The 57,671-nt window shown below is 37.1% G+C and carries 60 protein-coding genes and 1 pseudogene (1 of these 61 only partly in view); 25 read left to right on the forward strand and 36 right to left on the reverse strand.

Features of this window, described 5'->3' with window-relative positions; genetic code table 11:
* The 12 genes from AQ616_RS01810 to AQ616_RS01865 all read right to left on the reverse strand — a co-directional run.
* A protein-coding gene (locus AQ616_RS01810; RefSeq protein WP_069684879.1) for an ABC transporter substrate-binding protein crosses the window boundary here: on the reverse strand, window positions 1–873 show its 5' portion. It extends 450 nt beyond the left edge of the window; only the first 873 of its 1,323 coding nucleotides appear in the window; the start codon lies at window positions 871–873; its stop codon lies off the left edge, out of view.
* A gap of 1 nt (window position 874) precedes the next feature.
* On the reverse strand, window positions 875–2,677 hold the full coding sequence (locus AQ616_RS01815; RefSeq protein WP_069684880.1) for a DUF2264 domain-containing protein: 1,803 nt from the start codon (window positions 2,675–2,677) through the stop codon (window positions 875–877).
* The gene (locus AQ616_RS01820) at window positions 2,661–3,305 is read right to left on the reverse strand and encodes a DUF624 domain-containing protein (protein ID WP_084822416.1); all 645 of its coding nucleotides are present in this window, start codon (window positions 3,303–3,305) and stop codon (window positions 2,661–2,663) included. Before AQ616_RS01820 ends, AQ616_RS01815 begins: the two co-directional genes overlap by 17 nt.
* Before the next feature lie 265 nt (window positions 3,306–3,570).
* Window positions 3,571–3,846: an acylphosphatase gene (locus tag AQ616_RS01825; RefSeq protein WP_017798506.1), complete on the reverse strand. Its 276-nt coding sequence runs from the start codon at window positions 3,844–3,846 to the stop codon at window positions 3,571–3,573.
* A gap of 73 nt (window positions 3,847–3,919) precedes the next feature.
* Window positions 3,920–4,564, reverse strand: a complete 645-nt coding sequence (locus AQ616_RS01830; RefSeq protein WP_069684882.1) for a class II aldolase/adducin family protein — start codon at window positions 4,562–4,564, stop codon at window positions 3,920–3,922.
* Between the two features lie 20 nt (window positions 4,565–4,584).
* Window positions 4,585–5,859: a TRAP transporter large permease gene (locus AQ616_RS01835; RefSeq protein WP_069684883.1), complete on the reverse strand. Its 1,275-nt coding sequence runs from the start codon at window positions 5,857–5,859 to the stop codon at window positions 4,585–4,587.
* Window positions 5,856–6,359, reverse strand: a complete 504-nt coding sequence (locus tag AQ616_RS01840) for a TRAP transporter small permease (protein ID WP_069684884.1) — start codon at window positions 6,357–6,359, stop codon at window positions 5,856–5,858. Before AQ616_RS01840 ends, AQ616_RS01835 begins: the two co-directional genes overlap by 4 nt.
* Before the next feature lie 5 nt (window positions 6,360–6,364).
* Complete coding sequence (locus AQ616_RS01845; RefSeq protein ID WP_069684885.1) at window positions 6,365–7,354, reverse strand: TRAP transporter substrate-binding protein; 990 nt, start codon at window positions 7,352–7,354, stop codon at window positions 6,365–6,367.
* Between the two features lie 10 nt (window positions 7,355–7,364).
* The gene (locus tag AQ616_RS01850; protein ID WP_069684886.1) at window positions 7,365–8,393 is read right to left on the reverse strand and encodes a zinc-dependent alcohol dehydrogenase; all 1,029 of its coding nucleotides are present in this window, start codon (window positions 8,391–8,393) and stop codon (window positions 7,365–7,367) included.
* A gap of 29 nt (window positions 8,394–8,422) precedes the next feature.
* Window positions 8,423–9,043, reverse strand: coding sequence for a GntR family transcriptional regulator (locus AQ616_RS01855; protein WP_069684887.1), 621 nt, complete (start codon window positions 9,041–9,043; stop codon window positions 8,423–8,425).
* A 23-nt stretch (window positions 9,044–9,066) separates the two neighbouring features.
* Window positions 9,067–10,407, reverse strand: a complete 1,341-nt coding sequence (locus AQ616_RS01860) for a four-carbon acid sugar kinase family protein (RefSeq protein WP_069684888.1) — start codon at window positions 10,405–10,407, stop codon at window positions 9,067–9,069.
* A gap of 333 nt (window positions 10,408–10,740) precedes the next feature.
* On the reverse strand, window positions 10,741–11,718 hold the full coding sequence (locus tag AQ616_RS01865; RefSeq protein ID WP_069684889.1) for a Gfo/Idh/MocA family protein: 978 nt from the start codon (window positions 11,716–11,718) through the stop codon (window positions 10,741–10,743).
* A gap of 209 nt (window positions 11,719–11,927) precedes the next feature.
* On the opposite strand from AQ616_RS01865, the gene AQ616_RS01870 reads away from it, so the two are divergent.
* A complete protein-coding gene (locus tag AQ616_RS01870; protein WP_017798508.1) occupies window positions 11,928–13,949 on the forward strand; it encodes a catalase in 2,022 nt (673 codons plus the stop codon).
* A 49-nt stretch (window positions 13,950–13,998) separates the two neighbouring features.
* Here the strand turns inward: AQ616_RS01870 and AQ616_RS01875 are convergent, their stop codons facing one another.
* The 6 genes from AQ616_RS01875 to AQ616_RS01900 form a co-directional block, all read right to left on the reverse strand.
* On the reverse strand, window positions 13,999–14,526 hold the full coding sequence (locus AQ616_RS01875; RefSeq protein ID WP_017798509.1) for a chromate transporter: 528 nt from the start codon (window positions 14,524–14,526) through the stop codon (window positions 13,999–14,001).
* Window positions 14,526–15,107, reverse strand: coding sequence for a chromate transporter (locus AQ616_RS01880; RefSeq protein WP_017798510.1), 582 nt, complete (start codon window positions 15,105–15,107; stop codon window positions 14,526–14,528). Before AQ616_RS01880 ends, AQ616_RS01875 begins: the two co-directional genes overlap by 1 nt.
* 34 nt (window positions 15,108–15,141) lie before the next feature.
* A complete protein-coding gene (locus AQ616_RS01885; RefSeq protein ID WP_017798511.1) occupies window positions 15,142–16,755 on the reverse strand; it encodes a gamma-glutamyltransferase family protein in 1,614 nt (537 codons plus the stop codon).
* 239 nt (window positions 16,756–16,994) lie between these two features.
* Entirely contained in the window at window positions 16,995–18,485 is a 1,491-nt protein-coding gene (locus tag AQ616_RS01890) for a tripartite tricarboxylate transporter permease (protein WP_017798512.1), read from the reverse strand.
* A 16-nt stretch (window positions 18,486–18,501) separates the two neighbouring features.
* On the reverse strand, window positions 18,502–18,978 hold the full coding sequence (locus tag AQ616_RS01895; protein WP_017798513.1) for a tripartite tricarboxylate transporter TctB family protein: 477 nt from the start codon (window positions 18,976–18,978) through the stop codon (window positions 18,502–18,504).
* A 14-nt stretch (window positions 18,979–18,992) separates the two neighbouring features.
* Window positions 18,993–19,973, reverse strand: coding sequence for a tripartite tricarboxylate transporter substrate binding protein (locus tag AQ616_RS01900; RefSeq protein ID WP_069684890.1), 981 nt, complete (start codon window positions 19,971–19,973; stop codon window positions 18,993–18,995).
* 262 nt (window positions 19,974–20,235) lie between these two features.
* Here AQ616_RS01900 and AQ616_RS01905 point away from each other — a divergent pair, with 262 nt between their 5' ends.
* Together AQ616_RS01905 and AQ616_RS01910 are read left to right on the forward strand one after the other, a co-directional pair.
* Entirely contained in the window at window positions 20,236–20,685 is a 450-nt protein-coding gene (locus AQ616_RS01905; RefSeq protein ID WP_069684891.1) for an Lrp/AsnC family transcriptional regulator, read from the forward strand.
* A gap of 129 nt (window positions 20,686–20,814) precedes the next feature.
* Window positions 20,815–21,330: a tubby C-terminal domain-like protein gene (locus AQ616_RS01910; protein ID WP_069684892.1), complete on the forward strand. Its 516-nt coding sequence runs from the start codon at window positions 20,815–20,817 to the stop codon at window positions 21,328–21,330.
* A gap of 787 nt (window positions 21,331–22,117) precedes the next feature.
* On the opposite strand, the gene AQ616_RS01915 is transcribed toward AQ616_RS01910, so the two are convergent.
* A complete protein-coding gene (locus AQ616_RS01915) occupies window positions 22,118–22,975 on the reverse strand; it encodes an oxidoreductase (RefSeq protein WP_017798516.1) in 858 nt (285 codons plus the stop codon).
* Window positions 22,976–23,067: 92 nt separating this feature from the next.
* Here AQ616_RS01915 and panB point away from each other — a divergent pair, with 92 nt between their 5' ends.
* Window positions 23,068–23,880, forward strand: coding sequence for a 3-methyl-2-oxobutanoate hydroxymethyltransferase (panB, locus tag AQ616_RS01920; protein WP_017798517.1), 813 nt, complete (start codon window positions 23,068–23,070; stop codon window positions 23,878–23,880).
* The gene (gene panC, locus AQ616_RS01925) at window positions 23,877–24,728 is read left to right on the forward strand and encodes a pantoate--beta-alanine ligase (RefSeq protein WP_017798518.1); all 852 of its coding nucleotides are present in this window, start codon (window positions 23,877–23,879) and stop codon (window positions 24,726–24,728) included. The genes panB and panC overlap by 4 nt, the downstream gene beginning before the upstream one ends.
* Before the next feature lie 324 nt (window positions 24,729–25,052).
* Here the strand turns inward: panC and AQ616_RS01930 are convergent, their stop codons facing one another.
* Together AQ616_RS01930 and AQ616_RS01935 are read right to left on the reverse strand one after the other, a co-directional pair.
* The gene (locus AQ616_RS01930; protein WP_069684893.1) at window positions 25,053–26,255 is read right to left on the reverse strand and encodes a chromate transporter; all 1,203 of its coding nucleotides are present in this window, start codon (window positions 26,253–26,255) and stop codon (window positions 25,053–25,055) included.
* A 23-nt stretch (window positions 26,256–26,278) separates the two neighbouring features.
* Complete coding sequence (locus tag AQ616_RS01935; protein WP_017798520.1) at window positions 26,279–26,587, reverse strand: PadR family transcriptional regulator; 309 nt, start codon at window positions 26,585–26,587, stop codon at window positions 26,279–26,281.
* Window positions 26,588–26,976: 389 nt separating this feature from the next.
* Here AQ616_RS01935 and AQ616_RS01940 point away from each other — a divergent pair, with 389 nt between their 5' ends.
* From AQ616_RS01940 to AQ616_RS01950, 3 genes are all read left to right on the forward strand, one after another.
* A complete protein-coding gene (locus tag AQ616_RS01940; protein WP_069684894.1) occupies window positions 26,977–27,999 on the forward strand; it encodes an ion channel in 1,023 nt (340 codons plus the stop codon).
* Window positions 28,000–28,386: 387 nt separating this feature from the next.
* On the forward strand, window positions 28,387–29,355 hold the full coding sequence (locus tag AQ616_RS01945; protein ID WP_069684895.1) for an L-lactate dehydrogenase: 969 nt from the start codon (window positions 28,387–28,389) through the stop codon (window positions 29,353–29,355).
* Window positions 29,356–29,470: 115 nt separating this feature from the next.
* Window positions 29,471–30,358: an SDR family oxidoreductase gene (locus tag AQ616_RS01950; protein ID WP_069684896.1), complete on the forward strand. Its 888-nt coding sequence runs from the start codon at window positions 29,471–29,473 to the stop codon at window positions 30,356–30,358.
* Window positions 30,359–30,545: 187 nt separating this feature from the next.
* On the opposite strand, the gene AQ616_RS01955 is transcribed toward AQ616_RS01950, so the two are convergent.
* A complete protein-coding gene (locus tag AQ616_RS01955) occupies window positions 30,546–30,944 on the reverse strand; it encodes a VOC family protein (RefSeq protein ID WP_069684897.1) in 399 nt (132 codons plus the stop codon).
* A 213-nt stretch (window positions 30,945–31,157) separates the two neighbouring features.
* Between AQ616_RS01955 and AQ616_RS01960 the strand changes: the two genes are divergently transcribed.
* Entirely contained in the window at window positions 31,158–31,586 is a 429-nt protein-coding gene (locus AQ616_RS01960; protein WP_069684898.1) for a MerR family transcriptional regulator, read from the forward strand.
* Entirely contained in the window at window positions 31,583–31,933 is a 351-nt protein-coding gene (locus tag AQ616_RS01965) for a DUF4260 domain-containing protein (protein WP_069684899.1), read from the forward strand. The genes AQ616_RS01960 and AQ616_RS01965 overlap by 4 nt, the downstream gene beginning before the upstream one ends.
* 57 nt (window positions 31,934–31,990) lie before the next feature.
* Here AQ616_RS01965 and AQ616_RS01970 read toward each other — a convergent pair whose 3' ends face one another.
* Window positions 31,991–33,229: a M20 family metallo-hydrolase gene (locus AQ616_RS01970; RefSeq protein ID WP_069684900.1), complete on the reverse strand. Its 1,239-nt coding sequence runs from the start codon at window positions 33,227–33,229 to the stop codon at window positions 31,991–31,993.
* Between the two features lie 352 nt (window positions 33,230–33,581).
* Here AQ616_RS01970 and AQ616_RS01975 point away from each other — a divergent pair, with 352 nt between their 5' ends.
* The 5 genes and pseudogenes from AQ616_RS01975 (at window position 33,582) to AQ616_RS20135 (ending at window position 36,985) form a co-directional block, all read left to right on the forward strand.
* Entirely contained in the window at window positions 33,582–33,860 is a 279-nt protein-coding gene (locus AQ616_RS01975) for a YwqI/YxiC family protein (RefSeq protein ID WP_077596875.1), read from the forward strand.
* An 18-nt stretch (window positions 33,861–33,878) separates the two neighbouring features.
* Window positions 33,879–35,468, forward strand: coding sequence for a ribonuclease YeeF family protein (locus AQ616_RS01980; RefSeq protein ID WP_069684902.1), 1,590 nt, complete (start codon window positions 33,879–33,881; stop codon window positions 35,466–35,468).
* A 4-nt stretch (window positions 35,469–35,472) separates the two neighbouring features.
* A complete protein-coding gene (locus AQ616_RS01985; RefSeq protein WP_069684903.1) occupies window positions 35,473–36,111 on the forward strand; it encodes a DUF443 domain-containing protein in 639 nt (212 codons plus the stop codon).
* 25 nt (window positions 36,112–36,136) lie between these two features.
* Window positions 36,137–36,337: a hypothetical protein gene (locus AQ616_RS19370; RefSeq protein WP_139136304.1), complete on the forward strand. Its 201-nt coding sequence runs from the start codon at window positions 36,137–36,139 to the stop codon at window positions 36,335–36,337.
* A gap of 4 nt (window positions 36,338–36,341) precedes the next feature.
* Window positions 36,342–36,985: pseudogene (locus AQ616_RS20135) on the forward strand (DUF443 family protein).
* Between the two features lie 301 nt (window positions 36,986–37,286).
* On the opposite strand, the gene AQ616_RS02000 reads toward AQ616_RS20135, so the two are convergent.
* Both AQ616_RS02000 and AQ616_RS02005 read right to left on the reverse strand, forming a co-directional pair.
* Window positions 37,287–37,640, reverse strand: a complete 354-nt coding sequence (locus AQ616_RS02000; protein ID WP_240490452.1) for an SRPBCC family protein — start codon at window positions 37,638–37,640, stop codon at window positions 37,287–37,289.
* Window positions 37,641–37,813: 173 nt separating this feature from the next.
* Window positions 37,814–38,464: a YdeI/OmpD-associated family protein gene (locus tag AQ616_RS02005; RefSeq protein ID WP_069684906.1), complete on the reverse strand. Its 651-nt coding sequence runs from the start codon at window positions 38,462–38,464 to the stop codon at window positions 37,814–37,816.
* 289 nt (window positions 38,465–38,753) lie between these two features.
* Here AQ616_RS02005 and AQ616_RS02010 point away from each other — a divergent pair, with 289 nt between their 5' ends.
* Window positions 38,754–39,023 carry a hypothetical protein gene (locus AQ616_RS02010; RefSeq protein WP_069684907.1) on the forward strand — a complete coding sequence of 90 codons (270 nt, stop codon included), beginning with the start codon at window positions 38,754–38,756 and terminating at the stop codon, window positions 39,021–39,023.
* Between the two features lie 410 nt (window positions 39,024–39,433).
* A complete protein-coding gene (locus AQ616_RS19375) occupies window positions 39,434–39,715 on the forward strand; it encodes a hypothetical protein (RefSeq protein WP_139136305.1) in 282 nt (93 codons plus the stop codon).
* 94 nt (window positions 39,716–39,809) lie between these two features.
* On the opposite strand, the gene AQ616_RS02015 is transcribed toward AQ616_RS19375, so the two are convergent.
* On the reverse strand, window positions 39,810–40,373 hold the full coding sequence (locus AQ616_RS02015) for a bifunctional transcriptional activator/DNA repair enzyme AdaA (protein WP_069685083.1): 564 nt from the start codon (window positions 40,371–40,373) through the stop codon (window positions 39,810–39,812).
* A 159-nt stretch (window positions 40,374–40,532) separates the two neighbouring features.
* On the opposite strand from AQ616_RS02015, the gene AQ616_RS02020 reads away from it, so the two are divergent.
* Complete coding sequence (locus AQ616_RS02020; protein ID WP_069684908.1) at window positions 40,533–40,937, forward strand: VOC family protein; 405 nt, start codon at window positions 40,533–40,535, stop codon at window positions 40,935–40,937.
* 56 nt (window positions 40,938–40,993) lie between these two features.
* Here AQ616_RS02020 and AQ616_RS02025 read toward each other — a convergent pair whose 3' ends face one another.
* Window positions 40,994–41,905 carry a DMT family transporter gene (locus AQ616_RS02025; protein ID WP_069684909.1) on the reverse strand — a complete coding sequence of 304 codons (912 nt, stop codon included), beginning with the start codon at window positions 41,903–41,905 and terminating at the stop codon, window positions 40,994–40,996.
* Between the two features lie 318 nt (window positions 41,906–42,223).
* Between AQ616_RS02025 and AQ616_RS02030 the strand changes: the two genes are divergently transcribed.
* A complete protein-coding gene (locus tag AQ616_RS02030; RefSeq protein WP_069684910.1) occupies window positions 42,224–42,796 on the forward strand; it encodes a PepSY domain-containing protein in 573 nt (190 codons plus the stop codon).
* A gap of 215 nt (window positions 42,797–43,011) precedes the next feature.
* On the opposite strand, the gene AQ616_RS02035 is transcribed toward AQ616_RS02030, so the two are convergent.
* From AQ616_RS02035 to AQ616_RS19510, 3 genes are all read right to left on the reverse strand, one after another.
* Complete coding sequence (locus tag AQ616_RS02035) at window positions 43,012–43,305, reverse strand: hypothetical protein (protein WP_069684911.1); 294 nt, start codon at window positions 43,303–43,305, stop codon at window positions 43,012–43,014.
* 70 nt (window positions 43,306–43,375) lie between these two features.
* Entirely contained in the window at window positions 43,376–43,888 is a 513-nt protein-coding gene (locus AQ616_RS02040; protein WP_069684912.1) for a CueP family metal-binding protein, read from the reverse strand.
* A gap of 262 nt (window positions 43,889–44,150) precedes the next feature.
* Window positions 44,151–44,300, reverse strand: coding sequence for a hypothetical protein (locus tag AQ616_RS19510; RefSeq protein WP_168156623.1), 150 nt, complete (start codon window positions 44,298–44,300; stop codon window positions 44,151–44,153).
* A 154-nt stretch (window positions 44,301–44,454) separates the two neighbouring features.
* Between AQ616_RS19510 and AQ616_RS19820 the strand changes: the two genes are divergently transcribed.
* Together AQ616_RS19820 and AQ616_RS19825 are read left to right on the forward strand one after the other, a co-directional pair.
* Window positions 44,455–44,787 carry a nuclease-related domain-containing protein gene (locus AQ616_RS19820; protein WP_240490453.1) on the forward strand — a complete coding sequence of 111 codons (333 nt, stop codon included), beginning with the start codon at window positions 44,455–44,457 and terminating at the stop codon, window positions 44,785–44,787.
* 43 nt (window positions 44,788–44,830) lie between these two features.
* Window positions 44,831–45,361, forward strand: a complete 531-nt coding sequence (locus AQ616_RS19825; protein ID WP_240490454.1) for a hypothetical protein — start codon at window positions 44,831–44,833, stop codon at window positions 45,359–45,361.
* A gap of 591 nt (window positions 45,362–45,952) precedes the next feature.
* On the opposite strand, the gene AQ616_RS02050 is transcribed toward AQ616_RS19825, so the two are convergent.
* From AQ616_RS02050 to AQ616_RS02060, 3 genes are all read right to left on the reverse strand, one after another.
* Entirely contained in the window at window positions 45,953–48,670 is a 2,718-nt protein-coding gene (locus tag AQ616_RS02050; protein ID WP_069684913.1) for a penicillin acylase family protein, read from the reverse strand.
* A gap of 440 nt (window positions 48,671–49,110) precedes the next feature.
* Window positions 49,111–50,205, reverse strand: coding sequence for an MFS transporter (locus tag AQ616_RS02055; protein ID WP_240490455.1), 1,095 nt, complete (start codon window positions 50,203–50,205; stop codon window positions 49,111–49,113).
* Between the two features lie 123 nt (window positions 50,206–50,328).
* On the reverse strand, window positions 50,329–50,904 hold the full coding sequence (locus tag AQ616_RS02060) for an NAD(P)H-dependent oxidoreductase (protein ID WP_069684914.1): 576 nt from the start codon (window positions 50,902–50,904) through the stop codon (window positions 50,329–50,331).
* 124 nt (window positions 50,905–51,028) lie between these two features.
* On the opposite strand from AQ616_RS02060, the gene AQ616_RS02065 reads away from it, so the two are divergent.
* Complete coding sequence (locus tag AQ616_RS02065) at window positions 51,029–51,916, forward strand: LysR family transcriptional regulator (protein ID WP_069684915.1); 888 nt, start codon at window positions 51,029–51,031, stop codon at window positions 51,914–51,916.
* A gap of 383 nt (window positions 51,917–52,299) precedes the next feature.
* Here the strand turns inward: AQ616_RS02065 and AQ616_RS19765 are convergent, their stop codons facing one another.
* A complete protein-coding gene (locus tag AQ616_RS19765; protein WP_205634376.1) occupies window positions 52,300–52,500 on the reverse strand; it encodes a hypothetical protein in 201 nt (66 codons plus the stop codon).
* 432 nt (window positions 52,501–52,932) lie between these two features.
* Between AQ616_RS19765 and AQ616_RS02080 the strand changes: the two genes are divergently transcribed.
* Window positions 52,933–53,163, forward strand: a complete 231-nt coding sequence (locus AQ616_RS02080; RefSeq protein WP_069684918.1) for a hypothetical protein — start codon at window positions 52,933–52,935, stop codon at window positions 53,161–53,163.
* A 174-nt stretch (window positions 53,164–53,337) separates the two neighbouring features.
* Here AQ616_RS02080 and AQ616_RS02085 read toward each other — a convergent pair whose 3' ends face one another.
* Both AQ616_RS02085 and AQ616_RS02090 read right to left on the reverse strand, forming a co-directional pair.
* Entirely contained in the window at window positions 53,338–55,737 is a 2,400-nt protein-coding gene (locus AQ616_RS02085) for a penicillin acylase family protein (RefSeq protein ID WP_069684919.1), read from the reverse strand.
* A gap of 178 nt (window positions 55,738–55,915) precedes the next feature.
* The gene (locus AQ616_RS02090; protein WP_069684920.1) at window positions 55,916–56,461 is read right to left on the reverse strand and encodes a DUF6141 family protein; all 546 of its coding nucleotides are present in this window, start codon (window positions 56,459–56,461) and stop codon (window positions 55,916–55,918) included.
* 140 nt (window positions 56,462–56,601) lie between these two features.
* On the opposite strand from AQ616_RS02090, the gene AQ616_RS02095 reads away from it, so the two are divergent.
* Window positions 56,602–56,817, forward strand: a complete 216-nt coding sequence (locus AQ616_RS02095; RefSeq protein WP_069684921.1) for a hypothetical protein — start codon at window positions 56,602–56,604, stop codon at window positions 56,815–56,817.
* Window positions 56,818–56,899: 82 nt separating this feature from the next.
* The gene (locus AQ616_RS02100; protein ID WP_069684922.1) at window positions 56,900–57,643 is read left to right on the forward strand and encodes an SDR family NAD(P)-dependent oxidoreductase; all 744 of its coding nucleotides are present in this window, start codon (window positions 56,900–56,902) and stop codon (window positions 57,641–57,643) included.
* Window positions 57,644–57,671: the final 28 nt, after the last annotated feature.

Genomic DNA, 57,671 nt, shown 5'->3' on the forward strand with positions numbered 1-57,671 from the left:
CCCTTTTGAATTTGTTACCTGTTGCATCAAACTTCGTGACCACCAGACTGCGCCGGGTACTGTTGCAACCTGATTATTTTGCAGTGATGCAATTCTTCCATCCCAATTTGTAACATTTGCTGCTATCCCACTATGAAACAATTCGTTCATCAACAGAAATGCTTTCTTCGATTCCTTTGATTCTGTAGTAATTTCTCCGTCTTCATTAAAATAAAAACTTCCTTGTTGTTGCAATAAAATCTTATACAAAGATATATCATCATTTGCCATAAAACCGAGCATATCGATACCCGTTACTTCTTTAATAGTTTTTCCAGCATCAATATAGTCATCCCAAGTCTTTATGCTTTGCGGATCAACATTAGCATCTTCGAAAACATCAATTCGATAGAATAAACCAACAGGTCCAATATCACCTGGCAATCCAATTAAGTTTCCCTCTTCATTTGATAATGCTCCAACTTTTGCTTCAGGCAAGAAATCAGCATATTGATCAAATCCAAACTCTGTTAAATCCACAAAGCTATTAGGGAAGTTGTTATTGTAAATAGGTAATCGTTGTTCTTCCATCTGCACAATATCTGGCAACTGGCTTGATTGGCCTGATGCTAGACCAGTAGTTAATCTTTGATAGACTTGCTCAACTCCTTGATTATTTACATTGATGTTTATGCCTGGATTACGTTCTTCAAAAATAGGAGCTATATCTTCTAGATGTTGAGCCCATCCACCCCATGCCCATACGGTAATTGTTTCTTGTCCTTTTCCGTCTGCAACGTTAGTGGTATTTTCCGCTTTGCTTAGAAAACTTATAATTATTACGGTGAAGATTAATAAAACAATACTAAAAATAGCACCTTTGTATTTCATCATCTCACCCTTCCCTCTGAACAAATGTTTCAGACTCACCCTGTCCCACTCTGAATCCATGACGCTCTTTAAAGAAACGAGGCACATTCTCCAATACAGGAGGTTGAGTACCACCATAAATTGCTGAAACTAATAAGTTATTTCCTTGTACGATATTAGCCTCCAAAGAAGGTAAAAGAATAGGATTAGAAGTAAGAATATTCGTATTTGGCTCTGTAGTTATTACTTTCCCTCCATTATCATAACCATGCAAATTAGTAATAGTGGAATACAAGTTTCCATCCGATACATAAGAACTATTTTCCTCTTCATGTATTTCTGCGTTAGCCCCTTTTAGTACATCCGGTTTTGGGATACTAAATGCACCTTCAATTGCTTGTAATTCTCTAGTTGAATTAATTTCATGAATACGAATATGCCAATTATTAAATGGTATGAGATATGTTCGGATTTGAACGTCATGCCATGGATACCATTCTGAGAAGAGGTAGCTTTCATGTAAGGATATCTGAGCGCATTCTCTCCGAAATCGAAATAGGTCATCATATTCACTTAAAGAAAGCATGGAATCTCCAGCCACTTGTGATCGTAGATAATTGGAATGTGCAATATTAAACCCAAAAAGGTTGGAATACACAAATTTCGCATATTTTTCGGCATTATGCAGATGTTCACTTTTAGAATATTGTCCAGAAGTGTATAAATAGACTTGATCGCTTTCCGGACGGACACTTAACATTCTTGCTTCTTTTAGTAATTTTCTTTCATTTAATAATGGGAGTGGTTCTTCATTCACTTTCCAAAATGTGTGATCCTTTGATAAAGCTGTAATAATCAATGTTTTAAATGCCCAAAAGGAAGAACCCGGGCTATTATATCCTTCTGCCATAATCAGGTTTGGGTACGTATAACCAATCGGTAGAAAATTGTTATATTCAATAATTGGCTGTTTCCTCCACCAGCGCAAATTCCGAAAGATGATCCCTTTAATAACTTCGGTACGAAAAGGTTTTATGTCACAGAATGCAAGTGCACTCCAAAAAGCGGACTGAGCGAATTTATAAGTCATGCTCCTTCCGAAAGGTACTGCATCTCCTTTGGAAGAGAACCAATAAATAAAATCTTTAGCAAATATTAAGGCTCTTTCTTTATAGGCTTCCGATCTTTTTGCATCTTTTTCTTTCATAAAATAGGCATAAAGTAAACTAAAAAAATGAAATCCAAAAGAAACATAATAATCCATTTGATTTGGTGAACCATCTGAATACCATCCATTACCAAGATAAAGGCTTTCTATTACCTGTAATGATTCATTTTGTTTTTCGATATTCAAAGATACGCCGACTTTTTCTAGTCCAATATTGACGATGATTCGAAAAAAATGCCAATTATTATTTGGTAGTTCTATATGGTTAATCTGCAGTAACCAATCGACTAATTGTTCTTGTTGTTTTATAGTTAAATTATCCCAGAGTACAATTTCATTTAAAAGCAGGGCATAGCCTATTACAGCCATTTCTACGGCTCTTTGATCTCTATCGCTCAATACTCCCCAATATTTTGTAGATAACGGGTCAATACCGTCTATAATCTTATTCAAGATGGTTTTATTTATCGGTCTGTTTTCAGAATGAGCAAGTGATGCCTCTCCCCATAACGGCCTAAGTATGGATTCAATTTCAGTGATGCCTTTGCCATAGGCTGTGTCCGTATAGTCGAAAATCAATTGATTTTCATTATGAAGCTTATCTTCCACATGTTTTACATAACTTTGAATGAATTTATTTACATCATTTTTTGTTTGCAAAGCTAATCTCCCCAATACCAGTAGTTATTTGACTTGCATATAGCTTAGTTTTGCTATAACAGACGGTACAAATGAATATTGGAACACTAATTCCAAAAAACAAGGATAATCCTGGAGCTACTAGTAGAAATTGCAACCATAAAATCATAAAAAAAACGATTAATACATTTAGTGGAAAGTAGTAGAATGCTGCTATATAAGATAGTTTGATCATTTGCTTCACTGAAAATGTTTTATTGATAGATTGAAGTAGAGCAAGATGGATAAGCACAAATATAGTTGTGATAAGAACAGTGATACTTCCATAAAAAGTTGCCATTCCGAATAGGTTGGTTATACCAAGCGTTATGTTTATATTCATTATGGCAATAATTCCAAAGAGTAGAGGGATGACGGATGCTAGATTGATTGGTATGAATGCGGATGTAAAAAAATCATAGAACTGTTTAGCGACATCTCGATAAGTAGGCGACGACTGGTTTAGTTCTCTTTGAATAGTCTTTATTGAAGCGGACATAGCAGGAACGAATCCAAATAAAACGCCACCTAAGAAAGTAAAGATGAGGAAGATAATGTTAATAAAGCTAAAAAAAATTAACCACTTTAATAATCCATGAATAGACGTTATAGATACCCCCTTTAACTAAAGCGTTTACATTTGATGTTAATTTTCTAACTTTATTCTGTCTTATCAATTTCAGAAACACATTATTAAAATAAGAAATAAAAGAGTCTATACGTTATATGTTTTTGATGAATAAGCATGTCAGCAGTCTTTTCCATCCATAAGAAATTTTAAACTATTCCGCTTTAGATGCTTTTTCATATAACGCCAAAATAAAAAGCTAACCTAGCATAAACTAAATTAGCTTGTTAAATACTCTATTTTCATTTTAATATTTCACTTCAAACTTGGTAAGCCCAGCATCTTCTTCCAACTCCGTCAGTTCCATATCTTGAACTCTGGCAAACTTAGTCGGACCTTGTTCTACTTCTTTTAAGAAAGCATCCATGTTTTGCTCTTCACCCTGCGCTTCGATAAGAACACTTCCATCATCTTCATTTCTAACCCATCCAGCGATAGCATTGTCTGACGCTGCATGTTGTGTAAAATAACGAAATCCAACGCCTTGTACTTGCCCTTTTACCTTTACTTTTACGTGTCTCATCTTATCACCTCTAGTATGTAACATACCCCAAAATATATAGAGCCACACTATAAAAAGTATGACTCTACTATTTTTATTTGTTCCAATCGCGAAGAGGTTTATATCCAGAATGGTGAAGAAAATCATGAACCGTTTCATCACTTAAACTATTTATATTAATATTCTTTTCCAAAGCAGTAATATGCATACGAGCTGTATACTCTAACGTTTGTAAAGCTGTACGAGCTTCTTTTAAATTGACATCACAGACAATGATTCCATGATTCTCTAATAAAAAGACATTTGCATCTTTCGCTCTTTCTTTTACAGCTTGTGCCAATTCCTTACTTCCCGGATGATAAAAAGGAACTCGCGATATTCGCTCCAAATAATACATTGATTCTACAAAATAATTTGACGGAAGTTCAATATCGGAATTAGCTATTAAAGTACTGTAGAAAGGAGATGCATGTAACACAGCATTAATTTCTGGCCTTTCTTCATAAATCCATTCATGCATTAAAAATTCTTTCGATGGTTTTTTACCTAATACATGCTCCCCTTCTTTACAGAAAGAGAAGTCTTCCACCTCTAGTTCTCCTAAATAAGTACCTGTAGCAGAAATGATATATCCGTCGCCAGACCTTACACTTATATTGCCAGCAGTGCCCCAGGCAAGGTCTTTATCCATCATAAATTTCCCAGTTAAACTCAATTGATTTAATAGTTGATTATCCATTTATTCACTTCCTTTTCTATTTATTTCATCCATTCCACTAAGCTCATTGTTATGGAAGGGACATATGTTATGACGATTAAACTAATAAGAATAGCAATATAGAAAGGGATTAACCCTTTTGTTAAATGATCAATACGTACTTTTCCTATTTTGGATACAACAAATAGATTCAACCCTAATGGTGGAGTCACCATACCAATTGCTAATGTAACGATCATAACAATACCAAAATGAACTGGGTCTAGTCCGAGTTCTACAGCAACCGGTACAAGGATTGGAGCCAAAATGATAATAGAAGCATTTGTCTCCATAAACATACCTACAAGTAAAAGTAGCAGAACAACTATAGTTAAGAACACCATCTGACTATCTGAAATAGAAGTTATTAGACTAGCAACTTGTTGCGGTATATTTTCAATAGTTAGTATCCAGCTAAATAATCCAGCCGTAGCAAGAATAAACATAATTGTAGATGTCGTTACAGATGCTTGAGTTAATATTTCTTTTATATTTTCTTTATTGATTGCTTTGTAGACTAAGACACTAACAATAAATGCATAAGCAACCGCTACACCAGCAGCTTCGGTAGCAGTAAATATTCCACTATAAATTCCACCTAGTATGATAATTGGCATAATTAATGCTGGTATTGCTTCTAAAAATGCCTTCCAAATATCTTTGCCGGATTTCTTGGGTTCTTTTAAATAGTTTCGCTTTTTGGCCAAGATATACACAGTTATAACTAGCCCAATACCAATGATGATTCCTGGTACCATTCCAGCGATAAATAAGTCTCCAATAGAAGCCCCAACAGCTGTACCATACAATATTAATGGTATACTCGGTGGTATTATAATTCCTAACGTTCCAGAAACAGCTTGTACTCCCACTGCGAATTCTTTATCATAGCCGCGATTAATCATAGCTGGAATCAAAATTGCACCAAGTGCTGCAGTTGCCGCTACACTTGATCCTGATATAGCTGCAAAAAACATAGTGGTAACTACAGTTACAATCGCTAATCCTCCTGGCACATGACCAGTAATTGCATTAGCCAAATTTATTAATCGTTGCGATATTCCACCGTATTCCATTAAAGCCCCCGCAAGTATAAATAACGGAATAGCTAGTAGAGGAAAAGAATCTAGTGAAACAAAAGCACGTTGTGCCAATGTTAACAACGGTATGTCTCCTGCAACTAAAATAGCTAAACTAGAAGATAGCCCTAATGAAATTGCCACAGGTACACCAATTATAAATAGCACAATTAACGATAGAACTAATACAAGAATCATAGAATGTCACCTACCGTTTCCTTCGCATCATCATCTTCAAGTGGACTCATTAATAATGCAATAACATTACACAACATAAGAAGCGAACCAAGTGGTATTGCCGCATATGCCCATGCCATAGAATACTGTAGTGTTGGCGTCGATTGACCAATTACAATATAGGTTAACTGTGTTCCATAAACAACTAACACTAGACTAAAAATTCCACAAATACATAATACAATTTTTTGTAAGCGGGCTTTGTTCTCAGCTTTTACAATTTCTAATAGAAAGTCAATTGCTATATGTTGATTATGTCTCATTGCTAAACCTGAACCTAAAAACACAATATAAATCATCAGGTATTTTGCTAACTCTTCTGTCCAACTTAATGGTACGTTAATGACAAAACGTGTTGTTACTTGCAGAACAACTAAAACAGCAAGTGCAACTAGGAAGAAAGATACCAAATACTTCACCCAATTATTAATGCTATCCATTATATTAATATACGTTTTCATTGGCTCTACTCCCTCATTTCCTGTATCGTATCGTATAGTTCTCTACCATATTTATCAGCTAATTCTTCATTAACTTCTTGGATAGCTTCTCTAAACGGTTCTTGATCTACTTCTATTACTTCCACACCTTGGTCAAGCATGTCTTGAAGTGCTTCTTCCTCTTCTTGGAAAACGATTTCATTTTGGTAATTACGAGCTTCTTCAGCAGCCTCTAAAACAGCTTCTTTTTCTTTTTCCGTTAGCTCTTCAAAAGCTTTTTCGCTCATTAATAATTGCACGTACCCAAAGACGTGGTCAGTTTTCACAAGATAATCTTGCACTTCATGTATACGTGCGCTTGTTGTAAAAGCAATTGGGTTTTCTTGTGCATCTATAACACCTGTTTGTAATGAGGAATATACTTCTCCAAAGTTCATTGGAGTTGGACTAGCTCCCATCGCCGTCCACCCTTCTACAGAGGCTTCAATGTTTGGTACTCTAATTTTTACACCTCTTAAATCAGAAGGCGATTCAACTAATTTATTTGTTGTTAATTCCCGCGGACCTCTAAGCCAGAACTCTAATCCTCGCACACCTGTTTCTTCCAACATTTCTTCCTGCAATCGCTTACCATTTTCACCGTAAACAAACGCCTCCAAGTGTTCCAAATCTTCAAATAAATAAGGTAGTTCTAAGATGGAGTAAGGCTCATAAAAGTTAGACATCACACCGGCAACTAACGCAAAATCTACTGACCCTATTTGCATGCCCTCTACTAAATCACGGTCCGATCCCAAAGTAGAGCTTGGATAAACCTCTACTTTGACGGCACCATTTGTTTTTTCAGACACTAGTTCTGCGAATCTGACAGACCCCTTATGCCAGGCATTGGACTCACTTTGAATATGCCCTAACCTCAACACCTTTGGTTCCTCAGCACTCGATGTTCCTTGACTACACGCAGCTAATATTAAAGCCACAGCCGATAAAAGTAATACGATTATTTTTGTTTTCATTTTTATCCCCCTATTCAAATGAAACAAGTACTTTGACGGATTTATCCTTCTTTTTATCTACAATTGTAAAACCTCTTGCCGCTTCTTCATAATGCAATTTATGGGAAATAACCTTCTCTACAGCAAGATTTCCACTTGCAATTATTTCTACGGCTTCTTCCGTATCTGGACGATTATATGTCATACACCCAATAATTTCTTTCTCATTTTGCTGTAATTGTTCGATATCGATAGATTGTTGTCCATGGAACATAGCTACTGTTACTACTCGTCCACCTTTTCTTAGTAGATTAAGAGAATCATTTACAATACCTGGAACACCCGCAGTAATAAATACTTTGTCAAAAGATCCCTTATCTAAGCTCTGCTTCGCATCGTGAATCCAATTTGAATTATCCTTAATGTTAATTACTTCTGAAGCGCCCATTTCTTTTGCCACTTGTAAAGAGTAGTCGAGTACATCCGTAACAACAATATCTTTTACCCCTTTAGCTTTTACAGCGATAAGTGTAAGAAGGCCAATTGGTCCAGCTCCCAAAATTGCTACCCGATCGGTTGGTTGAACATCTCCTTTAAATGCTGCATGTACACCTACAGCAAGAGGTTCTACTAATACGCCTTGATCATAACTAACGGAATCTGGTAACTTAATTACTTGTTCTTCAGGCGATGCGAAATATTCAGCCATCGTTCCTAACCAGTCGCCCATTCCTGGAGCTAGTCTTGTATCAGAGTAATTTACATTTCCCGTAATTACTCCTTCGCTCTCTCCTGTACCAATTTGCGGCTCCACCGTAACTCGATCACCGACCTTGAACTTTGTAACGGATGATCCAACTTCTACTACTTCTCCGGCTACTTCATGTCCGATAACCACCGGTGGTTTACGAAATGGATGTAAGCCTTTGTACGTATGAATATCGGAGCCGCAAATCCCGGCGACCTTCACTTTAATTTGCACCTCATTAGGTTTTAATTCTGGGACCTCTATATCTTTCACACTAATTTTCTCAGCGTCTTCTACAAATACCGCTTTCATAAACTATCTCTCCCTTATATCAGCAGGAGTTATTGAAAGTACATCATCTTGGAGTCCAATAGATGCTTTTTCATTAACTCTACGCACTTTATATCTCCTCTTTTTAAAGCATCTAAAACTTCTTCATGCTCGGAGTAAAATTTCTCTACTCTACCAGGATCTTTCTTTAGATGACGAAGTGTAATTCTTCGTAAGTGATCTTGGTAGTTTAATAAAACTCTAGTAATCTCCTTATTTCCTACAAACTCACTTATGGCTAAGTGAAACTCGTGATCTAATGTAGCAAATAATGTAACATCTTTATTTTTAGCAGCTTCTTTTGTAGCCTGTACGTTATCTTCAAGTTCTTTTAATTGCTCCTGTGTAATACGGTGATACAGTTCTTGGCAATTAAATGTTTCTAATGCTATCCGTAAATTATAAATATCGTTAATTCGTTCAATAGAGATGTCATTGACAATGATTCCTTGCTTTGAAGAAACTGTAACAAATCCTTCAGACTCTAATCTTACGAGCGCATTTTTTATTGGTGTTTTACTCATGCCTAACTCATCTATTAATGTACGCTCCGATAAAAATTGTCCCGCTTCATAATGCTCTTCTAAAATTTTGGCTTTAATTTCCTGATAGGCAACTTCTTTTAATAACATATTCAAATACATCCTTTAACAAATTATTTAGAGCCTGACTGATAGACTTTCTCAAAAAACGCTGGTCCTCCAAGTTGACCGCTCTTTAATGCGATTTCTAGTCCATCATATTTTGCTCTCTCTGAATATGCTATACATAAAGGTGCCCCTGGCGCAATAGAATCGAGCACTTCTAATCCATAAATATCAAGATTCGAAGTAACAAAGCCAGAAGTATCACCACCAGATATGATTACTCTTCGCAAAGATGCTTGATCAATAACTGACTTTGTCCACTCGCCTAATTTCTCGCCAATGTAAATGCCTATATCTTGTTTCTTTACACCGTTATTTAATAGATGCTCTTTTGTACGAGCAATAATTGGATCCTCGGTACCTTTTGCCGTATACATAATTACTTTTTTCTTTTCTTCTATTTGCTGAATTATGTTATCTAAGAAAACTTCAACGATAGAAGAATCGGTATACATTTCAAACGGTATTTGAACTAATTCAAATCCAGCTTTTTCTGCATTCTCTAACTGTTGCTTCGTTACATCAGAGACACTTCCAGAAACAACGAATAGTTGATTTACATTGCTTGGACTGATGGTTTTATTTTCTTTAACTATTACGCCTTCCCGTTCTATTGCATCACCAATTGCATATTCTACACCGGATGATCCAACTATAAACTGAGGCTTTTCGCTTCGCTTCTCCCACAAAACTTCTGAAACTTTATTCATGTGAGAAGCATTCAATGCATCATACAATATAATATCAGCATCTATATTTTCTTGATCTATCAGTTGTTGAGCAGTCTTAGCTTCTAATTCTAATACATTTACTTTTGCAATTTCTTGTTTTGTCTGCGCTTGCAAATGTTTTGCTAAATCTGCTTCATCCATCGGAGTAACTGGATGTTTGGACATAACTGGATGTATATCCAATCGATATATTTCTTCTTGAAATTTTGCAAAATGTTCACCAAATACTGTATACCTTCCCAAATTCGGGGCTGCTACAAGAAGCGGATAACTTCCTTCATTAAAGTAATTTCTCGCTAAGTCAATAGCAAAACCGATGCTCCCAACCTCTGGAGAAGAGTCAAATGTAGAACAGACCTTATAATGAACAAAGGTTGAATTTAGTTGACGTAAGAATTCATAGACTGGAGACAATTCTTCCTCCATACCTTTGATACCTTTTGCTCGAGCAGTTCCTGCAACGCCTACACAATCTACATGTTGAAAACGATCGATCATTTCCTGGTCAGGAATCTTAAGAAAAAGTATTGTTTTTAAACCATATTGATCGAGCGCTTCCATTGCATCCGTTGATCCAGTGAAATCATCACCATAAAATCCTAATAAAAGCCTTTTCAAAACTATCACCACCAAAATATCTAACTTAGATCTATGTTGTATCTAAAAAAGATATTAGCAGGTAAATTAAAAACTGTCAATAAAGTGAAAATTATTTTTAACATTTTTTCAGCAAACTAAAAACCTTGTCATAAAAGCACTCAACGAGTTAAATAAATTTTTTACGAATAAATTAAAAATCATCAATATCTTACTAGCTTCCGTTTAATCAAGATATTATAATGAATCTCTTCTAACTGTAATGATCATTAAAAAATATAAGTAATCTTCACAAAAAAACAAGGAACCATTCTTCTTAAATAGGTTCCTTTTTTTTGCATGTTATATTCACTTTCATTTCGTTAACTCATCCATGACCCAATTTGCTTTAGCGCCACTTTCACCAGTGCTAGGGCTTTGTTTAGTTTCTGTGGTTAAATCTTTCATGATCGTTTCAATCAACGGTTGATGGACATGCTTCGGACGCTCAAATGACCATTCTTCTTGCCCATCAGCAGTTGTCAAAACGACTGGATCATCCCCATAGGTGGAAAACGTAATCTTCCCCTCGCTCCCGACAATTTCGTTTTTATCTACATTCTCAAAAGCAGTAAAACACCAATTTCCTATACCATGTACCCCAGACTCAAATCGATAGGTGCCTGTTACAATATCTTCTGCTTCGTAATATCCCGCTTGATTGGACTTTATTCCATGCACTTCTTCGATAGGCCCAAGTAAGAAATCAAGAATATCTAATGTATGACTGGCAAGGTCAAAAAACAGGCCGCCCCCCGATATTTCTGGTTGTAACCGCCATGGAAGTGAAGGTTGCTCTTTTATATCATCAGCGATCTTTTGATATTGCGTGGTAGACACAAAACGTACGTCACCGATGGCTCGTACGTCCAATAGTTCCTTTACCTTTTTAAATCTAGGTTGTGCTCTTCGATAATAGGCAACATACAATGGAACGTCTGCATCTTTACACGCTTGAATCATCTCCTGGCATTCTGCCTCGTTCAATGCCATTGGTTTTTCGACATATACCGGCTTTCCTGCTTGAGCCACCTTCAATGTATACTCTTTGTGAGAACCTGGTGGAGTTGCGATATATACCGCATCCACTTCTGAATCGTTGATTAAAGCATCCGCATCATCATACCATTTTGGCACACCATGACGTTCTGCATAGTCTTTTGCTAATTCACCGGTTCTTCGCATGACTGCCACTAGTTGGGAATTGCTCACTTTTTGAAAAGCAGGTCCACTTTTTACTTCTGTTACATCCCCACAACCAATAATCCCCCAACGTACCTTTTTATATTTCATTGGATTTCTCCCTTCACATTTAAACAAATTTTCAATTTATTGATTGTAGTGTACCACTAATTCTTTATTTTCGATATGGCATTTCATTACCTTCCTGAGTAACTAGGAATAATTTCCTGAAATACTGATTTTTCTATTCTCATTTGTTTAATCTTATTCTTAAAGGGAATGGAAAATTAACACTTCTCACATTTAAAGGAGGAACCAATATGAGTAATCAAGAGCAAAACAAAAAGAACCAACAACTAGATAAATTCCGAGTTAATGATAAAGGAAAAGCACTAACAACAAATCAAGGATTAAAAATGAATGAAGATGAATTTTCACTAAAAGCAGGTGATCGTGGTCCGTCATTATTAGAAGACTTTCATTTGCGAGAGAAAATCACCCACTTTGACCATGAACGCATTCCGGAACGTGTCGTTCATGCAAGAGGATTTGCTGCCCATGGGGAATTTGAAGCTTATGAATCACTTGCCCCATATACAAAAGCAGATTTCCTTAGTGAAGCTGGCAAGAAGACACCTGTCTTTGTTCGCTTTTCTACTGTAGCAGGTTCTCGTGGATCAGGTGATTTGGCGCGTGATGTCAGAGGATTTGCAACAAAATTTTATACAGATGAAGGAAATTATGACCTAGTTGGAAATAATATTCCAGTCTTCTTTATCCAGGATGGCATTAAATTCCCAGATCTAATTCATGCGGTAAAACCTGAACCACACAATGAAATCCCACAAGCAGCATCTGCACATGATACATTTTGGGACTTTGTTGCCAATAATCAAGAAACCGCACATATGATTATGTGGCATCTATCCGACCGAGCAATTCCACGAAGTTTTCGAATGATGGAAGGCTTTGGAGTGCATACGTTCCGTTTTGTTAATGAAGAAGGACAAGCATTCTTTGTAAAATTCCACTGGAAGCCGGTTTTAGGCGTTCATTCCGTGATCTGGGATGAAGCACAAAAATTAAACGGTAATGATCCTGACTTTCAACGTCGTGACCTTTATGACGCGATCGAAAATGGCCAATATCCAGAGTACGAGCTAGGATTGCAAATCATTAAAGAAGAAGATGAATTTAACTTCGATTTTGATATTCTAGATCCAACCAAGATTTGGCCAGAAGAAGATGTTCCTGTAAAAATTGTTGGTAAAATGACATTGAATCAAAATGTAGATAATTACTTTGCGGAAACCGAGCAAGTTGCATTTCACCCAGGTCATGTCGTACCAGGAATTGATTTTACGAATGATCCGTTGTTACAAGCACGTCTATTTTCTTATACAGATACGCAACTCATTCGTTTAGGTGGACCAAATTTTCATGAACTCCCAATTAATCGACCTGTCTGCCCATTCCATAATAATCAACGTGATGGATACGGCCGACAAACGATTAATTCTGGACAAGTTAGCTACCATAAAAACTCCTTAGCGGATAACACACCAACACCTGTTAGTGAAGAAGAAGGCGGTTATAAACACTACCAAGAGAAGGTGGAAGGCAAGAAAGTGCGGGCTCGAAGTGTTAGTTTTGAAGATCACTTTACACAAGCTGCTTTATTCTGGAACAGTATGAGCGATGTAGAGAAACAACATATCATTGATGCATTTAGCTTTGAACTTGGGAAATGTCAGGAAGTAGCGATTCGTGAACAAGTTCTCGATATGTTCTCAAATGTAAATCACGACTTAGTAACAGGAATTGCAGAAAACCTTGGACTAGCTGTACCGAAGAAAAAAGATATAAACTATACAAAATCTTCCCCTGCTTTAAGTCAAGCCAACACGAAGAAAAAAGCGGATACTCGTAAAGTAGGAATTATTGTCTCTGATGGATTCGATGAAGAATTATTCTCCTATATAAAAGCGCTGAACAAAGCAAACATCAATCCAGAGATCATCAGCGATCATCAAGGATCGATTTCAAGTAAAGGTGGATCCAAAATTCCAGTGCACCACACCTTTATGACGGCAGATTCTGTCCTCTTTGATGCAATTCTAATTGTCAACAAAGAAGGAACAAAACCATTATTTACAAAAGAAGCTCCCAACTTCGTTAAAGAAGCTTATATGCACTATAAACCAATTGGTGCTATTCAAGATGGTGCTTCTGTACTTCATGATTTAGGACTAACAGATGAAAAAGGCGTTGTTACCAATAATGCGAAACAATTTGTAGAAGCCGTTGCCGAAGCGAGATTTTGGAATCGTGACGGGAAATAAGTGAAATATGAGCAGCTATCAACCCATTTGATAGCTGCTTTATTATCCATTACAACAAAAACCCACCATAAATTAATGCACCTGCAATTACAAATGCAGGATGTAATTTTATACGCTCCATAAGAAAATAACTAGCGACTGCTAGAATAGCTGTTTGCCAGAATCCAATACCGATGTATGATTCACTAAAGAAATTCCATGCCATCACACCCAGTAAGATTCCAATCACCGGTCGTATGTACAACGTCATTCTTTTTACTTTTGGAGAATTCTTATACCGATAAAGTATGCCTAATAGCGCAAGGATTAATACTAGCGATGGGGCGACTGTTGCAAATACAGATACCGAAGCACCGATAACACCTGCAACATCATAGCCAATATAACCTGCCATCTTCGTAGCAATTGGTCCAGGTAAAGAATTACCTAGCGCAAGCACTTCACTGAATTCTTGAACAGTCATCCAGCCGAATCGACTTACCACTTCGTTTTCGACTAATGGAATCGAAGCTGGACCTCCTCCATAACCGAGAATTCCTGGTATAAAAAAGGCGATAAATAGTTCCCAATAAACCATTACGAACCACCTTCCCTTGCTGTTCTCTCTTCCTCTTGTTCAGGTATCTTATTCTTTTTTAATAATGCTATGGCTAACAACGTTGCAATAAGAATTCCAGGATGGATGTGTAACATTTCGAGTAGAACAAAAACAATGATTAACATGATACCTGTTTGTAGCCAACCCATTCCGCTTCCGGCTTTTTCAATGAATTGCCAGGTCAATGTCGCTAGCATCACTGCTACAACAGGGATAACTGCAGCCGTCATTCCTTGCACCCAATCATATTCTCTAAAAGATGACAGTGACACCAACAAACCTACCATTAGAAAAATCGTTGGTACAATACCAGCTAGTACTGCATTAAGCATTCCCCAAAATCCTGTAACTTGATAACCGATATAACCCGCAAGCTTGGTCGCGATTGGTCCTGGAAGTGTATTCGCAAGTGCTAATACATCACCAAAATCTTCATCATTCATCCATTTATATTTTTCCACTACTTCTTTATAAATGAGCGGTATGGAACTTGGCCCTCCACCAAATCCCAACATACCTACGCGAAAAAAAGCGATAAAAATATTCCAATGTGTTCTCATATAGCAAATTCCTTTACTAAGCTGTTGTTGTTACTTACCAAGCGGCAACCGTACCATCCGTACGGGATTCCGTTCCGCCAACCAGTACTCCTGTTTCGGGATTTCTCCAAATGATCTGTCCACGCCCAAAACTATTCGGTTCTAATTGAATACGTATGTTATGACCTTTCCTCGCTAAGTCCATTGCGATGTGGTGTGGAAAGGTGTTTTCCACTTCTACTTGTTTGTCTTTCATCCATTGCCATCTTGGTGCATCTAAAGCTGCTTGTGGATTTAACTGAAAATCAATGGTATTCATGATTACTTGTACGTGACCTTGAGGTTGCATAAACCCTCCCATCACACCAAAAGGACCAATTGGCTCGGCATCTTTTGTTAAAAATCCAGGAATAATCGTATGATACGTCCGCTTGTTTCCAGCTAGTGCATTCACATGATTCGGATCCATCGAAAAATTATGCCCGCGATTTTGCAGGGCAATTCCTGTACCAGGAACTACAAGGCCAGAACCAAATCCCATATAATTACTTTGTATAAAAGAAACCATGTTTCCTTCATTGTCTGCCGTTGCTAGATATACAGTACCACTTAGTGCTGGTTCGCCTGCTTCCGGTTGCATCGCTTCATCTTCAATTAACCCTCTTCGATACTCTCCATAAGAGTCACTTAATAAATCTTCTACCGAATGTCTCATATGATTTTCTTCTGTCAAATGTTCTTGCCCATCAGCAAAAGCCAGCTTAATCGCCTCAATCTGTCTATGGTATGTGTCGGTTGCCTCTTTCGTTCCAAATGTAAATCCTTTTAAAATATTCAATGCCTGTAGAGCGATAATCCCTTGCCCATTTGGTGGTATTTCCCAAACATCATAACCACGGTAGTTTACTTTTATTGGGTTCACCCACTCTGCTTGATGGGCTGCCAGGTCCTCTGATGTTAAAAATCCGTCATTCGCTTCCGAGAATGCACTTATTTTCGCTGCTATTTCTCCTCGGTAAAAAGATTCACTGTCAGTATCGGCAATCTCTTGTAATGTTTTGGCATGGTTAGGCGAACTCCAAATCTCTCCTGTTTCTGGAGCACGACCGTTTGGAGCAAATGTTTCAAACCATTCATGGAACATGTCATCGGATAATTCCTTTTTAAAGACGGTATACGCTTTTTTCCAAAACTTACTTAACGTCGGCGACAAAGGATATCCTTCTTGTGCATAGTCAATCGCTGGTTGTAATACTTCTTGTAACGAAAGCTTGCCAAACCTCTTAGATAAAGCTGCCCAAGCGCTCGGTGCTCCAGGTACGGTAACGGGAATCCATCCATATTTAGGAATCTGTTCATTTCCTGTTTCTTTCACCTTATCAATGGAGATCGATTGAGGTGAACGGCCACTTGCATTAAGTCCATGCAGTTTACCTTTTGTCCACACTAACGCAAAAGCATCGCCGCCGATCCCATTCGAAGTCGGTTCAACGACCGTTAAACATGCCGCTGTAGCGATAGCAGCATCTATGGCATTACCACCCTTTTTTAATATCGAAAGTCCTGCTTCTGAGGCGAGTGGTTGAGATGTTGCCACCATTCCATTTTTTGCATAGGTTGCATGCCTCGGATTTGTATAAGGATATGTTTCTGTATGAAAAAAATTCATCAAATCTCCCTTTCTAGTGCGTGTTCAAAAGGAGGATGGAAAGGACCGAGAAGATCGATGCGGCGTAGCTTTAAGTACCGGAACGTATGCAGTTAATACGTGAGGAACTAAAAAAGCAAGCCAACGAGCTTCCACAGGACGTGGTGATTTCTGCGTTGCCCACAGGACGTGGACTATTTTAGCAGAAGGTCCCCCTGTTAAGTGTCATTTTCACCGGACTTTTTGAACAACCTCTTCTATTATTCTTCCACTTTTTTATTCATCTTCATATTACTATAGATTCCATAACCCATCGATATTATGGATAAGACAATTAAACCTGCTGAGATCGGACGAGTGAAAAACATAGACAGGTCAGAACTTACCGACACCGCTTGACGCAAGTTTTCTTCAATCATTGGTCCTAAGATAATCCCTAAAATAAATGGTGCTAATGGAAACTTATTCGCCTTCATCCAAAAACCGATTAGCCCGAAAATTAATAGTACCCACACATCAAAGATTCGATTATTTACAGCAAAACTTCCTAATACACATAATAATAGAACGATAGGAACTAATAAATGATGAGGGATTTGGTTAATCTTCATAAAAACTTTGATACCAAAGCTTTGGATAATCAACATTAAAATGGCTGCGATGAATAATGAAATAAATATTCCATTCACAAGTACAGGCTGGTTTTGCATTAACAATGGTCCTGGTTGAATACCGTGAATTAATAAAGCTCCAAGCATCATTGCCGTAACGGCATCACCTGGGATCCCGAATGAGAGCATCGGTACAAGCGAACCACCTATGGAAGAGTTATTCGCAGATTCCGCAGCAATTAATCCATCCTTACTCCCTTTGCCAAATTCTTGAGGCTTCTTGGAAAACTTTTTCGCAACATCATAGCTTAAGATATTGGCAATACTACCACCGGCTGCTGGTAAGATACCTACTAATGTACCTACTAGGCTCGACCGGATCACATTCACTCCGGATTTCCATAAGTCTCGGATGGTTTTAAGTATAGGATAAGAAACCGAAGCACTGCTATCGAGAGATAATTGGCCTGGTGGTTTACGTATATCATCCATTAATTGAGAAAAAGCAAATATCCCAATTAGAACAGGGAGAAAGTTAAACCCAGCCATCAGTTCAGTGAACCCGAAGGTAAATCGCGACACAGCGGTAAGCGGATCGGATCCTACCATCGAAAACATTAATCCTAAACTACCAGCGATTAAGCCTTTTAACAATGAACCATCACTGAGACTTGCAATGGCACTAATACCGAATAACATGAGAGCAAACATTTCCCATGGCCCAAAGGCTAGTGCCCATTCTGCTAAAATCGGTGCAGTGAAAATTAAAATAATGCCGGATATAATCGTACCAACAAAGGAAGACCACAATCCAATCGCTAACGCCTTACCGGGTTGTCCACTTTTTGCCATGGGATAACCATCAAACGTAGTCGCCATCGCTGAAGGAGTTCCTGGAATCCCTAATAAACAAGCCGTGATTAAGCCTCCTGAACTACCACCAACTTGAACGCCCATCATCAGTGCGATTCCATTGATTGGCTCCATTCCAAAACTAAATGGCAACGTTAAAGCTACTCCCATGGTAATCGTGAAGCCGGGTATACTTCCTATAATGATACCTGCAACTACTCCCGTAAGCAGGATAAGAATGGTTTGTACATTTAAAATCGCTTCAATACTTAATAAAATAGATTCCATTTAGTTAATTCTCCTTTTAAAAGAGTATGCCAGGAGGTAGAAATACGGATAGTACCTGTTGAAATACCACATATAATATGAAAACCAATCCAATCATGAATAAACTAACGAGAATAATTTTATTCTTATTGGGTGCTAAGACGGTATATAAACTAATCAAAAATAAGATTGAAGCAATAAAATATCCAGCGTATGGCAGGATAAACACATATGCTGCGAATAACCCAAACGTGATGATGACTTTTTTATTGCTACGGAAGGCATTACGTATTGATACGTTCTTCGCTTTTGGTTCTTTCGTGAAGCGATATATACTATGCGCAAGCAAACAAACACTTAAAAACACTAATACGGCAATAATAATATTTGGAAAGAAATTGGCTTCTGTTTTTCCGAATCCTTGAATCGGTATTTGAGTTGAACCGATATAAGCTAACCCACTGAACCCTAACAAGAGAATCGCATTTAACAAATCACGTTTTGCACTAGTCAATGCCTATAAACCTCCTACTTATCTAGTAAGCCACTTTTTTCTAGTGATTCTTCCATGTCTTTTTCATTGTTTTGCAGGAAATCAACGTATTCCTCTGTTCCTTTAAAGTTCACATCTGTTCCAATTGCATCTATTCTCTCTTTAAACGAGTCGCTATTAGCCACATTCTCTAATACTTCATTTAGTTTAGAGACAATTTCTTCCGGTGTGTCTTTTGGAACAACAATTCCACGGTTCGCTGCATTGACGACATCAATTCCTTGTTCTTGTAATGTAGGTACATCTGGTAAATCAGGATGTCTCTCTTCTCCTGTATAACCTAATAATTTCATTCGGTCATCTTTCATATAATCCTTACCTGCAGCAATAGACACACTTCCTAATTGTACGTCATTTGCTACAACTGCTTTCATTCTGTTCGCTGTGCCGTCGTAACCTACTATATTAAATTCGATATCTGACGCTGTTTGGATTAAAGCAGGTTCTAACTGGGAGGTAGATCCAATCGATGCTCCATACGTTATTTGTCCAGGATTTTCTTTTGCATCAGCTACCACTTCTTCCATTGAGTCCCACGGATTTGAAGGATTCGTAGCAACGAGTTGATATGTAGAAGTCATTAAAGATACAGGTTCAAAGTCAAAGTAACCAAAGTCTGCTTGTCCGGTTAGCTGGGACATCGCTACGGAATCATGAACAGCAAGTAGTGTATACCCATCGTTATTTGCTTGAAGCGCTTGTTGTGCTCCTACGACTCCACTTCCACCAGCTATATTCTTCACGACAACCGTTGTATTTAATTCCTTTTCCAACTCTTCTGCGACAATTCGATTAATCGCATCAGTATCTCCACCAGCGTCCCAGGGTACAATTAACTGAATATCTTTAGAAGGATAATTCTCCGCCTGTTCCCCGCTGCTCGTACTTGGGGGACTGCATGCTGCTAATAAAAATAGACAAAATAGAACTAAAACACTACATAAACGACGTTTCATGACATTTCCTCCTCTTATTTGTCAGTAATTTCATACTTTTTGTAAATTAGTTAATATAATAATAAACAACTATACGGCTGTCAATATATTTTTTGTACAATTGTAAAGTTTTGATAAAATTTTACTTACTAATTTAATGCATTTAGTAAATTTTACTTACTTTATGTTGTTAGTTATAATATTGATAACATGTTGTTTTTCTTCTTGTCATATTCTGATAAACTAAATTTAGCCTGAAATATAATTATAGGAGCCGAAAACTATGAAACTTGATAACATTGATAAAAAGCTATTAGAAGAACTTTCAGAAGATGGCCGCTTATCGTATGTAGAGCTAGCAGAAAAGGTTGGCTTGTCTCGTGTTGCGGTAAAAGATCGCATTAAAAACTTAAAAGAAAAAGGTGTCATTGAAAAATTTACGGTAGTAATCAACTCAGAGAAATATGGAAAACAAGTGTCCGCATTTTTTGATATAGATGTTGAACCAATGCAATTGCAGGAGGTAGCACAAAATTTAGCCAATCATCCGCAAGTGGCTAGTATCTATCAAATGACGGGACCAAGCACCTTACACACACATGTATTAGTTGAGGATTTTCAGAAATTAGAAGTCTTTATTAATGAAGAATTGTATTCAGTTGAAGGCATTACACGTGTCGAGAGCTCAATAATATTAAAGCGTTTTAAGAGTCGTACTGGGTTTAAGTTGTAAAGGGTTTGAAAATAGGCTGACGGCTAGAATTAAGCTGTTAGAATTGTTTCTTTTTTGATAATGGTACTAGAGGAATTTTAGCAGCTATCGATAGTTAGAAAAACCAAAATTAATGTAAGGATTTTTACCATGACTATATACAAATATGATCGACATATTAACAGGAGAAAAAAGACTGAAATATACACAGGGAATATAAAACATGGTGAAATAACAGGTAAATATAGAAATATATTGAAAATGTTTCAAGATATAATCTTTAAAAATGTCAGTTCAATTACTTATGAATTAACAGATAACAATCATAATCTAGTGGTTGTGAGTGATGAAGTTACTTCTCTTTTTAGCAAAAAGAAAGTAAAGCTACACTACTACGATAGGAGTGAATGGAATACCATCCTAGTAAAGGAAACAAAGTTCATTGATATAGGTGATGTGGTTACTTTTACATATAAAAATGTAGACTATGTAATTAAGAAAAAGCCGTTTAAACCGGCTATACTCTATACCAATAACATCCCGATTGGTGAATGGAAGATTAACGTCAAAAATCGGGAAGTAGTATTTGATTTAAATACTACCTACCTTGAGAAAAAATACCTTTTTTCAGGAATTCTTCACTCTTATTTCTATGATAAAAATTAGATATCTATATAGTAAAAACTTGCCATTGATTGTAATGAAAGACTGCGACACCTGCTCAGAATAACAGAATTTAAAAAAGAGCGAAAACCGAAGAATTATTTGTACACCGAGCACGCCTATATACTATAAACATAAGCGATACACAAAAATTTTCTTAACCATAATTTGAGCTGAACGCTACTTTTTTAGTTAATAGAACGCTTCTCTTAACCATATTTCATGCTGAATTCTACTTTTTTTAGTTAATAGAGTTTGTCTCTTAAGCATATTTCATGCAGAATTCTACTTTTTTAGTTAATAGAGCGCTTCTCTTAACCATATTTCATGCTGAACGCTATTTTTTAGTTAATAGACTAGTTAATACCAAAAATTGTTCTTCATTTCAGGTTAGCTAAAACCGTACCTGCTTAAAAGTGTCCGTCTATAATGAAAATCAAAACAGCAATAGTTTAGAGGGTTTCACAAAAAACAGCTTATTATGAACTTGATTCAATTGAAATAAAAACGAACAATATTCTGGAATAGCACCGAATTATTGTTCGTTATTTTTTTAGATTAAATATTCCTCTTCACTAAAACGGGAGAAAGCCGTCTAAAAACCGCTCGGTAGCTGGCACGAAATAAGAACCGAAGTGATAATCGGGATCAAGTGTAGTGATGATTCATATCCCCTTGGTACTTTATACAACACCCCTTTTCCTCTAATAGGGAGCGAGCCATTACCCACGAAATCCTTATGCACTAATTAAAGTATCACGGGTATTCCAACTAGGTGTTAGATTCTTTCTCATCCTAGCTCGCTCGCCACCAACAAGCTATACACCGTATCTATATGCGGAGTATTTAAGCCATGCTCCTGACTTTTCCGATATAAAAATCCTTGAATATAATCAATTTCCATCGGGTTACCATTTAACACATCGTAATACATGCTCGTACCCATATTCGGCGGATAGCCATCATAAATATCCATAATGTCTTTTATGGTAGAATTCTCAAAATGGATCCCTTCCGCATTAGCAATCTTAATCCCTTCTTCAATCAATGATTCACACAGGTTTCTGACCTTTTCATTGGTTAAAATACGTGCGGTATTTCGACTCAATGCAGTGACGGAATTAATCCCGAGATTGACGATTAGCTTAAACCACATATCGTTAAGATAATTAGGGCTAATTTGAATAACAAGATCACTTTCCCCAATAAATTGATGTAACGCGATTGTGTCTTTATTTTCCGGTAAAATTAATTTCCGGTCACGAAAATGCGTTATCGTTTGATCTTTTTTTTGCCCGCTAATATACACTACTGCTTGATAGGTATGCGGCATATTTATTCGTTCGAGTTGCCCATAGCCATTTTGACAAATAATCGTTACTGTATTTTCATGTGAAAGCTTTTCTACAATTGGAAGCACGTTCGATAGCTGTGTTCCTTTTACTGCGATAAAAATATAATCAAGAGTTGTTTGAAAGCTGGACAGTTCTTCTACGGACAATGTTCCTTCAGACAACTGCCCTTCTCGTTCGATACGTACTTCACCAGCATTTCTTCCTAATAAATGTACACGTTGGCCATTTTCCAACAAAATTTCTGCGATTACGGAACCAACTGCCCCTGGTCCAATAACTCCAAAATTTTTCATAGCTATGCTCCTTTTTATCTACGAAACGCATTGTTAATCTATACAGATAATTCTATAATAAGTACAAGAATAAAAATAGTAGGTGACGAAAAATGAAAGCCTTGAAAGATTTCATGCGAATGAAGCATGATGGAGAAAAAATTTCCATGTTGACCGCCTATGATTATCCGAGCGCAAAGCAAGCGGAAGCTGCTGAAATAGATATGATTCTCGTCGGTGATTCGTTAGGGATGACAGTACTTGGTTATGAAAGCACTGTCGATGTAACTCTCGAGGATATGAAGCACCATGCGCGTGCAGTACGTCGTGGCGCGAAGGACACTTATGTTGTCGTCGATATGCCTTTTGGAACAATCGGTATTGATGAAAGCGCCGATACGGCATTTGCGATCGAATTATACCGAGATACCAATGCAAACGCTATAAAGATCGAAGGTGCGCATGCCGCTCCTGTTATTAAAAAATGCCATGCTATCGGTATTCCTGTCGTTGCTCATCTTGGACTGACACCGCAGAGTTTCGGTATCACAGGCTACCAACTACAAGCAACCTCCAAGGAAGCCGCTAAACAGCTAATTGAAGATGCTAAACTTGTTGAAAAAAGTGGTGCGATGATGCTTGTCTTGGAAGCAATACCGAGCGACCTCGCCCAAGTAATAACCGAGACACTAACGATTCCAGTAATTGGGATTGGTGCTGGTGTAGGAACGGATGGACAAGTACTTGTGTATCATGACGTGCTTAATTATGGTGTGGAGCATAAACCAAAGTTTGTAAAGCGCTATGGTGACTTTTCTACCGGAGTAGAAGCATTAAAAAATTATCATGACGAAGTGAAGCGACAAGCGTTTCCTGCTGAAGAATACACATATAAGAAACAAATTATGAACGAGGTAGACGAATGACAATAAGAATTACGACCATAAAAGAAATGCAAAACCTTAGTCAAACATGGAAGACAAATAATAAACAGATTGGGTTTGTACCAACCATGGGGGCATTGCATGACGGACATTTACAAATGATTAAGCAATCGATCGCGGACAATGATTATACTGTAGTCAGCATCTTTGTAAACCCACTGCAATTTGGGCCTAATGAAGATTTCGATGCTTATCCAAGAACCATGGAAGATGACCAAGCACAGTTAGATGCTTTAGGTGCCGATTATGCCTTCTACCCAAGCGTGGAAGAGATGTATCCAAAGCCTCTCGAACTTTCGATAAACGTCCATCGAATGGCGAAAGTACTAGAAGGAGCCAAGCGTCCGGGTCATTTTGACGGTGTGGTAACCGTCGTCAATAAGTTATTTAATATTATTCGTCCTGATATCGCCTATTTCGGAAAAAAGGACGCACAGCAACTGGCAATTGTCGAAAAGATGGTCGAAGAATTTAATCAACCGATTACTATTAAAGGCATGGATACCATACGTGAATCAGATGGCTTAGCAAAAAGCTCTCGCAACATCTACTTAACAGAGAATGAGCGACAAGAAGCTGTTCATTTATATCAAAGTCTATTAAAAGCTAAAGAATTATATGATGCGGGTGAACGAAATAGCGATATCATTATCGATGAAATTCACACCCATTTAACCAAACATACATCAGGGACTATTGAAGAGATCGCGGTCTATAGCTATCCCGAGCTCGTGAAACAAACTCAGATTACTGGTAGGATTTTTATATCGTTAGCGATGAAATTTTCCAAAGCAAGATTGATTGATAATATTATTGTGGAGGAAAAGTAGAGAGAGCATTGCAGTTTCTATCCGGCTGGTAAATTGTATAGTGGCATAACTAGATATTGGGCATAAGACAGATGATAGTTATATACGGAGACTCCTTGAAAATCAAAAATCGATTTTCTGCGTGCGATGTAATGCTGTCGAGGTCTTCCTTATCCTGTGGGATTGAGGCATAGGTGAGACCTCGGAATGCGAAGCATCCGAAGGCTCACCAGCCGCCGTTGGATAAGCAGAGTATAATTCTGAAGCGGGTTCTCATCATCAATTCATTCGGATTTATCATTTGAGTAAATACTTTTGTCCAACCTTTTTTTTTTCATTCATACCTTAAATATATGAAATCAATGTTCCACCAATAGCCCCTGTTAGAACTATCACCCACGGTGGAAGTTTCCAATATACAAGCATACTGAATAATATCGCAGCAAAAGCAAAGTCAATAGGAGATAGAACTGCACTTGTCCATATTGGCTGATAGAAAGCTGCAATCAATATACCTACTACGGCAGCATTTACTCCCATTAACGCTCCTTTTATCTTGTGGTTGTTTCTCAAACTATTCCAAAACGGTAAGGTACCTAATATTAATAAAAATGCCGGTAAGAATATAGCTATGGTAGCAACCAAACCACCGATCCATCCATTCATAACTGCTCCTAGATAAGCAGCAAATGTAAATAATGGTCCAGGTACAGCCTGTGCAGCACCGTATCCCGCTAAGAAAGCTTCTTCACTTACCCAACCTGTAGGTACAAACTCTCTTTCCAACAGTGGAAGAACAACATGTCCACCACCAAAAACAAGCGAACCTGAGCGATAAAAGCTATCAAACATAGCAACCCAATGGGAGGTCGTTATTTCCCTTAGGATTGGGAAAAGTAATAACAAACCAAAAAACAATGACAAGCAAATAAAACCAAACTTTTTCGTTAATATTTTTACGTGTGTATGTGATGCTTGTACATCATTGCTATAATTTTTGTATATAACATAACCAATCATTGCTGCAATCAAAATTACAACGACTTGTGAGTAGACTGTTTGCCATAAAAGCGTAACGACCAGGGCAACTAAGGCAATCGTTTTTCGTTGTAAATCAGGTGTTAATTTAGTTGCCATTCCAATTATTGCATGCGCTACAATAGCAACCGCAACTAATTTTAACCCATGTATCCAGCCCATTTCTCCCACATTAAAGCTTTGCATCAATAAAGCAAAGATAACGAGTGCAACAACAGATGGTATCGTGAATCCGATAAAAGAGACTATTCCACCCAGGGTACCTGCGCGCATCACACCTATTCCGATTCCCACCTGACTACTAGCTGGACCTGGTAAAAACTGTGCTAACGCAACAAGGTCCGCGTAACTTTTTTCATCCATCCATTTTCTTCTTCTTACATACTCATCGTGAAAATAACCGAGGTGCGCAATTGGCCCTCCAAAAGAAGTTAGTCCTAATCGAGTTGAAATAAATAGTATTTCCAATAACGCTTTTAATGAAGATTTTTCATTTTGTTTATAACTCATATACCATATACTCCTTTGTGAAGTTAGTCTTTGATTTCTTTAAAGAGTTCATATGCTTTTTCTCTTGCCTCTTGTAAAATTACTACTCCCTTGTCTGTTGCTGTGTAATATTTTCTAATCTTTCCTTCGACGTTCCGATCCTCTTTTAAAAGTAGTCCGTCTTTTTCCATCGAATGTAGAATTGGATAAAGCGTTCCCGCACTTATACTATATCCATGCTCTCTTAATTCTTCTAACATCCATAACCCAAAAACCGGGTGTTCATTCGCATGGTGCAGAATATGAATGTGTATAAACCCTAGAAACAGCTTTCGTAATACTCTATCCTCCAAAATTATACCTCCAATAGTGTCAGTTTCGATATCGGAATTCGTTATCGAAACTCAATAATGATCGTAACATATATACTTTTCACAAAAAAGCTAGTTTACAAAAACTTAACAAAAGAGGTTGTATACATAAGTTATAAGCGTAAAAATGAATAGGAATTAGTTTAAATTATAATATATATAAATCCAAATTGTAATGAGAGCTTATCTGCTTTTTCTATCCTATCTTATGGCCGTGATGCTAAGCTACTTTTCAAGGGCATTGTAGATAATGCACTTGAGTACTACCATTCCGTGTGTGGAGGGGGAATAAAATTCACTACAGAATGAAGTTTGACTTTGTGTTACTATTTTAATAGGTAAAATGTTATGTGTAGATAAGGGGGAATACGATGATCTTTTTCAGGCATTTGTTTGTAAAAGTCATCCGATTAAATAATTGGTTTCTTTTACTTTCGACATTCACGTTGGTTCTGGCAAGTAGTTACTTTATCTATTTTTTAGAACCTGATACATTTGCAGATCCTTTTGAGGGGCTTTGGTGGACAATGACAACAGTGACAACCGTAGGATATGGTGATGTGTCGCCAACCACTGGTCCCGGTAAAATATTCGCAATGTTTTTATATATTATTGGAATTGGAATCATGACTATTTTTATTGGTAAAGCAATTGATTTTCTAAGTGTTCGGAAACGATTAAAGGAGGCAGGCAAATTGAATATCACAACAGAAGATCATATTATCTTAATAAATTGGACAAAAAAGGCTAGTATTACGCTAGACGAATTACTAAAAACCTTTGAAGATATATCTATCGTCATCATTGATGAAGCAGTTAGCAAAATACCGATTTTACATGAACAAGTAGAGTTCGTTCATGGGAACCCAGCAAATACCGATGTATTGTTCCAAGCAAACTTACTAAAAAGTAAATCGGTAATGGTTTTTGCTTCAGAAGATAGTGTCGCAACATCCCAAGCAGATGGTCAAACGCTGTTAATTGCCACGACATTAGAAAGTATCGGAAAAGAATACGAAAAAAATATTTATACAATATGCGAAGTTTTAGAATCAAGACATATTAAAGCATTTCAACATGTCTCTGTTGAGGAATTTATCACTGCAAATGATACAGCAGCCCATTTAGCAGCACGTTCCATTTTATACAATGGCTCAAGTGAAATTATTAGACAACTAACCAGCAATACAGCGTATGACTTGTTCTCCATCAGTAAAAAAGACACCTGGCAGACCTATGATGATGCTCGTTCCGATTTAGCAGCTCAAGGTGCCATGCTGATATCAAATGGAAATGATTTATCGATTATTAAACAATTATCCGCGCCTATCCCAAATGATGCCAAGTTGTTTATTATCTGTGATGAAAGTGCTTATGAAAAAATTATTTCTTAATATAATGAGAAGTGGTTTCTACATATTTGAAGCGATTATTTGTTAACGGGGACCGGAGTTGGATTTGCGAGGCTTGTGTAGGCTGGGGTGCTCTATTTACCACTTTTTTCCGGTTTCCTAAGCTTCGTTTTGGTTTTTGAGCCGCTCTATTAACTATTTTGCCTTTTTAGTAAGAGCTCTGTGTTAATAGATCACGTCAATAAACACTTTTTCTAATAGGTTCTTTCGAATAACTGTACTAGTATAAAAAATAAGCAGCCCCCTTCCTATGTATTGAACTTCAAAATGTTTTCTAAATTTCAGAATTTATATTGACAATAATTGTGAAATGTTTCACAATATAGATGGAAGATATTTCATATTCTAAACGATAAGGGTGTGATGTAGATGAAAACAAGTCAACAAGCAGTGAATCGTGTGGTACTCATTGGCGGTGGATCGGTTGGTATTAGTTATGCATTTGCATTGATGAATCAAGGTGTGACAGAAGAGTTAGCAATTATTGATTTAGATGCGGATAAAGCATTAGGTGATGTAATGGATTTAAATCATGGTAAAGCCTTTGCTCCTTCATTGACTAATGTATGGTTAGGAGAATACGAAGATTGTAAAGATGCAGATATCGTGTGTATTTGTGCTGGGGCTAATCAAAAGCCCGGGGAAACTCGCTTAGACCTTGTAGAAAAAAACATGATAATCTTTAAAGAAATTGTGGCTGACGTGATGAATAGTGGATTCAATGGCATCTTTTTAATCGCTACAAATCCTGTCGATGTCTTGACGCAAGCAGTCATAACATTCAGTGGTCTACCGCCTCATCGTGTAATTGGAAGCGGGACTACACTCGACACAGCGAGGCTACGCTATGAATTAGGAGAATACTTCCATCTATCACCGAAAAATATTCATGCCTACATCATTGGTGAGCACGGAGACACGGAACTCCCGTTATGGAGCACGGCGACTATTGGAACGGTACCACTACTTACGTATCTAAATCGAAGTGAAACCTATAAAAAGGAAGACTTAGATGATATCTTCATTAATGTTCGAGATGCTGCATATCGCATCATTCAGAAAAAAGGAGCAACCTTCTATGGCATTGCGATGAGTCTCGTCCGTGTAACAGAAGCAATATTAAAAGATGAACATAGCATTTTAACTACCAGCACCTTCCTTCAAGGTGAATATAGTGTAGACAATGTATGTATCGGTGTTCCAACGATTATTAATCGGAATGGCGTTTGTGAAGTAATTGAAGTTCCAATGAATGAAGAAGAACAGAGAAAATTTACGCATAGCGTTCAGACACTTAAAGGCATTTACGAGCCAGCAATTCAAGCGATACATGTATGAAATATAAATAGTAATGTGTTAGTTGGATGGACCTTTTTTGAAATAGATGTTTAATTTTCCGTTATACACGGGAAAATAACTTATACGTACAAATTCAAGAAAGGATGTAATTAATATGCCACAAAATCCAATAACGAAATATACAAATGAAGATTTCCCAAAACAATTTCAAGAACAGCCAGGTATTCAAAGAGAAATGACACCTATTCCTGATTGCGGGGAAAAAACTTATAAAGGATCGGGACAACTAAAGGGGAGAAAAGCATTAATTACAGGCGGTGACTCTGGTATTGGAAGAGCTGCCGCTATCGCCTATGCTCGCGAGGGTGCAGATGTCGCGATTAACTATTTACCTGTAGAGGAACCAGATGCGCAAGAATTGAAAAAATTGATTGAAGACGCAGGACAAAAAGCGGTATTATTACCAGGAGACTTACGTGATGAAGATTTCACTCGTTCTTTAATACACAGCGCCATTAAAGAATTAGACGGCTTGGACACGTTAGTGATGGTTGCTGGAGAACAGCAAGCTGTGGAAGACATCACGAATCTTTCAACAGAACAATTAGTATCCACATTCCAAACGAATGTATTTTCCATGTATTGGATGGTTCAAGAAGCGATTCCGCATCTGCCGGCAGGAAGCTCGATTATCACCACTTCCTCTGTGGAAGGCTATGATCCATCACCAATGCTAATGGATTACGCGCCAACGAAAAGTGCCATTATTGGATTCACCAAAGGCTTAGCCAAACAATTAAGTTCCAAAGGAATCCGTGTTAATTCCGTCGCACCTGGTCCTTATTGGTCTGCTCTGCAAATATCCGGTGGTCAACCGCAAGAGAATATTCCGAAGTTCGGTAAAGAAACACCGGCAGCTCCATTAGGACGTGCAGGACAACCAGCAGAACTTGGCGGTCTCTATGTGTACATTGCTTCTGAGCATGCAAGCTATGCTACTGGACACGTATTTAGTGCTACTGGCGGAATGCGTGCGAACTAAATATTTGATGACTAATATCGCCATCAAATTGATGAGGTACATCACTTTTTACAGTGGTGTACTTTATTATGATATTTTAGATTATCATGTAAAATTGTTATTTATAATGCTAACGGATAACAAGTTACCAATTTTAATAACATTTCAGAGAAGAAATCGTTTTTGTTATACAGGTTTTCTGTTTCCCTCATTTATTTGTATCTGGTTGAAATAGGTCAAAGGCATTACCATATAAATCTTCGAAACCTACGTCCTTTCCACCAGGAACTGGTTGTGGTTCCCCATGAAATATCACACCCCGTGCTTTCATTTCACGATAATCCTTCTCTATATCATCACTTAAAAACATAATGAATACTTGGTTTGCGGATTGTTTACCAACCAACTCTTCTTGCTCTGGTGTCTCGGCTTTAACTAATTCTAGCCTCGTTTCATTTGCAGAATCCGGTGAAACGGTCAGATACTTCCATCTTGGCGATAATTCTATTTCATCTCGAACAATGAATCCTAACTTTTTAGTATAAAAGTGCTTTGCTTCTTCAATGTTGTTCACTAAGATAGAAACTTGGGCTGCTTGGGTAATCATGAATCAATTCTCCTTTATCGATTATGATAGACTATATTTTACTACAAAAAAGATGAATTAATTTCTTTCAGATTGCTACTATCTGGTCTGTGGTATCCTTTTTCACCACATTTTCTATTATAATGGTAATAAAAGTTGATAGAATAGTTTATATTCTCACTATTGACCTTGGAGTTTGCTCCAATGTTATGTTAATAAAGGGGGCCTGCTACTGTGCAAATCAAAAACTTTGCTGCGAAATATCAAATTCAAGCTGATACAATCCGTTATTACGAAAAAGAAAACATCTTAACACCAAAAAGACGAGAAAATGGTTATAGAGTTTATGATGAAGAATGCGAGAAACAACTTCAATTTATTATTGTATTAAAGCAATTAGGTTTTACCATAAAAGAGATTCAACAATTACTTCTGTTAAGAAACCAACCTATATCAACAGAATGTAATGTTTCCACCGTATCGTTATTAGATCAAAAGATAATAAATCTTGAGGAGAAAATTCAGTTTTATCAAAAAGCATTACAAGTAGTGAATAAAATTAAAGGTCTAATTGCCGAAGATAAATACATAAAAAATAAAGAAGTCATCGAGGAATTGATGTTAGGGTTTTTCGAAGACACTAAACCAAGGAGGATAAGATGACGAATAAACAGATTGTTCATATTGAATATGGAATTGCCTTTGTGTTTTCATTTTATATTTATACCATGCTCGATTTTCCAACTTGGATGTTTTTAGTATTTTTACTCGTTCCTGACATAACTATGATTGGTTATGTGGTGAACAATAAAGTAGGTGCGACCATTTATAACATTGGACACAGCTTTATACTTCCGTTAGTACTCATTTTTTGTTCTACCTTCTTCGCATTAGATTTATTACTTTTACTATCAATTATCTGGATTTCTCATATCTTTATGGATCGATGTTTTGGCTACGGGTTGAAATACCCCGATGAATTTAAGCGGACACATATTCAAGAGATTTAAGATTTCTGCACAAAAAAAGATAGATGAGCAATTTTTCTGCTTCATCTATCTTTTACTTTATCCAACCACTTCTGATTCCAAATAAGCAGCTATTACCTTTGTCCCATTAGCCAAGTCCTTTATTTCAGTAAATTCATCTGGGTGATGGCTTATTCCTTTATGAGAAGGAATAAAAATTAATCCGCTCGGCCATTTCATTGCCATATTCATCACATCATGACCGGCACCGCTATCCATCGAGATTGTTTTATAGCCTAATGACTTACTAACTGCAAATAGCTTACCTTGCATTTCTTTATCTAACTCAACAGATGCATCATTTACAAGCATTGTAATCATTACTTTGACGTTCCTATCTTTCTCTACGCTTTCACAAAACGTATAAATAGAAGCATATAGTTCTTGTTTCAAGTTATTGTCCGTACTACGAATATCAATTCCTAACTCTACTTCTCCAGGAATCATATTCATCGCATTTGGCTTCACAGTTGCCACACTGGCTGTTGCTACAATACTTGCTCCTACTCGTTCATTCATTTTCAAAGCTTCTTGCTCAACAAAATTGATAAGTGGAGCAATCGCAACTAGTGCATCCTGCCGATTATTCATCGGTGTCGTCCCTGTGTGATTTGCCATTCCCTCGCAACGAACTGACAGACGAATTGGACGGGCAATACCATGGACAATACCGATATCGAATCCCTGTTCTTCGAGTATTTTTCCTTGTTCAATATGTAATTCTAAGAACTGTTCTAGGTCTGATTCCGCCCGCTCTGCTTGTTGCACCTTCTCCCAGTTCAAGCCTACTTGTTCCATTGCCTGCTTAATGGTCGTGCCGTCCTGATCAGAAATTGTTTTAATCGCTTCCTTGTTTAACTCTCCTGAAACTGCTTTACTGCCAAGGGTAGAAACACTAAAGCGCGCCGATTCCTCGGACGCAAAACATATAACTGCAATATTCTTTTTCGGAGTAATTTGCTTATCTTTTAATGTCTTCACCGCTGCCAATGCACACAGCACACCAGCGACTCCATCATAGCCTCCACCGCTATATACTGTATCTAAATGGGAACCGAGTCCGATCGTTGGAGCATTCTCTTCTACTTTCCACACCGCCCACTGATTCCCAGCTTCGTCTTCGAAAGTATGCAGTCCGAGTTCATTCGCAATGTTTATAAACTGCGTGTGTGCTTGCTTTTCTTCATCGGAATAGCCTAATCGCGTGAATCCTTCAGATTGATTCATTGATGATGTTACATTTAATGCACATAACTTTTCTTCTAGCCAGTTTATCAACGTAACCTCTCCTCTATGATGTTCATGTATTTAATTGAATATATTGTTCTATTATATAGGGAAACAGAAAAGTATCAATTATTTAACAAATGAGATTAAATACTTGTAAAAAAGACAATAATGATTCCTTAGGTCCTTTCACCCAAGAAATGATTTATTTGTAATATATTTGAATGAAACTAGTTCCATTATCCCCTACAAACTATTGTAGGTATTTGGTACGATATATAGCAAAGCTTTATAATTTCATGCACTGCTAGCAGATATCCATGATTCGCCTGACTAAATTTACTAGATAATGAATCATGCAAAATATTCTTGTAATGGAAAAAATAAAAGAGGTGTTATGGCAATGAGTAGAGAAATCAAGATTCAGCAAGCACCTACAGAGAAAAGCATCCTAGAGCTAAAAACAATGATTGAAGAATTACATAAAGACATAGGTGAAACCATTAACGGAAATAAACAGATAAAAATGGTAGATGCTTATAACGAAATCAAGGAAGAATATGAATCTATTTTGTCTGACTATATTACGCTTTTTCAAAATAATGTGAATGCAACAGAACAAGCGGTTAAAGACATGATAGAGTTAGACCACAAACTAAGCGAACATATTCGCATTGATTAATGGGTAGGTGAATGGATAATGACAGAGTTTAACGTAAAAGAAATTCATCAAGGTGTGGAATCTGCAAAAACAGACCTCGATACAGTGACGGAAGATATCACCCATCTTCAACGTTCGATTACGGACTTTCACGGGATGGAAGATGCTTTGAAAGGGAAGGCAGGTACAGCCATCCGATCATTTTACAACGAAGTTCACCAGCCATTTCTTACTTTTTTACACCAATCAATGATAGACTATAAAGATAGGTTAGAAGCGATGAAACAAGAGGTTCAATCGTTTGAACCGCATCAGCACGGATTTATTAGTGAAAGCTTTTTAGAAAATGAATTAGATCCTAGCTTTGATAAAGCGAAGCAGAAAACGAGTGAATTGACCGATGAGACCAATCAAATCTTATCGAGTATTAGTGATATCATTTATTTATCACCATTGGATGACTCTGTTTTTCAAAATAACATTGAAAAAGGCAAACAAAAAATCGATCATGTCATTGAAGATTTACATGAATTGGATAGCAAGCACACTTCCAAGTTACAACAAACGAAAGACGATATCAGTACGTTGAAAAGCTATCTTTCCGAAATATCATCTCGAATTAGAAATGGTACCATTTCGATTACCGAATTCGATATTAAAAGTATTAAGAACTTACCAGACTATCAAAATGTCATTAAGCAGAATTATGAAAAAGGCAACATCGTCATTAATGCCGATAATATCCATGATCTGCCGTTACAAACGATTGCAAAAGCAAACAGTGAAGGATTAAATGGACTGGACGAAGGATTCCAAGTTATTTTAAATCAAGCGTATAGTGATTTAGAGCAAGGCAACATCACTAGAGAAGCGTATTATTCCATATTTTCTACTGTGAATAAGACGAAAGGTAATCTGACAGAAGCAGAACTGGAAGAAGAAGTTCCTGAGTCGTTCTGGAAATATGTGAATGATAACAAGGATAAGATTGGGGAAAATCTGTCGAAGGATTTATTATCTACAAGTGTACAACAAATAGGAATCGCGACAACAAAACTTGGTGGCTTAATTAATGTAGTAACAGGCGTTAAGGGTCCATCGGGTCCAAGTTCGTTTGTAATGGTGAACCCCGCAACTTCTGGCGCTTCTAATTCATTAATACATTATGGTAGTAAGATTACCAGTGCAGGAAAGTGGCTAGGACGAGGATTTATGGCTGCAGGCTTTGGCATAGGAATGTATGATGATTTAGCGAATAAAGATAAAAGTATCGGCGAAGCTATTACACATAATACAACCGCTCTAGGAGTAGGGGTTGCAGGAAGCGCTATCGGAACAGCTGCAACTGCAGTATTACTCGGTAGTAACCCAGCAGGCTGGGCTGTTTTAGGTGGGGTAGCTGTAGGTACAGGATTAGTAACTGCTTTTAACTTTGCCTATGATAATAACTTCTTAGGATTACAAGATGGCTTGGATTATGTAGGACAACAACTAGATAAAGCAGGTGAAGCTGTAGCTGACTTCGCATCCAGCACAGTTGACTCCGTAAAAGAATCGGCAAAAGATGTAGGAGAAGCAATCTCTAGTGGCATCGATGCCATTAATCCAATGAATTGGGGATGGGGATAACTAAATGAAAGCAAATGTACAATTTGTATATAAAAAAGCGAGATATAATTTAATTACGATGAATGGCCAGAACTATATCCTCGATAAGGATAGTCCCAAGTGGATCATATGGATGCCTTTCTTATTTTGGTTTATCTCGCATCGAGCATATAAAGTGGACAGTGAAGTGACAGTAAATAAACTTCTTCTCCATTCCGAGAAAACAAGTGGTAGTACGATAAATATATTGGCTATCGGGATTTCCTTAATCCTTGCCAATTTGATACGACCAATTATGGATTCCTTTAACATAGACATGCCTACATTTCTTGCAACACTAATTGTACTTGTAGTGACTGTTTTAATGTTCCTATTACGCATATATATCGGAAGAAATAATCAACAGAAACTATACGCACAAGTCAGTTCTGAATTAAGGAATATAAAAGAGCTACATATCAAAGTAAAATCGATCGGGCATTTCCTCATCTATACAAGTTGCTACCTGTTCATCTTAGGTTTTCTCATTGCTTGTGCAATGATGTATGTTATATACGGAAACACAATCATTCTATTGGTTTACACGATGTTAGCTTTTATCTTTTTCATGGGCAATTTATTTACAGTAACGCCGGGACAAATGGAAGTACGGGTGAAGGATTGACTTGTTTGATGCAATAGAAAGTTAAGTGGGAATCCGAGTTAGCTATGAAGCAACACGAAATTTTATGGAGTTCCTATTGTTTGAAACAAAATTTATAAAAAATAGATACATAGTAAAGGAAACATACTCTCTACCAATTAATTTGATTTTAAGAATCGATAAAGCAGGAGAAGCAATCAGTAGTGGATTAAATGCTATTAATCCAATGAATTGGGGATGGAGTTAGGTATATGAGTTCTGAAGTAAATATTGTATTAAAAAATTTAAGATACAATTTGATTAAAGTAGATAATGAATATTATATTATCGATAAAGATCAACCTTTCCTCATCAATTTTTTACTTCCATTCCTTTATTGGATTTTTCCTAAAAGGGTTAGAAAAATAAGTACGGATACAGCAAAGCAGATACAAACTGTATCAAATAAAGAAGTTCCAACTAGCAAGGTTAGTTATATTGGTGTAGGTATTTCAGTGATTTTAGCTAATTTAATCGGTCCTTTACTTGATACGTGGATATAACACCTTTTATTGCATACTCTATTCTATTTTTAATAACTATTTTATTAGTATTATTTAGGATGATAGTGAGCAATAAATTTAAACAATCTCTTTTTCAACAGCTCCATATATCACCTAATCAGGTAGAAGAAACTTTATGGGTTTCACCAAGTAGAGTTAAGAATATTGCTGGTTTGCTCTTCTTCACTATATTCATGTGGGCTTTCGTGGTTGGTAGTCTGGTTTCTTTTTTACTTTACGGGAATTTATTTATGTTATTTATATTTACCTTGGCATTATTTATATTGCTTTTTTTGAATATACTTTGCATTACGCCAGGTAAAGATACGATGAAAATTCGATTTAAAAAATAGTTCACTATAAAATACCCTGTAAAGCTGTAAAATTCGGATTACGGATATCCTTGCATTGATTGTAATGGGAGATGACGCCTCCTGCAGTAATAGCATGAGCTGAATATTAATCACCTACATATACTTAGCATAAAAGATAATCAAATGAAGGCACAGAGAGCCTACACCTTCGGACATTAGATAAAGTAAAACATCATCAAAGGGGGGATGGGGGGCTTCACCCACTTACCCCCCTTGACCAGACCTCATCGTGTCTTTAAGCGTGGGGATTACATCCATTACATATGGAATAAAACAACACTCACTTCTCCAAATAATTAATTAGTTTATCCAAATCTTTTGCACAAGCTTTTTTAAATGTTCCTGCAATCATTTTTCCTAGAAATCTAGAGAATCCAGTCAGTTTATTTATCTCTCCATTCAAAGTGACTTTCGTCTGCGTAGTATCATCACCTGGTGTAATTATATATGTAAAAATATACTCTCCTTTACCTGTTGTTCCTTTTGTGCCGTCACAACGCAGGACAATTTTATTAGGTTCTTCTAATTGAACGACCTCAAAATGTTCCGTAGCCTCTGTTCCATACATTTTTCTCGTTTCTTTCCACTGGCTTCCCGCTTTCATTGCTCCCTCATCCAAACGTTGTATCCTCACCAATCCTTGCATCCATTCCTTCGCATTTTCTAGATCAACAAAGCATTGTAAGCATCATGTTGGGAGACCTGGACGGTTCTTTCCACTTCAAATTGAATACTCAATCTGCATACCTCCTTAACATAAAGTGAAAGTTCTGTCAGTAGGGTTTTCGAACATGATAATTGAATACCCTACTTCTTTTTCATACGAAATAAATCAACTGATTTATATCCTTGGGATAATATATCAACCATTTGTACTTGTCGCTTTTCACGTGTTTTCTGTTGTTTCGCCGAAAAAATATAACGTGCCCAGTCTTTCTGATAACCTGGTGTTAATTCCTTGTAGAACCTAAGTTCATTTGGATAATTGGTTAATATTCTTTCTATATCGTTTACGTATTTTTCATAATCTGCTACAGATTGACTAGCTGCAGATGTTTTTTTGGTTTTGATTTTCTCTCTTTTTAACCCAACCACTGTAAACACATCATCCATACTGACCATTCGAGAAAATTTCAAATCGCTATTTTCCACATACCCATCGTTATTAACATGCAAAGCAGGAAAAATATCATCTCTATGTACGAACGTTTCATACCTTTCATTCCCCTTTTTGGGATATGCAAAGAATAGATAACCTTTTTCAAGTAATTGTTGTTCATCAATAATACGTTTTGTATTAGTCACCATCTCATCCAATGTTTCTACAAAAATAAAAATCGCATCGTGATCTCCGGATAAGGTCTCCTGATAACCATCGAATATATGATAACCGTCTGGTTGATGAAGAACAGCCATGTTTTCGTACTTACTTAAATTGAGCTTACCTGATATTGTCATAGAAATGGCTCCTTTTCCTAATCGCTTTATTAAAATAAGTATAGCACGTTTATATAAATTCTTTGCGCCTACAACTAAGTAATATCAAATTATAATTAGACAAATACCCAATTTGTTCAAACATTAAGTCAACCCCTCGTGGTACTAAGGTTGAGTTAAGAAGAACGAACCGCCCCCTCAATCTTTGTATTAAGTTTATATTTACGGCGTGAATAATGTTCCATACATAGTTTAAAAAAATAAAGGAAATATATAAAACAACCCGTATTTATACATAGGAGGAATTTCAATGTCAGGACAAAATCAACATCATGAAATTGAAAAGTGTACAAATCAAGTAAAACAAGCTTATCAAATGATTGTACAGGCAAAAACGAATGGAGATATGGATCAGTTGATGCAAGCTCAACAACAATTACTTCAAGCAGAAGAACACTTAAAAGCTACACAGGAGCGCTTTGGAAATGAAGCGTTAAACAACCCCCAATTTCAACAGACTGAAGAACAACTGCATGATGCTCGTCAGGAAATAGAGCTCTTTAGAAATAATCATAGATAAAGTTGAAGCTTGCCTAAACCTTGTAATAATCAAGTGGCGGCACTTATCTCATTACATTCGGGATAAATCATAGAAGATACCCTGGAAATTCGATAGAGGCATTTTTCAGGGTATGATTGTTTATATTAAGAATTTATTCAGGCATAAACTCAGCTTATTTTGACTACATAATTTTACAAAATATAGTTTTACTCCTTTTTCCTCGCAATTATAAGTAATAATATTATCATACTATTCCACGATAGCCTGAAAAATCCTTCAATTAATATAACTCTATCCTTGTTTGAATACCTTTTATCAGGGAAAATAAATTATAAATTTTAAATAATAATGAATCATTTTCTTATAGTATTTAAAATAGGTATCTTCTTACTATAGAGGGAGATTATTGAAAGATAGAATTGATTTAATTGGATACTTATTCGCATTTTTATGAGCTAGCGAAGACAAGTGACCATTTTCAAATTTATTATATTGACTATGTCGTAATAATCATTGGTGTAATCATCGTCATTGCCAATAATCTCTTTCATCGAACAGAAAAAAGCTTATCTTGTCTCATAGGCTGGCATCGATTTGAATATGTAAGATATGATGACCCTTTTTCCTTATTTATCGATGTAAACGATGTGGTTACACAAAGAGAGTCGGGAGAGGCGTATAATTTTATAATAAAGTATTATATATGCTGATATTCTATCTGTTGACGCATACCTCATTCGCAAACACTTATCCACGGAAATCCTTTCACTAGTTCCATCTCCTAATCTCTCATTTCAATATTATTTACCTATACTGTTTCCTATAATGATGTGGTGTTACGTTGAAATATCTTTTAAATACCGTACTGAAGTATGAATGATTCGGATAGCCAACTTCTGAAGCGATGAACTGTATTGTGTCGTTCGTATCTATTAATTTCTTAGCCGCTGTAGTTAAGCGCTTTTGTTGTATATATGCTAGGGGACTTTCTCCTTTTACGTTATTAAACGTTCTTTGCAGATGAAAGGGACTAGAATGAAAGATTTCTGATAAGAAGTTTAACGTAATATCACGTTGAAAATTTACATCAATCCATTCACATACTTGCCCAATCCATTCTTCGTTTGGCAATAACAGATTATCTGGTTTACATCTTTTACATGGCCTGAAACCTAACTCTAGCGCAGCTTGTGCTTTGTTAAAAATAAACACGTTTTGTCTATTGGGTAATCTTGATTTACAGGATGGCCTGCAAAAAATTTTAGTGGTTTTAACACCATAAAAAAACATATTATCGAAATCGCTATCGTTTGTTGAAATGGCTTTCCAATACGTTGGGGGGATGTCTGAAATTAAATAATTTTCCATCATGATAACCCTCCTTTTACCTATTATAATCTATCTTGAGTATGAAAGAGCTAGAATTCAACACTTGCTATGCTTCACTATCTTTTTTAAATAGCAATTCAGAAGAAATTCACTTATTATACACGTGCTATAGTTAAAAAAATAAGGAGTTGACTAGTTATGACATTAAAACTAACACCATACTTTAAAACAAACGGAAATGCGAAGGAGCTTATCAAATTTTACCAAAGTGTATTAGATGCTCAATTGATTCATATCCAAACTTATGGTGATATGCCGATACCTTTTCCTGATGAATTTAAAGAAAATGTAGCTCACGCTATTGTGAAAGTTGGAGAAACAAACCTTATGTTTTCAGATTCACCCGGGCAACCTGTTCAAGTTGGAGATAATCTTACCATCAATATTTCCTTAGATAACATAGAAAAGGCGAAACGAATTTTTGATGGCTTAAGGCAAGATGGAACTATAATTAGTCCACTGGAAGCAACCCCTTTTAGTCCTGCTTTTGGTACAGTAACCGACAAGTTTGGTACGACATTTACCATCACAGCTGAGTCATAAAATGGACTGGAAATGGAGTGTAACGTTAAACCCTACACATCATTTTTCCCGTCCAGTTATGCTCCACTTTTGGCTAATTCTTTACCTGTATTGGTTTTTGTTTTCTGGTTTGCTAGAAATACTCCTAGAAAAATAGTTAACAATCCCATCACTAGATTTTTTGTAATTGGTTCCCCCAGCAATATATTTCCCCATAACAGTGCTGTTAGAGGTACCAGATAAGTAACCGTGCTAGCAAATGCTGCACTTCTATTGTTTATCATATAATAATAGAGTAAATGGGCAATACCAGATCCAAAACACCCTAAGCCAATTAACGACACAACAAAGGTTATATCTACGGCGTTTAACATAACTGCAAATACATTATAATTAGTTAGAATGACACCTACAATGCCTACACATGCACCTACGTATAAGGAAAAACTAGTTAATACGATTACATTTACATCTTTTGCATACCTTCTCGTAAAATGGGATGCAAACCCATAACAAGTTGTTGCCAGAACCATCGTTCCTACCCCAACAAAATTGCTTGCATGCAACTGCGTCACGTTGAAATTCATTAGAATCATAATGCCAATAAAGCCAAGAACAATTCCTCCCCACTGCCTTTTATTTAAGATTATAGAAAATATAATAAAACCAATTATGCCTGTCAGTATTGGAGTTAATGCATTAAGTACCGCTGCTGTATTACTGGTGATTGTAGTTTGACTAAGCGCAATCAACCCCCAAGGTAGCCCCGCATTAAAAATACCAATAATAATAAGTGATTTCCAAGGTAATGAACGAGGAACTTTTTTTCTGATCATCCTCATAAGTAAAAGCGGTGTTAAAGTAACCGCACCTGTTAGACATCGTAAAAATACTGTTCCCCACACACCTACGTCACCAATTAAATTTTCAATAAAGACAAACGATAAACCCCAAATTAAACTCAACCCAATTAATGCCACATATAACATTTCTTTCACTCCTCTTTTTCCTAACCTTGTTGATCATGGTTCGCTCCAATCCACCAATCGCTCTCTCCATTCTTCTTGATATGGAGGGTTTCTTTGTTCTCTAGCTTCAGCTTCTTAAAGCTCTGTTTGTAATTACCACATAGTATAAACAGATTATTTTTGAGATGTAAGGCTTTCGGAATAGAAGGGCAAGAATACAATATTTAGAATGATCATCAATCTTCGCTTACTTTTCTAATCAAATTCTCATTTTCTTATCATTCGCATCTCATTTATATACGTTACTATTAGGGTACAAGCCATAAAGGAGGAATTATTATGAAAAACAAAATCTTAATTGGAACTGTTGCAGGAACCGTCATGTTTGGGGGAGCTGCAATCGTAGGAGCATCGGATAACAATGAAAATGCGGAAATTTCTGCGGAACAAGCCCTCCAAACAGCCTTGGAGAATACAGAAGGGTTTGTACAAGAAGTGGATCTGTCATTTGAAGATGATGAAAATTACTATGAAATTGAAATCGAAAGTAATGACAAAGACTATGAATTTTATGTTGATGCAACTACAGGAGAAGTCTTAGGGCAAGAACCAGATTCTGACGTAGAAAATGAAGAACAGAAAGAAGATGGACAGAATAATCCCGGTAACAACCACTATCCAAATGAACCAACGAATCTATCTTCTTTTGAAGAATACAACACCATTACCGATCAAGTAAACACAGACAATCTAACTTTCCATTTGGAAACGGACAATCAAGGAAATCGCATCATGTTCCTCGTTGATGAAGATGGTACGAAGCATTATAAAACCATTTTTATTAAACACACAAGCCACTTGAAAATTATTGACTTGAATGGTGGAGGACAGATTTTCTACGAACAAATTTAATATAACACCTATATCTAGGATGGAGAAACTATTCTAGCTACAGAGGAAAGGACATAACATGTTGTTCACCGACAATGTGTTATGTCCTTTATTAGGTCTTTGCGTAATTTAGTTGCTACTGTTCAATCAGAGAAGTTCAGCGAGTGGAATCTGCTTTGCGTATTGTTTCATTTTCTACTTTATTTGTTAATTGTTTTAAGCTCAGATAGATTATATTATTCCCAATTAAACTCTCTGATTATAAACCCTTGTTTCTTGGCATAGTCATGAATCGTTTTAATTAACTTTTTCTTGGATAAAGAGAATGAATTATAAATTTCTCTTTTATTATCTATCTGATATTCTTCAAAAACGATAAAATTTAACTCATCCATTTTCTTTACTACAAATTGATTACATTCATACTCTCCACATCTGATATTGTTTGAATAAATAAAACTAATGATGCCATCATAGTATTCTTGATCAGAAATCTCTATTTCTAGAAAGGATTTTATTACTTCTTGCATGTAAACACTCCTTTGGCAGTCCATTCTCCTCTCACGTAGCAACATATTGCATTGGCTCCGTGCAGAGATCCTACATCAGCTGCATTGTCGTAATGCATGTTGGATCGTTTTCAAATGTCGAAATCGTCGACACTGCTTGTTTATCACCATATGTAATCATTACTTTGAATTCCTGATCTCGTGGCAACCATACATCCAAAAATCCATTATCAAAGGATTCTATCGTATCATCAAAAACCACATTGCCATCCATATCTTCAATGTAAATATCAAATGGCTTGTTCACTAGTTCTCCTTGGCACCCTGTCAAACTATGAAAGGTACATGGATGCGTCTCGTTAATGTATGGAGCAATGGAAACAAAGAACTCTTCCTCTGGCAAATCATAGTTCTCCTGTGTATCATCATTCTCGACCGTGAGTTGTGTAGCAGTGACCGAGGCAGATGAAGCGGTTAATTGATCAGTACTGTAATCTTGTATCATCGATTTAATGTCTTCTGTAGATTGTTCCGTATTATTGGCACAGCCGACTAAAACAAACAAAAAAGTAATGGAAATGAATAATACTGATTTTTTCTTCATCGATAGCCCTCCTTGTTATTTAGTATTAATATAACATTTTTATTGATAGTTTATCGTAAAGTATTGAATAATGGAGGGGAGATTTTTGAATGAATCTACTCAAATATTTTTCTGCTTGATTTCCTTTGCAATAATAACAGTTAAAGCCTAATTCATAATTGTTTGGTGAACAAAAACAAACTAGGCTTTATATTAATTCAACATCGAAAAGCTTAGGTACAATAAATTCTAGAAGGAAAAATTAATTTTATTCCTCTTCTAATTAATTTTGTTGATCTTGTTGATCTTGTTGTTCAGAAGGCTCTTCTGTTGGATCTGGTTCCTGTTGATCTTGCCCAGTTGCACATCCAAACAACAGACTTGTTGAAAAAATTGCTGTGAAAACAACTGCGTAGAATCTTTTCAATTTCATTTAACTCACCTCACTTATAATATAATTACTCCTTAGCTCTCCCCAATATCGTTCTACTTATTCAATCTTTATGAGTTACCTTGGCAGGCGTATAGTTTTAACATTCTAACTTTTTATGTATACTATCTATATATCAAAAGAAAGGATGTGGGATATGATTTATAAACACCGGCATCAACCTTCTGAACTGCCAATTTTAGGTTCTCTTCACACTCGAATGAATTTATCCTCAGAAAATAAAAAGTACTACTACAGTTTAAAAAAGGGATGGAAAGGTGAACTTCTATTTGATTCATTTGCCAAAGAACTTACGTGTGATTGCCATATCCTCAATGATTTGCTTCTCTCTTCAAACAACACCGCCTTTCAAATCGATTCATTGATTATCACTGCAGAAACCATTTTTATTTATGAAGTTAAAAATTTTGCAGGGGATTATTATTACGAATCAGAGAAATTTCACAACATGCGGCATGGAAATCCTTAACCCGCTACACCAGTTAAACCGAACGGCATCCCTATTACGCTCATTGCTTTCCAAACAAGGATTTAACCTGCCAATGGAATACAAGGTGATCTTCATTAATGAGAGTTTCACCCTCTACCAAGCCCCAATTAATGACACAGTTATTTATCCAACTCAAATTAGAAAGTATTTTCACAAGCTGAATGCTATCCCTTCAAAATTAACCAAAAGACACCGACTGCTAGCAGAAAAATTATTAGAGCTTCAACTCGACGATTTTCTCATCAAACCAAACATGCCTTCCTATCAATATGTCCAACTCCAAAAAGGAATTTCTTGTGCAAAGTGTCATTCACTTTCTGTCCATGAGAATGGCCGAAAATGCATTTGTACTATTTGCAAGCATGAAGAATTAACAGAAAGTGCTGTAGTGCGGGCAGCTAAGGAGTTTAAGCTCCTTTTTCCAAACGAGAAGATGACGACTGGAATTGTTCACGATTGGTGCAGTATCGTTGAATCAAAAAGACGAATAAAGTATATTCTCTATAAGAATTTCAATGCCGTTGGAAAGACACGCTGGCTTTACTACGAATGAAGCAATATTTAACAAATTCAACACCCGTTCGGTTGGCATATATTGAGAAATGAATTATCTTGCTTGTCATGTTTGAGAATGAACTGGGGATAGAGAAGATTTTTAACATTTTGATGGATTTTCATATTACGGTTTGGGCTTAGAACCGGGCTATTTACTACTTTTTTCGTTTTCCGGAGTTAGTTTGGTTTACAGAGCAGCTCTATTTACCACTTTTTTCGTTTTCTCAAGCTAGTTTGGTTTATAGAGCAGCTCTATTTACTGCTTTTTTCGTTTTCTCAACCTAGTTTGGTCTATAGAACAGCTCTATTTACCACTTTTTTCGTTTTCACAACCTAGTTTGGTTTATAGAACGGCTCTATTTACCACTTTTTTCGTTTTCTCAAACTAGTTTGGTTTATAGAACGGCTCTATTTACCACTTTTTTCGTTTTCTCAAGCTAGTTTGGTTTATAGAGCAGCTCTATTTACTGCTTTTTCACATTCTCAAGCTGGTTTGGGTAAAAAAGGAATAACCACCCCCGTCTGATAGCTAATAAAGGTGGTTATTTCTCTTAAATTAATCGAATCTGCAAACTTTTTTTCAAATGTTTTACTCCCACTTCTCCATGTAAGTTTGCGCTTGATGTAAGAGCGTGTGATAAGCAAAATCAGTGATCTCACCAGCATCATAGTGGTGTTCGAGCAAGTCCACAAACCCGCGCATGTGCTTGAGGACTTTCTCCGCATTTCCTTGTTTCTCAAACTGACTAACAGCCTTCAAGTGAATTTCTAATACCCGAGCAGCGTCCTCACCTTCAAATTCTTCTTCTGTTTTAAAGTGTTCAATCAGCATTTCTAAGCTTCCTACATTATTTTCTAAAACAGGCAGTAGTATAATTCGCTGATCTGTGGCTTCCTCTATCTTATCTCGACTATAGAGTAATGGAATTGCTCCATCATTCGCCCATGTATCAAATAAGTTATCATAGTGTTTGCTATTCGAATCACCGGATTGGCCGGGGCTGTTCATCGCAATCGAATTATCCCATTCTCCCACGTCGACAACTACTCTGAATGTAGCACCATGTACTTGCTTGAAATTCGAATTATATCTTGATGCGCCAACGGTATCTCCACTTCCACCACGTGGCAAAGGGCCAATGTTCATATTGTATGCTTGTTCCTCATCAACCATCCCCGCTAAAGGATGATCTAAATACGCGTGCTTCAATTCGCCCCATTGCCATTCATCCATATTCGGTCCGAGTAATTCTTTCACCTGATCAATAGCATCCTCTAATGAGGAAAGTATAATCTCATTACGGACCGCTGCTGGATTATCGCCGAATTGCTCATCCGGATTTTCTAACATGTCCAAGATGACAAGCGGATCACCAGAACCAATATATTCCGCAGCTTCCTCCGACATAATCTCTGCCAATACCGCGTCACCTAAATGATATTGGTACCATACTTCAAACAAGGCTCCGGCAGAAGTTTCTACAGACAGTTCACCATCCCACGATCGCAACAATTCCAATGCATCATTCACTTGTTCATCCGATGATTCCAGTTCGGTATCATTCAGTAAGTGCATGATACGTTTTGCCGGCACCGATGTATAGTCAGTTTGTAATTGAAGTGAGTCCTCGATTCCCATTTTTTCATTGCTTTCCATAACTTCTTCTATCCGCTGAAAGCGAAATGGCGCCGTCCACTCGAATCCAAGTTTATATTTTTCATAATCATAATCATCCGGTAAATTCATTTGGTTCGCTGTTCCTATCCAACCTCTGTCTGGATTTAACTCGTGTGGTAAGTTCTGTTGATCGAGAAAACCATCCCATTCATATGTCCCGTCACCTGGAACTGGTAAAAGTCCATCCCAATTGTCTCGAACTGGAGTTAACCCGCCTGGTTTCCATCCTATATCTCCTTCTACATCTGCATATACCTGATTCTCGGACGGCGATCCCCATCGATTCATTGCTTCATAAAATTCGTCCCAGCTCTCGGCTCCCATATACGATAAACTCCCCAAATATGGAGCCATTCCTGGTTCTAACCATCCCGCCCTCACGGCATATGCACGGTTATTCTCCTCATCCTTATAAATAACCGGACCGTGGCGTGTAAACTCTAAATCGGCAACTTGTTGATCTCCATTTTTCACCTCAATATCTTCAGAGATAGAAGTCATCGCTTCCCATTCATCTTCATAACGATACTCCGATGGGTTATCTGGATTGGTTTCATACACGTAGAGATCTTCCTGATCAATGGAAAAAATCGTTAGCCCCCACGCGCTTGTCCCATTATGACCAATCGATATCCCTGGCAATACTGGCTCTCCGCCCCCAATCACATCTAATCCCGGTGCAGATAAATGGGTAATATAACGCAAAGATGGCACATCGACAGCTCGATGCGGATCATCCGCCATAATTGGACGCCCTGTTTCAGACTTTTCCGGGCTAATTACCCAGTTGTTACTGCCAAGTGAAGATTCCATTTCAATCTGTTCATTTAAATTTCCCGTCTCCGTTGTCAGCTGCGTTTCTACATCTCCCAACCCTTTAGCACCTTTTTCGACTTGATCAAAATTCACTCCACTCGTCGCTAATTGATAGGTATCTAATACATCTTCGGAAATATCCTCAAGATCCAATCCCTCTGGTATTTCTGTCTCCCAATCAGGTTGAAGCTTTTTACGAACGCTTTCAACATCTTCCCCATGGTCACGCAAAGTAATTGCACGCGCTACTTCATTGGTAATATTTCTCGTTAACCCATGACTCCGAATACGTACGACATCTTCTGGTTCCCATTTTGAAGGCTTGTAATCTAGAATATCGAACTCATCTGGCAACAAGTCTGGATTCGTTTCCGTCATTTCAACATATGCGTTAATCCCTTCGGTAAAGGCAGTCACAATATCTTCCGTTTCTGGTCCATATGCTTCCCATTCTTCCTCCATATTTCCTCGGTATAAGAATAATCGCTTTGCCTTATCTTGTTCCACATATTCTGGGCCAAGAACTTCTGATAGTTCTCCTAGACCATTTTTTCGCCATAAATCAATTTGCCATAACCGATCACGTGCCACATTAAATCCTTGAGCAAAATAAACATCTGTTTGAGAAGAAGCATAAATATGTGGAATTCCCCAGTTATCCACGAGGATTTCAGCTGGCTTTTCTAATCCGTCTAACTCATGAATCATTGTGGTCACACTGGAGTTCGCATTACTCGTTGTACTACCCATACTGGATAAAAAAGGTGTGATCAAAAGCATACAAATAAGCGCAAATACAAATATTTTCTTCATGGACTCACTCCTCATAAAATATGTTCCCTACGCGTTTTTCATCCTCTGTATATTGTTTATCACCTTTCTTGCATCCCTTTTTTTACGAATTAGATCACACCGACAAATGCTCCATGATTCTCTTTAAACTCCCTTCTCTACAAACTGAGACTTTCATCAGCGGACAATTACTCGCTTTGTACACGTACGACAGGAAAAGTATAGATCTCCAGACTTCCAAATTCTACATGGAAGAATGATTCTATTGATGTTTAGTAATGCTAGTATTTTCTATAATTTTCCAGTATTTTCAATTTGATTATAGCAACCAGTATATAGACCGTCAATTAATTTAAAAAATTCAATCTATTATACCTATACCTACCAGTACAATAGAGCTACGAGACCTTCTTAATAGGAAAAAGGTGAAAGATCCTTATCAAAACCATTTCCAGATATACTTATACCTGTGATGAGGTCACAAAATTTTCTTTTCTATCCCGCTTCGACATGGAATGGTGAACAAATATAAATAAAATAAGACCTATAAGCATTATTCCACTCATTAGAATAAACCCTATACCTGCATGAGAATGATCAATCAAGAGACCCACACCATAAGCAAGACCTGATTGTAATAAAAGAGAAATTCCCATCCAAACGGACATGGAACGTCCCATGTATTTTTCTTCTACTACATCCATAAGGAGTGCATTCATGTGAATTCGAATAGTTGAATTAGAAAGACCGATCAACATACTCCCTAAAAACAGCCAAATAACATAATGATGAAAACCTAGTGATAGCATTATTACGGTGGCTAGACTAAAGAACAACGTAATGGTGCGTGGTTTTGTTAGTTTCTTGACAATGAGTGAAGCTAAAAACCCTGAAAGCAATCCGCCAATTCCATAAAACATATCCGATATCCCAAAAACCACAGAGTCAGCTTGCAATAAATCTTGCACATATCCTGGTAAAATAACATTGAAAACCATAGTGGTAGTTAACGGAATAATAGAAATTACACCAAATAGAAATAACTTCGGTTTACTTTTCAAGTAGTCAATTCCACCTTTGAAGTTTTTAATAAAAGATTCTTCCTTTTCCTTCACATCGATCTTAGTACGATAACTAACCCGAATTAAAAAGAAGCTGCTAAGCAAAAATGCAGTTGCATTCATAAACAAAATGAATTCAAATCCATAATGTTTATAAAGGATTCCAGATACTGCACCCGCTAAAAACATACCAACTTGCAAACTAATTTCTATAAGTGAATTTCCATGCACAAGTTCATTTTTTGTTAAGATCTCTTGTGTTAAACTCCTTGATGCAGACATATAGATAGTCCATCCGATCCCATTAATGATGGTGAATAAGTAGATATAAACCATATTAAATCCATCAATAATAAAGAAAAGAGAGATAGTAAAGATTAAGATTCCACGTAATACATGAGCCCAGAGAATAACTTGTTTTCGATTAAAGCGATCTGTTAATGTACCGACAAGAGGAAAACACAAGAAGCCTGCCAAAACATTAAAAGCTAACAAAAACCCTACTGCTGTAGCGGAACCCGTTTGATCAAGTACATACCAATTGTGCTCATTCCTACACCAAACCCTTGTATAATGTCGGAAAAAAAGAAGTTTCTGAAATTCTTCCCTTTCAACATGTTAAAGAGCATTACTTTCACATCCTTCTATAATATGACGTCTAAGATGCTTTTGAAATTGACTTGCATACTCTTTTAAAGATGGGTTTTTCATTGCAGAATAAATTGAAAAAGTCGGTAACCGTTTGAAACCACAGTATTCAAAAAGTTTATATATAGGAAATAATAATTGATCTTCACTATATCCCTCTAAAAAACTCTCCCGGTTCGCATTAAATGCACGTATACTCGCTCCCCATGAAACAGAAAGCATGTATTTTTTCTGAGTGAATAAACCGCCTCTACCAAATTCCTTCGCTTTAGTAAAAAATATATCTGGAACAAATACATCATCAATATACTTTTTTACAATGCCTGGAATACTAAACCAATAAATAGGTGTTTGTATAAGGACATTATCTGCCCACTGAAATTTTTCAATTTCTTCTTCGATGTTATAGCCTGCAATAATGTTTGTTTCTTTTATTTCAAAATGGTTATTGCAATTATCTCTAATAACATCGAACATGTAATTGGTTAATTGACCCTTTGCTCTTTCAAACTCATCATGACCATTAATTATTAATAATTTCTTCATTTATTTCCCTCTCTCTTATATTGTTTTTTTTCTACATATAGCTTAAAATAAGTTCAATCATTACGAAAGCTGATAATTTTGATTGAATCAATCGAAAATACTGATCGATGAAAAGGAGTAGTATATGGAGATCAAATATTTACAAACATTCTTGGTAGCATGTGAAACAATGAACTTCACGAAAACGGCTGCAAAACTACAATATGCTCAGTCTAGTGTCACTGCACAAATCAAATCTCTCGAACAAGATTTAGGAACACCACTCTTTGAAAGACTTGGGAAAAAGCTTGTTTTGACACAGGCAGGGAAACACTTAAAGAAATATGCACACCAAATTGTTCATTTAACAGATGAGGCACGCACAACCATTGATGCAGGAGGAAAAAAAGGAACGATTATCGTGGGAGCACAAGAAAGTCAGTGTACATATCGTTTACCGGAACTTCTTAAAAGCTTTAAAACAAAATATCCTCTCGTTAATTTAATTTTTAAACCTGCTCATTCGGATGAAAGTGCAACAAAGTCTTTGCTTAAGGGGGAATTAGATCTCGCTTTTATTATGGATACAAGCAAATCAAATCCTTATTTAGAAACCATTCCATTATTACAAGAGCGTCTTATGCTTGTGGCATCACCATCCAATTCATTAGTTTCAAAACCTACAGTACTACCAGATGATTTACAAGAAGAAACAGTCTTACTAACAGAAAGAGGATGTTCGTACCGCAATATTTTTGAGCAAAAGATGTATGAGCATGAAGTATCACCGAAAAACACTTTGGAGTTTGTAAGCCTTGAAGCTATCAAAAAGTGTGTAGTTGCCAATTTGGGAGTTGCCATGTTACCAGAAATGACTGTTTCGAAGGAAATAAAAGAAGGAGTATTAGTGAAATTAAATTGGAACGTCCAAATGTATTTATTAACTACACAAATGGCTTTACACAAAGACAAATGGATGACACCTCAATTACAGGACTTTGTGCAACTAACAACAACCCACTTTTCTGCGTAACCAAATAAAAGAAGCTTTATCTATTTGATAGAGCTTCTTTTATTTAGTAAGTTATTTATTCACGCCCCAAAGGAGGGTGGCCTAGGCGAGACCCCGGGTTTCTTAGAAAACGGAGACTCCCCAGCCGCCCTTGAGGAGCGGAGTATATTTCTGAAGCGATTTTCATACGCCGTTCATTCGGATTTATCTTTGAGTTTATCCTTCATACATATCTCTTCTTTTAAAACCGGCATAGCCGACAATTATAAATAGGATGCTAATCACGGTTATGGTGAGAAAAACAATTAAATCAAAACCCTCCATTGGCATCTGAGGGAACCAGCTTTGTATAGCAGTTTTTGAAAAAGCTTCTGGTAAATCCAAGACACCACCGAAATAATTTATTAAAAAAGCATAGCCGAGATAGGCATAAACCAATTTACCAAGTTTAGTGCCCAGCCAAGAGCCAGCGCAGAAAGGCCAATAAAGAATAAAACTGCTGGTAATAAGTTAAAGCTCGCTGTAAGAAAATCAAATATATCCATTGAAGAACGGTCGCCCATAGTTGCTATTGCTGTACCGCCAAGGCTTGCTGCAGACAGCAAAATTCCTAGGAAGCCCACTGCGAGTGACTTTGGTAGCTTGAAGCTGGTTTAAATGTAACTTGCTTTCTTCTGTGAACAGTTTATTGACAATGGCAATCGGTAAAATAGAAACTAAACCAATCATAACCATAATAATTGCACTAGTGAATGATTCTTCCAAAGAAACGCCAGCTTGTGTAAACATTTGTTTCATTACATCGTTGCTTTCTAGGAAGGTCTGCATAAAGAGAATTTGTTTCACGAAGTGTATAAGGATTTTATAGAAACCTTAAGTATTACGGCTAAACAGATTATGGACAAAGATCTGCCATTTGAAGAAACGCTTCTTGCTATGAGCCAAAACAAAATTCATTTCTTACACCAAATAAACAACCAATTCTATCTAGATATAGTGGAACATCTAACAAAAAAGATGATGATGGACTTTCTTTAATGATAAATAAATTTGCAGAAAACAGTTATGGTATGTTGTTAGATTTATTCCATCGAGGACGTAAAGAAGGAAAGGTAGATTTAAAATATTCAGATGAATTTTTGCTGCTTTATTTTCAAGCTATTGTTGAAGGGATTTCCAATCCAAAAATCTATGAGCGAATTGTACCATATACAGAAGAATGGACAGAGCTGTTAATTAAAGGATTGGCACCAAACAAAAGTGAGTAGTTAGCGATCACCCTCTCCACATTATTCAGCCACATTCATACTAGTGGCTTTTTCTTTTTTCCAATAACCAAAGAAAAGTCCAAAGAACAAATTTGTGATAGTGAATCTTACTAAATAAAAATGGACAGGCCGTATCTCTAATCAAAAGATACAGACTGCCAATTCTCATATCCATTAATTTGGCTCCAATACCAATTCTCGTCCTTCCGTTTCATCCAATCGGGTCTCGTGATAATTCCCTTCGACCCAATCGCTCATTTGGTCATGATACCAGTCACTTCGAAAATGTTCATCCTGACCAGGACCAACAATATGATAGCCAGACTGCATATCACTTGTATCAATGACAAACCGCCATGAAGCACCGTGATCGACTTCTCCAGTTTCCGATTCATAGCTTGTAGCCATTGGTGTTACACCACTGCCGCCAACGGGAATCGCATCTTCATTGTTAAAGAAGAATGCTAAGAACGGGCTCACGCTCGATAACGGATGGTGGAATTGCACTTGGTGATAGTCCCCCCACTTCCAACCGGATAGATCATCTCCATACGATTCCGTTAATTTTTCCAATGTGTCCTCCAACGAATCCTTCAAGACAGCTTCCATACCGCCTTTTGCTTCCATCCATTGGGACCCCTCTCCACTGGCAGCGTTACGCAATACATTTTCCGTTGCTTGCGATTGTACAGAAAATAAGTTGCGCATCGCATGTGGTATTTCCTGCCGGTAGATCGTATTTTGAATCTCTTGCATCCAATGTTCAAAAATTAACGGCTGCGGAATGTCTTTATCGGCGAGAAAATCCCAATCCGACAGTAACTCCATTGCCCCCTGTTCTTGTTCGGTAAATTCAGTCTCAGCCAGTACCTCTTGAAAAATCGGAACAAATTCCCGTGCTCGTAAATCGGTCTGATCCATTTGTAAATCCTGCATATCTTCAGCCGTAAAATTATCGCCAGTTTCCAATACCTCTGCAATCCGCTCATATCGATAAGGCTGTGCCCACACATTACTGATGTGGTATGGATAGCTGTCTGGTGTAATCTGATTATTCGCCGTTGCTATAAAGCCTTTTTCCGGATTAACGACAGTCGGCAGTTCATCATAGGGAATGTAGCCTTGCCACTCATTGTCTGCTTCCCAGCCATTCAAAGGCAATAACGCATCATGTCCTTCTTCATAAATTGGAATTTTTCCATTTGCTTTATAGGCAATCGTTCCATCATCGGAGGCAAATACAAAATTCTGCGCTGGTACGAGGAACTTTTCTAATCCTTGTTCAAATTCCTCCCAGTTCGTTGCACGGTTCATCTCCATAATCGCTTCCAACTCCGTGCTGGCATCAAGCGCTGTCCACCGCAAGGAAAGCACCGTGTCCTTTCCAGACTCGGAGGCAAACTCTGAAACAATTGGCCCATGCCTTGTCTCAACTACTTCATAGTCCACCGTTTCACCATCTTTCACTTGAATCGGCTCTTCAATAATGGTCGCTTCTTCCCATTCATCCTCAAAAAGGAATTCATCTGGATTGTCTGGGTTACGTTGCTCAATATATAATTGCTGAACATCTGGCCCCGTATTGGTCACACCCCAAGCAATTTGGTCATTATGACCGAGGATAATTCCAGGGACACCTGCAAAAATAACCCCACTTACGTTCAGCCCATCTGCTGATTCCAAATGCATCTGTAGCCAGATCGATGGGGTTGCCAATCCGAGATGTGGATCATCTGCCAATAATGGCATTCCAGACGCTGTCTTATCCCCACTCACCACCCAGTTGTTGCTGCCATTGAACGGATGTGGAATCACCGCATGTTCAAAACTCGCCGCTATATCTATTTCATCCTCTTGAATAATCGTTGGCTTATTAACCGGATAGGCAGGAAACAACTCATATGCTTTTTCTTCTTCATAGTTGTCCAATAGGTAATAATTAAACGCTTGTTGCTGCCAATGTCCGCCAAGGTCAAACGCCATATACTTTCCTATCGTCAATGAATCCACGGGAGTCCAAGCTTCCGGCTCAAACCCCATCAGTGTAAATTCCACCGGCAAGCTATTGTTCGCCTTCGCTTCTTCCATATAGGCATTCACACCGGAAGCAAACCACTCCAGCACTTCCACGGATTCTTCCGAGTACACCTCATACGATTTCTCTGCGGCCCTTCTCAGCCCAAGCGTACGAAAATATTTATCCTGATTCAGTGCATCTTCTCCTACCACTTCACTTAAGGTGCCAGACGCTTGCCTTCGCGACAGTTCCATCTGAAACATTCGCCGGTCTGCCTGAATGTACCCTTGTGCGATATACATATCACGAGCATTATCTGCTTTAATATGCGGAACACCATCTTCATCGGTAATTATGGTTACTTCATTCTCTAGCACTGGCAGTTCAATTGTACCTTCTGTCTGCGGAAGTGATTTATTTATGTATCCGTTTACAAATAAAACTGCAATAAGTAATAGTAAAAATACCGAACTTAACCCGCCTAAGAAAATCTTCTTTTTACTGATACGTCGCTTTTTCTTTGGTTGCGACACTTGCTCTCTCTGTCTTTCCCCCATTAACAAGACCTCTCTTATTCACATAATTTTTTGAAATATTTCAGTTTAAGAGAATCATAGCACTTTTTAGGGTAGATGGGCAAGGTGAATATCAAGCAATTCTAGAAATACAAGTACACCTGGTATAACTCGGAAAACATCCTCCTTTAAAGACTTACCTTGTAGGATAAAACGTAATTTAGGTACCTCCCTCCGTAGTTGACTCTCTTTGTTTTTTATTACACACTACATCTAAGGCGTCTTTGAATTCATCGGGATTTTGTGTTCCAATCACCACTGTTTCATATTTAAGTTTTAATTCTATCCCCTTTTTTCCGTTCATGTTATAAGCTGTTTCGCCCTTCATATTTATCCTAATGCCAAATCCACCAAACTGTTTGATTGGACTATAAGTAATGCTTTTGTACTCATATATATCTTTAAATAGGAATTGCCTATAACGAAAATGAAACGGTGATAATCGAATATAAATACCATCGTTATGCACTTCAGTAGTCAGCTTTAAAAATCCCAATATAACAACCGGAAATATTACCCCAAAGATCACCCAAAAAACAATTGTAAATCCATCGGAAGCAGGATTATTCCCAAACGGAACACCATAAATAATTTGTACAATGAACCAGTACCACATAATCCCAGTACATACTAAGATGGGAGCCCAAGCCCATAATTGCCGCGGACGCTGTACTTCTCGATATACAGTATTATCTTTCGCTTTCATAGCATCGCTTCCTTATCCTATTTTTCTTTTATTTTACAATCTTTAGTATGAATTCTAAAACCAAATCATTTTTGCATAGCACCCAATTCCTTAGGAAATGCTAAGCGCAATCAAATTGGAAACGTAGAGGTGAATAAATAATGCGAAATGATGAATCGTATAAAAAACACATGAAGAATGTGCAAAATGAAACGGATAATCCAGCAATCTTGGAAGATATTATTGAAAGTGGAATGGAACCATCTCCACAATATGGGGCACAACAGGCACAACAAAAAAACAGTTCGCTAAATCCTTTACAAGAAGTAGTTCGAAACAACACCGACGGAAAGATGTGGCAAGAATTGGATAGTTAGTTGACCAGCTATTTCGAGTGGCACTTGGATTTTTATATTTTTAGAAGTGATTCACATTTTGAACATCTGGAGGGATGTAGTTATGACAAATTTACAAAATAAAGTGGCCATCATTACAGGCGGTGCTTCAGGGATTGGCCTAGCAACCGTAAAGGCATTCTTAGAAAAAGGGGCGAAAGTCGTCATCGCCGATTACAATGAAGAGTCTGGTAAAGGTGTCGAAGAGCAATTTAAAGAAACATATGAAAACGTGTTATTCGTTCGCACTGATGTAGGAGATGAACAATCTGTAGAAAACCTTGTGAAAACAACCGTGGATTCATTTGGCCAATTAGATATCATCTTCAACAATGCTGGAATCGGCATTCAAAAGCCGACACACGAACTAACCGATGAAGATTACAAAAAGGTTATTGCGGTAAACCAAGATGGTGTATTTTATGGCATTAAATATGCACTTCGCGAAATGATAAAGACAAATGGCGGTGTGATTATCAATACTTCCTCTATTTTAGGTGCAGTCGGTGAGCCAACATCGATTCCTTACACAGCAAGTAAAGGCGCAGTCAATCAAATTACCAAATCCGTTGCATTGGAATATGCAGATCGCAATATCCGTGTAAATGCCGTCGCGCCCGGATTTATTGAATCAGGCCTAGTCAATAAAGAAAAATTAGGCGACTTCTATGATGGTCTTATAGCCAAGCATCCGATTGGTCGTCTTGGCAATCCTGAAGAGATTGCACATGCAGTTGTCTTTTTGGCAGAAAATGACTTCGTTACCGGTACAACCGTTTACGTAGATGGCGGGTATACGGCGATATAAATAGAACGATTAGATTTAGAATCGTTTC

The organism is Oceanobacillus sp. E9 (genome assembly GCF_001741975.1).
Classification (GTDB): Bacteria; Bacillota; Bacilli; order Bacillales; family Amphibacillaceae; genus Oceanobacillus; species Oceanobacillus kimchii.

Excerpts from the sequence above, each read along its gene's own strand:
- AQ616_RS01830 (WP_069684882.1), bottom strand. The coding sequence starts at position 4,564 with ATGGATAATCAACTATTAAATCAATTGAGTTTAACTGGGAAATTTATG.
- AQ616_RS02035 (WP_069684911.1), bottom strand. The coding sequence starts at position 43,305 with ATGCAAGAAGTAATAAAATCCTTTCTAGAAATAGAGATTTCTGATCAA.
- AQ616_RS01965 (WP_069684899.1), top strand. The coding sequence starts at position 31,583 with ATGACGAATAAACAGATTGTTCATATTGAATATGGAATTGCCTTTGTG.
- AQ616_RS01975 (WP_077596875.1), top strand. The coding sequence starts at position 33,582 with ATGAGTAGAGAAATCAAGATTCAGCAAGCACCTACAGAGAAAAGCATC.
- AQ616_RS01885 (WP_017798511.1), bottom strand. The coding sequence starts at position 16,755 with ATGAATTTTTTTCATACAGAAACATATCCTTATACAAATCCGAGGCAT.
- AQ616_RS01900 (WP_069684890.1), bottom strand. The coding sequence starts at position 19,973 with ATGAAACGTCGTTTATGTAGTGTTTTAGTTCTATTTTGTCTATTTTTA.
- AQ616_RS02095 (WP_069684921.1), top strand. The coding sequence starts at position 56,602 with ATGCGAAATGATGAATCGTATAAAAAACACATGAAGAATGTGCAAAAT.
- panC (WP_017798518.1), top strand. The coding sequence starts at position 23,877 with ATGACAATAAGAATTACGACCATAAAAGAAATGCAAAACCTTAGTCAA.
- AQ616_RS02090 (WP_069684920.1), bottom strand. The coding sequence starts at position 56,461 with ATGAAAGCGAAAGATAATACTGTATATCGAGAAGTACAGCGTCCGCGG.
- AQ616_RS01855 (WP_069684887.1), bottom strand. The coding sequence starts at position 9,043 with ATGTTATTAAAAGAAGTTGCCTATCAGGAAATTAAAGCCAAAATTTTA.
- AQ616_RS01940 (WP_069684894.1), top strand. The coding sequence starts at position 26,977 with ATGATCTTTTTCAGGCATTTGTTTGTAAAAGTCATCCGATTAAATAAT.
- AQ616_RS02080 (WP_069684918.1), top strand. The coding sequence starts at position 52,933 with ATGATAAATAAATTTGCAGAAAACAGTTATGGTATGTTGTTAGATTTA.
- AQ616_RS01840 (WP_069684884.1), bottom strand. The coding sequence starts at position 6,359 with ATGAAAACGTATATTAATATAATGGATAGCATTAATAATTGGGTGAAG.
- AQ616_RS01890 (WP_017798512.1), bottom strand. The coding sequence starts at position 18,485 with ATGGAATCTATTTTATTAAGTATTGAAGCGATTTTAAATGTACAAACC.
- AQ616_RS02060 (WP_069684914.1), bottom strand. The coding sequence starts at position 50,904 with ATGAAGAAATTATTAATAATTAATGGTCATGATGAGTTTGAAAGAGCA.
- AQ616_RS01845 (WP_069684885.1), bottom strand. The coding sequence starts at position 7,354 with ATGAAAACAAAAATAATCGTATTACTTTTATCGGCTGTGGCTTTAATA.
- AQ616_RS02025 (WP_069684909.1), bottom strand. The coding sequence starts at position 41,905 with ATGTTATATGTGGCATTAATTGGGTTGAGTTTAATTTGGGGTTTATCG.
- AQ616_RS01915 (WP_017798516.1), bottom strand. The coding sequence starts at position 22,975 with ATGAAAAATTTTGGAGTTATTGGACCAGGGGCAGTTGGTTCCGTAATC.
- AQ616_RS01930 (WP_069684893.1), bottom strand. The coding sequence starts at position 26,255 with ATGAGTTATAAACAAAATGAAAAATCTTCATTAAAAGCGTTATTGGAA.
- AQ616_RS02100 (WP_069684922.1), top strand. The coding sequence starts at position 56,900 with ATGACAAATTTACAAAATAAAGTGGCCATCATTACAGGCGGTGCTTCA.
- AQ616_RS02020 (WP_069684908.1), top strand. The coding sequence starts at position 40,533 with ATGACATTAAAACTAACACCATACTTTAAAACAAACGGAAATGCGAAG.
- AQ616_RS02040 (WP_069684912.1), bottom strand. The coding sequence starts at position 43,888 with ATGAAGAAAAAATCAGTATTATTCATTTCCATTACTTTTTTGTTTGTT.
- AQ616_RS01955 (WP_069684897.1), bottom strand. The coding sequence starts at position 30,944 with ATGATTACCCAAGCAGCCCAAGTTTCTATCTTAGTGAACAACATTGAA.
- AQ616_RS01905 (WP_069684891.1), top strand. The coding sequence starts at position 20,236 with ATGAAACTTGATAACATTGATAAAAAGCTATTAGAAGAACTTTCAGAA.
- AQ616_RS01825 (WP_017798506.1), bottom strand. The coding sequence starts at position 3,846 with ATGAGACACGTAAAAGTAAAGGTAAAAGGGCAAGTACAAGGCGTTGGA.
- AQ616_RS19510 (WP_168156623.1), bottom strand. The coding sequence starts at position 44,300 with ATGAAATTGAAAAGATTCTACGCAGTTGTTTTCACAGCAATTTTTTCA.
- AQ616_RS01980 (WP_069684902.1), top strand. The coding sequence starts at position 33,879 with ATGACAGAGTTTAACGTAAAAGAAATTCATCAAGGTGTGGAATCTGCA.
- AQ616_RS02065 (WP_069684915.1), top strand. The coding sequence starts at position 51,029 with ATGGAGATCAAATATTTACAAACATTCTTGGTAGCATGTGAAACAATG.
- AQ616_RS02050 (WP_069684913.1), bottom strand. The coding sequence starts at position 48,670 with ATGAAGAAAATATTTGTATTTGCGCTTATTTGTATGCTTTTGATCACA.
- AQ616_RS01945 (WP_069684895.1), top strand. The coding sequence starts at position 28,387 with ATGAAAACAAGTCAACAAGCAGTGAATCGTGTGGTACTCATTGGCGGT.
- AQ616_RS01880 (WP_017798510.1), bottom strand. The coding sequence starts at position 15,107 with ATGAGAACACATTGGAATATTTTTATCGCTTTTTTTCGCGTAGGTATG.
- AQ616_RS01865 (WP_069684889.1), bottom strand. The coding sequence starts at position 11,718 with ATGAAATATAAAAAGGTACGTTGGGGGATTATTGGTTGTGGGGATGTA.
- AQ616_RS01910 (WP_069684892.1), top strand. The coding sequence starts at position 20,815 with ATGACTATATACAAATATGATCGACATATTAACAGGAGAAAAAAGACT.
- AQ616_RS02005 (WP_069684906.1), bottom strand. The coding sequence starts at position 38,464 with ATGACAATATCAGGTAAGCTCAATTTAAGTAAGTACGAAAACATGGCT.
- AQ616_RS02030 (WP_069684910.1), top strand. The coding sequence starts at position 42,224 with ATGAAAAACAAAATCTTAATTGGAACTGTTGCAGGAACCGTCATGTTT.
- panB (WP_017798517.1), top strand. The coding sequence starts at position 23,068 with ATGAAAGCCTTGAAAGATTTCATGCGAATGAAGCATGATGGAGAAAAA.
- AQ616_RS01870 (WP_017798508.1), top strand. The coding sequence starts at position 11,928 with ATGAGTAATCAAGAGCAAAACAAAAAGAACCAACAACTAGATAAATTC.
- AQ616_RS02010 (WP_069684907.1), top strand. The coding sequence starts at position 38,754 with ATGTCAGGACAAAATCAACATCATGAAATTGAAAAGTGTACAAATCAA.
- AQ616_RS01985 (WP_069684903.1), top strand. The coding sequence starts at position 35,473 with ATGAAAGCAAATGTACAATTTGTATATAAAAAAGCGAGATATAATTTA.
- AQ616_RS01850 (WP_069684886.1), bottom strand. The coding sequence starts at position 8,393 with ATGAAAGCGGTATTTGTAGAAGACGCTGAGAAAATTAGTGTGAAAGAT.
- AQ616_RS02015 (WP_069685083.1), bottom strand. The coding sequence starts at position 40,373 with ATGGAAAATTATTTAATTTCAGACATCCCCCCAACGTATTGGAAAGCC.
- AQ616_RS01950 (WP_069684896.1), top strand. The coding sequence starts at position 29,471 with ATGCCACAAAATCCAATAACGAAATATACAAATGAAGATTTCCCAAAA.
- AQ616_RS02085 (WP_069684919.1), bottom strand. The coding sequence starts at position 55,737 with ATGGGGGAAAGACAGAGAGAGCAAGTGTCGCAACCAAAGAAAAAGCGA.
- AQ616_RS01835 (WP_069684883.1), bottom strand. The coding sequence starts at position 5,859 with ATGATTCTTGTATTAGTTCTATCGTTAATTGTGCTATTTATAATTGGT.
- AQ616_RS01875 (WP_017798509.1), bottom strand. The coding sequence starts at position 14,526 with ATGGTTTATTGGGAACTATTTATCGCCTTTTTTATACCAGGAATTCTC.
- AQ616_RS19820 (WP_240490453.1), top strand. The coding sequence starts at position 44,455 with ATGATTTATAAACACCGGCATCAACCTTCTGAACTGCCAATTTTAGGT.